The 57671-nt window shown below is 59.7% G+C and carries 48 protein-coding genes and 9 pseudogenes (2 of these 57 cut by a window edge); 40 read left to right on the top strand and 17 right to left on the bottom strand.

Going from position 1 to position 57671, the window contains the following annotated elements; translation table 11 throughout:
* Positions 1 to 2128 carry the 3' portion of an SIR2 family NAD-dependent protein deacylase gene (locus JG739_RS30470; protein WP_202364588.1) on the top strand. Its footprint begins 1580 nt before the window's first position, so the window shows 2128 of its 3708 coding nt (coding positions 1581–3708); its start codon lies beyond the left edge, outside the window; its stop codon occupies positions 2126 to 2128.
* Positions 2129 to 2238: 110 nt separating this feature from the next.
* On the opposite strand, the gene JG739_RS30465 is transcribed toward JG739_RS30470, so the two are convergent.
* Both JG739_RS30465 and JG739_RS30460 read right to left on the bottom strand, forming a co-directional pair.
* Positions 2239 to 3459, bottom strand: coding sequence for a nucleotidyl transferase AbiEii/AbiGii toxin family protein (locus JG739_RS30465; RefSeq protein WP_202364587.1), 1221 nt, complete (start codon positions 3457 to 3459; stop codon positions 2239 to 2241).
* A gap of 123 nt (positions 3460 to 3582) precedes the next feature.
* A complete protein-coding gene (locus JG739_RS30460; protein ID WP_244749641.1) occupies positions 3583 to 4500 on the bottom strand; it encodes a group II intron maturase-specific domain-containing protein in 918 nt (305 codons plus the stop codon).
* Between the two features lie 360 nt (positions 4501 to 4860).
* Here JG739_RS30460 and JG739_RS30455 point away from each other — a divergent pair, with 360 nt between their 5' ends.
* Together JG739_RS30455 and JG739_RS30450 are read left to right on the top strand one after the other, a co-directional pair.
* On the top strand, positions 4861 to 5019 hold the full coding sequence (locus JG739_RS30455; RefSeq protein WP_202364472.1) for a hypothetical protein: 159 nt from the start codon (positions 4861 to 4863) through the stop codon (positions 5017 to 5019).
* The gene (locus JG739_RS30450) at positions 5012 to 7237 is read left to right on the top strand and encodes a recombinase family protein (protein ID WP_202364473.1); all 2226 of its coding nucleotides are present in this window, start codon (positions 5012 to 5014) and stop codon (positions 7235 to 7237) included. Before JG739_RS30455 ends, JG739_RS30450 begins: the two co-directional genes overlap by 8 nt.
* Before the next feature lie 11 nt (positions 7238 to 7248).
* On the opposite strand, the gene JG739_RS30445 is transcribed toward JG739_RS30450, so the two are convergent.
* The 3 genes and pseudogenes from JG739_RS30445 to JG739_RS30435 form a co-directional block, all read right to left on the bottom strand.
* Positions 7249 to 7830 (bottom strand): reverse transcriptase domain-containing protein, encoded by a 582-nt coding sequence (locus JG739_RS30445; RefSeq protein WP_244749999.1) that lies wholly within the window; start codon positions 7828 to 7830, stop codon positions 7249 to 7251.
* A 623-nt stretch (positions 7831 to 8453) separates the two neighbouring features.
* Positions 8454 to 8662: pseudogene (locus JG739_RS30440) on the bottom strand (nucleotidyl transferase AbiEii/AbiGii toxin family protein); the annotation flags it as partial.
* The gene (locus tag JG739_RS30435) at positions 8655 to 9248 is read right to left on the bottom strand and encodes a DUF6088 family protein (protein WP_202330544.1); all 594 of its coding nucleotides are present in this window, start codon (positions 9246 to 9248) and stop codon (positions 8655 to 8657) included. The gene JG739_RS30435 and the pseudogene JG739_RS30440, both read right to left, overlap by 8 nt.
* Before the next feature lie 507 nt (positions 9249 to 9755).
* On the opposite strand from JG739_RS30435, the gene JG739_RS30430 reads away from it, so the two are divergent.
* From JG739_RS30430 to JG739_RS30350, 17 genes and pseudogenes are all read left to right on the top strand, one after another.
* Entirely contained in the window at positions 9756 to 10055 is a 300-nt protein-coding gene (locus tag JG739_RS30430; protein WP_202308777.1) for a hypothetical protein, read from the top strand.
* A pseudogene (locus JG739_RS30425) lies at positions 10052 to 10481 on the top strand (PIN domain-containing protein). Before JG739_RS30430 ends, JG739_RS30425 begins: the two are co-directional and overlap by 4 nt.
* 36 nt (positions 10482 to 10517) lie before the next feature.
* Positions 10518 to 11306: a DUF5131 family protein gene (locus JG739_RS30420; RefSeq protein ID WP_202330543.1), complete on the top strand. Its 789-nt coding sequence runs from the start codon at positions 10518 to 10520 to the stop codon at positions 11304 to 11306.
* A gap of 25 nt (positions 11307 to 11331) precedes the next feature.
* On the top strand, positions 11332 to 12597 hold the full coding sequence (locus JG739_RS30415; protein WP_202308775.1) for a three-Cys-motif partner protein TcmP: 1266 nt from the start codon (positions 11332 to 11334) through the stop codon (positions 12595 to 12597).
* On the top strand, positions 12594 to 13550 hold the full coding sequence (locus JG739_RS30410; protein WP_202308774.1) for a restriction endonuclease: 957 nt from the start codon (positions 12594 to 12596) through the stop codon (positions 13548 to 13550). Before JG739_RS30415 ends, JG739_RS30410 begins: the two co-directional genes overlap by 4 nt.
* A gap of 128 nt (positions 13551 to 13678) precedes the next feature.
* The gene (locus tag JG739_RS30405; protein ID WP_202308773.1) at positions 13679 to 14620 is read left to right on the top strand and encodes a restriction endonuclease; all 942 of its coding nucleotides are present in this window, start codon (positions 13679 to 13681) and stop codon (positions 14618 to 14620) included.
* Between the two features lie 9 nt (positions 14621 to 14629).
* The gene (locus tag JG739_RS30400; protein WP_202364586.1) at positions 14630 to 15526 is read left to right on the top strand and encodes a bacteriophage abortive infection AbiH family protein; all 897 of its coding nucleotides are present in this window, start codon (positions 14630 to 14632) and stop codon (positions 15524 to 15526) included.
* A gap of 474 nt (positions 15527 to 16000) precedes the next feature.
* Positions 16001 to 16894 (top strand): nitrogenase iron protein, encoded by an 894-nt coding sequence (gene nifH, locus JG739_RS30395; protein WP_006331760.1) that lies wholly within the window; start codon positions 16001 to 16003, stop codon positions 16892 to 16894.
* A 104-nt stretch (positions 16895 to 16998) separates the two neighbouring features.
* Entirely contained in the window at positions 16999 to 18504 is a 1506-nt protein-coding gene (gene nifD / locus JG739_RS30390; RefSeq protein ID WP_202351624.1) for a nitrogenase molybdenum-iron protein alpha chain, read from the top strand.
* Between the two features lie 131 nt (positions 18505 to 18635).
* Complete coding sequence (gene nifK, locus JG739_RS30385; protein ID WP_202364585.1) at positions 18636 to 20177, top strand: nitrogenase molybdenum-iron protein subunit beta; 1542 nt, start codon at positions 18636 to 18638, stop codon at positions 20175 to 20177.
* A gap of 59 nt (positions 20178 to 20236) precedes the next feature.
* Positions 20237 to 21727, top strand: a complete 1491-nt coding sequence (gene nifE / locus JG739_RS30380; protein WP_202364584.1) for a nitrogenase iron-molybdenum cofactor biosynthesis protein NifE — start codon at positions 20237 to 20239, stop codon at positions 21725 to 21727.
* A gap of 9 nt (positions 21728 to 21736) precedes the next feature.
* Positions 21737 to 23119, top strand: coding sequence for a nitrogenase iron-molybdenum cofactor biosynthesis protein NifN (gene nifN, locus JG739_RS30375; protein ID WP_202364583.1), 1383 nt, complete (start codon positions 21737 to 21739; stop codon positions 23117 to 23119).
* Positions 23085 to 23582: a nitrogen fixation protein NifX gene (gene nifX / locus JG739_RS30370; RefSeq protein ID WP_202364582.1), complete on the top strand. Its 498-nt coding sequence runs from the start codon at positions 23085 to 23087 to the stop codon at positions 23580 to 23582. The genes nifN and nifX overlap by 35 nt, the downstream gene beginning before the upstream one ends.
* A 16-nt stretch (positions 23583 to 23598) precedes the next feature.
* Positions 23599 to 24078, top strand: coding sequence for a NifX-associated nitrogen fixation protein (locus JG739_RS30365; RefSeq protein ID WP_010913614.1), 480 nt, complete (start codon positions 23599 to 23601; stop codon positions 24076 to 24078).
* 24 nt (positions 24079 to 24102) lie between these two features.
* Positions 24103 to 24888 (top strand): response regulator transcription factor, encoded by a 786-nt coding sequence (locus JG739_RS30360; RefSeq protein WP_202364581.1) that lies wholly within the window; start codon positions 24103 to 24105, stop codon positions 24886 to 24888.
* Positions 24889 to 25057: 169 nt separating this feature from the next.
* A complete protein-coding gene (locus JG739_RS30355) occupies positions 25058 to 25873 on the top strand; it encodes a universal stress protein (protein WP_244749640.1) in 816 nt (271 codons plus the stop codon).
* Between the two features lie 172 nt (positions 25874 to 26045).
* A pseudogene (locus tag JG739_RS30350) lies at positions 26046 to 26669 on the top strand (NAD(P)/FAD-dependent oxidoreductase); the annotation flags it as partial.
* Positions 26670 to 27704: 1035 nt separating this feature from the next.
* Here JG739_RS30350 and pyrE read toward each other — a convergent pair.
* On the bottom strand, positions 27705 to 28301 hold the full coding sequence (gene pyrE, locus JG739_RS30345; RefSeq protein WP_096453656.1) for an orotate phosphoribosyltransferase: 597 nt from the start codon (positions 28299 to 28301) through the stop codon (positions 27705 to 27707).
* A gap of 713 nt (positions 28302 to 29014) precedes the next feature.
* Here pyrE and JG739_RS30340 point away from each other — a divergent pair.
* The gene (locus JG739_RS30340) at positions 29015 to 29338 is read left to right on the top strand and encodes a hypothetical protein (RefSeq protein ID WP_202364580.1); all 324 of its coding nucleotides are present in this window, start codon (positions 29015 to 29017) and stop codon (positions 29336 to 29338) included.
* Between the two features lie 33 nt (positions 29339 to 29371).
* Here the strand turns inward: JG739_RS30340 and JG739_RS30335 are convergent, their stop codons facing one another.
* Positions 29372 to 30115: an acetoacetate decarboxylase gene (locus JG739_RS30335; protein ID WP_202364579.1), complete on the bottom strand. Its 744-nt coding sequence runs from the start codon at positions 30113 to 30115 to the stop codon at positions 29372 to 29374.
* Between the two features lie 1223 nt (positions 30116 to 31338).
* Here JG739_RS30335 and JG739_RS30330 point away from each other — a divergent pair.
* Positions 31339 to 32184: a radical SAM/SPASM domain-containing protein gene (locus tag JG739_RS30330; RefSeq protein ID WP_244749638.1), complete on the top strand. Its 846-nt coding sequence runs from the start codon at positions 31339 to 31341 to the stop codon at positions 32182 to 32184.
* An 85-nt stretch (positions 32185 to 32269) separates the two neighbouring features.
* Here the strand turns inward: JG739_RS30330 and JG739_RS30325 are convergent.
* Positions 32270 to 33043, bottom strand: a pseudogene (locus JG739_RS30325) (GDP-mannose 4,6-dehydratase); the annotation flags it as partial.
* A 343-nt stretch (positions 33044 to 33386) separates the two neighbouring features.
* On the opposite strand from JG739_RS30325, the gene JG739_RS36145 reads away from it, so the two are divergent.
* The 8 genes from JG739_RS36145 to JG739_RS30290 all read left to right on the top strand — a co-directional run bounded on the left by JG739_RS36145 (position 33387) and on the right by JG739_RS30290 (position 43747).
* Positions 33387 to 34298, top strand: a complete 912-nt coding sequence (locus JG739_RS36145; RefSeq protein WP_274609414.1) for a SidA/IucD/PvdA family monooxygenase — start codon at positions 33387 to 33389, stop codon at positions 34296 to 34298.
* Positions 34196 to 34879, top strand: a complete 684-nt coding sequence (locus tag JG739_RS36140) for a SidA/IucD/PvdA family monooxygenase (RefSeq protein ID WP_274609474.1) — start codon at positions 34196 to 34198, stop codon at positions 34877 to 34879. Before JG739_RS36145 ends, JG739_RS36140 begins: the two co-directional genes overlap by 103 nt.
* Before the next feature lie 765 nt (positions 34880 to 35644).
* Positions 35645 to 36424 (top strand): phytanoyl-CoA dioxygenase family protein, encoded by a 780-nt coding sequence (locus JG739_RS30315; protein WP_202364577.1) that lies wholly within the window; start codon positions 35645 to 35647, stop codon positions 36422 to 36424.
* Between the two features lie 319 nt (positions 36425 to 36743).
* The gene (locus tag JG739_RS30310; protein ID WP_202364576.1) at positions 36744 to 38744 is read left to right on the top strand and encodes a class I tRNA ligase family protein; all 2001 of its coding nucleotides are present in this window, start codon (positions 36744 to 36746) and stop codon (positions 38742 to 38744) included.
* A 1866-nt stretch (positions 38745 to 40610) separates the two neighbouring features.
* A complete protein-coding gene (locus tag JG739_RS30305; protein ID WP_027033222.1) occupies positions 40611 to 40814 on the top strand; it encodes a CCE_0567 family metalloprotein in 204 nt (67 codons plus the stop codon).
* Complete coding sequence (gene fdxB, locus JG739_RS30300; protein ID WP_202364575.1) at positions 40811 to 41128, top strand: ferredoxin III, nif-specific; 318 nt, start codon at positions 40811 to 40813, stop codon at positions 41126 to 41128. The genes JG739_RS30305 and fdxB overlap by 4 nt, the downstream gene beginning before the upstream one ends.
* Positions 41129 to 41175: 47 nt before the next feature.
* Positions 41176 to 41499, top strand: coding sequence for an exopolysaccharide production repressor protein (locus JG739_RS30295; protein WP_244749998.1), 324 nt, complete (start codon positions 41176 to 41178; stop codon positions 41497 to 41499).
* 1234 nt (positions 41500 to 42733) lie between these two features.
* Positions 42734 to 43747, top strand: a complete 1014-nt coding sequence (locus tag JG739_RS30290; protein WP_202364574.1) for a 1-aminocyclopropane-1-carboxylate deaminase — start codon at positions 42734 to 42736, stop codon at positions 43745 to 43747.
* Positions 43748 to 44656: 909 nt separating this feature from the next.
* Here JG739_RS30290 and JG739_RS35730 read toward each other — a convergent pair.
* The gene (locus JG739_RS35730; protein WP_244749637.1) at positions 44657 to 45106 is read right to left on the bottom strand and encodes a hypothetical protein; all 450 of its coding nucleotides are present in this window, start codon (positions 45104 to 45106) and stop codon (positions 44657 to 44659) included.
* A 70-nt stretch (positions 45107 to 45176) separates the two neighbouring features.
* Here JG739_RS35730 and JG739_RS35725 point away from each other — a divergent pair, with 70 nt between their 5' ends.
* Positions 45177 to 45533, top strand: coding sequence for a hypothetical protein (locus tag JG739_RS35725; protein ID WP_244750007.1), 357 nt, complete (start codon positions 45177 to 45179; stop codon positions 45531 to 45533).
* 132 nt (positions 45534 to 45665) lie between these two features.
* Here the strand turns inward: JG739_RS35725 and JG739_RS35720 are convergent.
* From JG739_RS35720 to JG739_RS30250, 8 genes and pseudogenes are all read right to left on the bottom strand, one after another.
* Positions 45666 to 45749 (bottom strand): annotated as a pseudogene (locus JG739_RS35720) (LacI family DNA-binding transcriptional regulator); the annotation flags it as partial.
* A 335-nt stretch (positions 45750 to 46084) separates the two neighbouring features.
* On the bottom strand, positions 46085 to 46537 hold the full coding sequence (locus JG739_RS30280) for a hypothetical protein (RefSeq protein WP_202324309.1): 453 nt from the start codon (positions 46535 to 46537) through the stop codon (positions 46085 to 46087).
* 2 nt (positions 46538 to 46539) lie between these two features.
* Positions 46540 to 46767, bottom strand: coding sequence for a hypothetical protein (locus JG739_RS30275; RefSeq protein ID WP_202364573.1), 228 nt, complete (start codon positions 46765 to 46767; stop codon positions 46540 to 46542).
* Positions 46764 to 47501, bottom strand: a complete 738-nt coding sequence (gene queC / locus JG739_RS30270; RefSeq protein ID WP_202364572.1) for a 7-cyano-7-deazaguanine synthase QueC — start codon at positions 47499 to 47501, stop codon at positions 46764 to 46766. The genes JG739_RS30275 and queC overlap by 4 nt, the downstream gene beginning before the upstream one ends.
* 4 nt (positions 47502 to 47505) lie before the next feature.
* Positions 47506 to 47858: pseudogene (gene queD / locus JG739_RS30265) on the bottom strand (6-carboxytetrahydropterin synthase QueD).
* Positions 47855 to 48490 carry a 7-carboxy-7-deazaguanine synthase gene (gene queE, locus JG739_RS30260; protein WP_202364571.1) on the bottom strand — a complete coding sequence of 212 codons (636 nt, stop codon included), beginning with the start codon at positions 48488 to 48490 and terminating at the stop codon, positions 47855 to 47857. Before queE ends, queD begins: the two are co-directional and overlap by 4 nt.
* Positions 48491 to 48723: 233 nt before the next feature.
* Complete coding sequence (locus JG739_RS30255; protein WP_202364570.1) at positions 48724 to 49185, bottom strand: iron-sulfur cluster assembly scaffold protein; 462 nt, start codon at positions 49183 to 49185, stop codon at positions 48724 to 48726.
* A 26-nt stretch (positions 49186 to 49211) separates the two neighbouring features.
* Positions 49212 to 49532, bottom strand: coding sequence for a HesB/IscA family protein (locus JG739_RS30250; protein WP_096453683.1), 321 nt, complete (start codon positions 49530 to 49532; stop codon positions 49212 to 49214).
* A gap of 996 nt (positions 49533 to 50528) precedes the next feature.
* Between JG739_RS30250 and ectB the strand changes: the two genes are divergently transcribed.
* From ectB to tnpC, 9 genes and pseudogenes are all read left to right on the top strand, one after another.
* Entirely contained in the window at positions 50529 to 51788 is a 1260-nt protein-coding gene (gene ectB, locus JG739_RS30245; protein ID WP_202364569.1) for a diaminobutyrate--2-oxoglutarate transaminase, read from the top strand.
* Positions 51778 to 52620 (top strand): 2OG-Fe(II)-dependent halogenase WelO5 family protein, encoded by an 843-nt coding sequence (locus tag JG739_RS30240; protein ID WP_202364568.1) that lies wholly within the window; start codon positions 51778 to 51780, stop codon positions 52618 to 52620. The genes ectB and JG739_RS30240 overlap by 11 nt, the downstream gene beginning before the upstream one ends.
* A gap of 131 nt (positions 52621 to 52751) precedes the next feature.
* A pseudogene (locus tag JG739_RS35715) lies at positions 52752 to 53221 on the top strand (IS3 family transposase); the annotation flags it as partial.
* A gap of 149 nt (positions 53222 to 53370) precedes the next feature.
* A pseudogene (locus tag JG739_RS36550) lies at positions 53371 to 53527 on the top strand (IS110 family transposase); the annotation flags it as partial.
* Between the two features lie 132 nt (positions 53528 to 53659).
* The gene (locus JG739_RS30235; protein WP_202364567.1) at positions 53660 to 55567 is read left to right on the top strand and encodes a DDE-type integrase/transposase/recombinase; all 1908 of its coding nucleotides are present in this window, start codon (positions 53660 to 53662) and stop codon (positions 55565 to 55567) included.
* 82 nt (positions 55568 to 55649) lie between these two features.
* Positions 55650 to 55751 (top strand): annotated as a pseudogene (locus JG739_RS30230) (IS110 family transposase); the annotation flags it as partial.
* 75 nt (positions 55752 to 55826) lie between these two features.
* Positions 55827 to 56213, top strand: a complete 387-nt coding sequence (locus JG739_RS30225) for a transposase (protein ID WP_183445375.1) — start codon at positions 55827 to 55829, stop codon at positions 56211 to 56213.
* The gene (gene tnpB / locus JG739_RS30220) at positions 56210 to 56554 is read left to right on the top strand and encodes an IS66 family insertion sequence element accessory protein TnpB (protein ID WP_183445374.1); all 345 of its coding nucleotides are present in this window, start codon (positions 56210 to 56212) and stop codon (positions 56552 to 56554) included. The genes JG739_RS30225 and tnpB overlap by 4 nt, the downstream gene beginning before the upstream one ends.
* A 76-nt stretch (positions 56555 to 56630) precedes the next feature.
* Positions 56631 to 57671: the 5' portion of an IS66 family transposase gene (gene tnpC, locus JG739_RS30215; protein ID WP_183445373.1), read on the top strand. It continues 600 nt past the right edge of the window; 1041 of the gene's 1641 nt are visible here — the first part of the coding sequence; it begins with the start codon at positions 56631 to 56633; its stop codon lies beyond the right edge, outside the window.

The following is a 57671-nucleotide window of genomic DNA, read 5'->3' as shown; positions in this document are numbered from 1 at the left end:
CTTGCTCGCGGATCTTGGGCGCGACGAGGAAGCATCGCTGTTGTCGGCGCAGGCGCTCAACGCGATCCGCGAGCAAACTCAGCGGGGCGTGACGGACATCGCCTCCTGGTCACGTGAAAGTTTCGCGCTGCTGTTTCGCAGTTCCGTTCTGTTCGGGACGCTTGGGGATTGGCGTGAGAACGGCCCTGTGCGCGACCGATTCGACATGCGCCAGGAGGAACTCCAATCGCGTGGCTGCCCGGGTCACAGCGACTTCTTCAACTTGATGGAGCGGCTCACTCAACCGGCACCGCCGCTCAAGAAGGAACGCGAAAGCACGCGGCGATTTGATCTGGGCTCGATAAATCGAACCTTCAATTTTGGACCACTAGATCCACGCATTGACCGGCTTCTTGCCTATCAGGCTCTCCGTTTTCAAGAAGAGGGGGGCCTACCGCTTCGTATTGGACATGCAGCGGTCGCCAGGCAGGTGGTACTCGAAGCTGCGCGCTGGCTGATGGATGTGGCACCGACAAGGGCGATCGACGCTTTTCTTTGGGCCTCGACGAGCAAGGAGTTCGACACGCTTTTTTCCCGTTCGACGATCGCCAGGATCAGTGCGAGCGAGGCAGACCGTCTGCTCGATCGCGTTCTCCGCCTGATCGATGCGGCGAAGGAGCGTGTCGACGCGGGAAACATGGAGTCGCGCTTTTGGATGGAACGACTCAAGTCCGCGCTCGAAATCGCTTCGCGCGTGGTCCTGCGCACGCCGCATCGCGCTCCAGAGTTGCTGGAGACCGGACTTTCCCTGCATGCTGATCCCCGATTTCCCCGTAGCATCGATGTAGGTGATCAGCTACGCCAGATGGTGAGCCGTTGCTTTGAGGCTGCGGAGATCCCCGCGCACGATGCGATGTTACTCGCAATCTTCGAGCATCCGATCACCAGGAACCCCGGCAATTTCGCCCATGGCGTTCGCGATCCGGAGGAGACTCTCCCAAGCGACGTCAAGATAGGGAAACCAGATCCGAAATGGCGGAAGATCGTCTCAGATACACTCGCGGCGTTGCGTCAGGACGATACACGGCTCGCGGCCTCGTCGCGGATGGCATGGCTGTTCAATGCCAAGTTGCTCAACGGAAAAGACTTACAAGTATTTGGCGAAGCATTGTGGGATCCAGCTTTTGTTGAAGACGGCCTGCCCAGCGGGACTGTCTTCTACCCCAGTGCCTTCCTCTCATTTCCAAAGCCGGCCGGCGCTGATGCGCAAGGAGCCTTGTGTGCCAAGTTTCTTTCCGACGCTCCCCTCACTGATGCAGACCTCAAGAGCGGTGCGTTGGCAAACCTGCTCAGAGAGAAAAAGTTTCTGATCGACGAGGCACAACTCGGTGCGCTGATCGAGCGTCTTCACGTTTATGTTGCAAATCATGCTGCCGTATCGGCAAGGCCAGACCTGTTCAGCGGTAATGATCGCAACTTAGCGCAGGAATGCGGGCGGATCGTAGCGAACCTCGCGATGCGCGCGAGATCAAGCCCCGCTGCATCCGAGAAATTGCGGTCCCTGGCGATACTCGATCGATATCCGCTTCGTCTGGAAGCTGCCTACCCCTGGCTCCTTGATCTGGGCGTTGTGACGGTGGATGAAGCTACGAAGGGGCTGCGAGCGTTGACCGGAAGTGGCGACGAGACCGATGTGCTGGTTCTCTCGGCCCTGCTGGATCAGATTTTCTGGTCGAAAGGCTGCGACGCCGACTTTGAAGCGGCGCTCTGGCCTGAGATCGCGCAGGTGGTAGCGGTGCGAGCGCCTTCGCCATTAATGTCGGCCCTTCGGTTCTTGGCATCCGCAATGCGCAAGGAGCCGGCGCGGGTGCCAGCCAAAATCGATGACGTGTTGAGCATCGGCCTCGCACGGATCCTCGAAGAAACCGAGATGACCGGCCCGGCTGAGCAACTGCGCTACGACCCATTCCTCGCGAGGTATTTTGGCGCCGCTTTGGTCAGCGCGATGGACCGAAACAACCGCGGCGATCCGGCCATGCGCGCCGCCTGGTCCAAGGCGATTGAAAGCGATCCTTTGCCGGATACGCGCCGCGGCCGGGCAAGCTCGTTTCGTGAACATAAGGCTGGAGGCGATGCGAACGAGGATTGATGCGGAGAATGGCACAGCGTTGGCTTCATCAATCAACATCACCGGCCAGCGAGCATTCCCGCCCTTCTTAATCACCTTTCTGAAATAGAACCCGGGGGCGTTTCCGGCAACTAGTATTTCGTTGTTACATACGTACCAAACGTGCCGTAGCATTCGTAACCTGCCCGATTGTTCTTGTGCGTGTTCAAAGTCGCGTCGTAGCTCTTCTTGTTGAAAGTCTTTCCGCAGACGGAGCACCTGAAGACGTAGGTTGGGCCATTTGCCGCCGTGAAACTCGAGCTTCGGGTCGATCTAAGAGTGGGCAAACGCCGAACTACTGGCGCGCGGCGCACCTCGAAAGTTGCTCCTGAACCCGAACTCGCGGTCCGTGGAATGCTTTGAAGGCCAGATGGCGTAAGTTCAATTGGGTAGCGCGGTGCGAAGGGCGTCTGGATGGCTTTGACCCCAAGAATGCTATCGACCAGATAACTGCGCGGCTGCCCGTTGTCTGCGCGCACCGCCATGAGCAGCACGTCGCCTGCCTGCGAGCGGCGGAGGGAGTAGGCTTCGATCGCGCGCGTGGAGCGGTTGCCTTGCTTGTCCCGGTAATCGATTTCCACAAGGAGCCGGTTAGCCGCAGCGAAGCGGATCATCTCAATGTAGGTTTGGCCTCGAACGCCCGCAGGCAAACTGATGATGCGTTCACGGATGAGCGTCTCACCAGTGCCGATAGGCATCGCCGCGAGTGGTTGCGTGACGGCGCCTTCGAGCCAGGCGAAAATTTCTGGGAGCGCCCCCCAGAAGATCGCGACCGGCAGGAGCGCCGGGAGCTGGTGCTGCAGCATGTGAATCCAGCCCGATTCAAGATCCGTGCGGTGCGGCTCGAGGTCAGCTATGCGCGGAATTTCGATGCCCTTGAATTCACATTTGGCGCGCAGGACTTCCATGAAGCGCTGCGGGTCAGGGCGTGCCTCGGCATTTCTGTAGAGGTGCACGACGTCGTAGAGGTCGCGTGGGCGTGTCCGCTCTGCGAGCGCCCGGAATTTTTCGGCGAAGGCCTCGACGTAGTCATAGGCCAAGACCTCAATACCGTCTTCTGGAACGTCGCTGTACGGGTGGAATATCTGCGCGCGGACAGGCGGTAGAACGACACGTTCGTCAGCAGTCAGGTCGAGTTTGATGCGCGGAAGCGCGTGGGTTGATGAAACCGGCCCCTTATAGCTGATCTTACCCTGACACGAGATTTGTCCACGGGGATTCTGATAAATCTCGAACTCTTGCTTGTCGGCTGGAATCTCGATGCCGGTTTGTTCGTAGATCCATTCACCGATTTCTGAAAACGTGCTCTTCAAAAAGTCGGCGTCGAGTTGGTCGGGCTTGATAAGCGTAAAATGTAGAGTAGGTGGCGAGCGCGGTGCCGCCTTGCAGCGGTCCGTTTCTCACCACCCCTCGCAGAACCGGACGTGCACCTTTCGTTATGCATCCGGCTCGCCAGAAGACGTGGCGAAGTTTGGCGTTCCCATCCACGCCAGACGAAACCGGCAGACGAGAGTCCATGCGAGCATATATTGCTCGACGGACCCATCGCGCCACAGTCTCACCGTCGGACGGCGACTGCTACGCTGTCGGCCTTTTGCGATTTCGCTCGCGTTGGCGTTTGGGCGAACTTTCCGTTGCCAGCGCCAGAGCCGATCCCCGGTGTACCAGTCGAGGCTGGTAAACACGTTGCTGGCTCCGTAGCAAAAGCGGAAGTAATTCGCCCATCCGCGCAGGATGGGATTAAGCTCCTGAAGCTTTGCACCAAGGGTGCCTCTCGCGCTGTCACGCCCAGTGCACTCCTTGACTTTGTGACGGAGATCGAGGGACTTGGCCTTGGGGATTTGTACGCGTGCACAATATCCGTAGCGCCCGTCCCATTCCATGACGAAGCGGAATCCGAGGAACTCGAACCCGTCCGTCATTGCGGTGATCTTCGTCTTTTCCGGTGACAACTCAAGGCCCGTTGTTTCCCGCAGGTATTTTGCCAGCGCGGATTTCTCCTCGATGGCCTGTTCCTGCGTGCCGGAAACCAGCACCACGAAGTCGTCTGCATAGCGCACAGGGAAGCACACGCAGTGCCCTGCTTTGCGATCCCACATACGTCTACCCGATGCCGCCGAGAGTATCGATTGTCGTGAAGACCTCCCCGTCAGATCAGGATGCACCCACCGTTTATATCTCTCCTCAATCGCGCTGAGCGCAATGTTGGCGAGCAGCGGTGATATGATCCCACCTTGCGGGGTTCCGGCTTCCGTGCGGAAGAACTGCTCCTCCGCCAGCACGCCGGCTTTCAGGAACTGCCCGACCAACCGTACCACCCGCTGGTCGGCGACGCGTTTGCGTAGCCGTTCCATCAGATAGTGATGGTTGATGTTGTCAAAGGAAACATCTCCAGACTGCCCATCACCAGGACCTTCCCGCCTCGGCAACGATCATGCGGGAGGGCCACGCCTTTGAAGGGCGGCCTCTGGCCGTAATCAGCCGACTCAAACGCCGCGGCGAGCCAACGCTGCTTGTAGAATTGCCGGACGGCAGCCGGACCTACATTCCCGTGGCGTGGACGGATCTCGGGGGCATGGATGGTGGTTCCACAGCCTCGCCAGCAAATCACTCCAGCATTGGGCGGATTTCAGACCTTCTGCATCTGCGCCTTCTGACCGACGCTCTTCTTGAGCGGCGCGGCGAGTCGCCGCCCGATGACAAGGAGGAGCGACATGCAACTGAAGCTGAGATTCGCCGAGGAAGACCGCAAGCGGCCTCCCGACCCACCCGCCTGGGAGACGCTGGACGCCGAGGCGCGGGCGGAGGCGTTGCGCCGGCTCGCCCTCGTGATCGCGCGCATGCTGACAGTGAGGGAGGCCGGTCATGACTGAACACAGCAAAATCGCCGCCGGTCACCAGGCCCGGTTGGCTGTCGTCTACCTGCGCCAGTCGAGCGCCTCGCAGGTGGAGAACAACCGTGAATCGACCGAGCGACAATACGGGCTGGCCGAGCGGGCGCGCGAGCTGGGTTGGCCGGACGAGCGTGTCCTGGTCATCGACGAGGACCTCGGCCTGTCCGGCGCAGGCAGCGTCATGCGCGCCGGCTTTGCCCGGCTGACCAGCGAGGTGGCGCTGGCCCGGGTCGGCATCGTGCTTGGCCTGGAGGTTTCGCGACTGGCGCGCAACAATGCCGACTGGCACCGGCTGATCGAGTTGGCGGGGCTGACCGATACGCTGATTGGCGATGCCGACGGAATCTACCACCCGGCCCTGTTCAACGATAGACTTTTGCTCGGTTTGAAAGGCGCCATGAGCGAGGCCGAATTGCACGTCCTGCGCGCCCGCCTCGATGGCGGCATCCGCAACAAGGCAGCGCGCGGCGAATTGCGCCGCGGCCTACCGATCGGCTTCATCTGGGGGGACGAAGACGGCGAGATCCTGATCCATCCCGACGAGGCCGTCGCCCATGCCATCCGCACCGTCTTTGCCCGCTTTGCCGAGCTCGGCTCGGCGCGCCGCGTGTGGCTGTGGTTCCGCGAGCAAGGAATGAAGTTCCCGCTGTGGCTTAATGCACGCACAGAGCTGCGCTGGGGCGAGGCCAGCTACCACGCCATTCACAGCGTGCTTGCCAATCCGGTCTATGCGGGCGCCTATGTCTATGGCAAGAATCGCCGAGAGACGGTGCTCGACGAAACCGGCGCGCGGCGCAAGCGGATGCGCAAGCTGCCGATGGAAGACTGGCAAGTGCTGATCAAGGACCACCACCAGGGCTATCTCGACTGGCCGACCTTCGAGGCCAATCGAGAGCGCATGGCGGCCAACACCCAGCCCCGGACGCACGCCAAGGCGCAGGAACAGGCCGGTGGCGCCGCCAGAGAGGGCGGCGCCCTGCTGCAGGGCATTGCCCGTTGCGGCCATTGCGGGCGACGGCTGCACACCCATTATCGCGGCCGCACCGTGACGCCGGGCTACCATTGTCCCGGCAAGGTGGTCGTCGAGGGCAGAGGCGTCCATTGCCTCAATGTTGGCGGCGGGCAGATCGATGAAGCCGTGGTGGCGGCCTTCCTGGAAGCGCTGGAGCCGGTGTGCCTGACCGCCACGCTCGAAGCGGCCGAGCGGCTGGAGAACGATCGCGAGGCGGCCCTCAAGCAATGGCGGCTCGACGTGGAGCGCGCCGTCTTCGTCGTCAACCGCGCCGAGCGCCGCTATTGCGCCGTCGATCCCGACAATCGCCTGGTCGCCCGCAGGCTCGAGCAGGAGTGGGAGGAGGCGCTGCGCGCACTGGAGGCGGCAAAGGCGGAACTGGCGCGGCGCGAGGAGCAGCGTCCGCGCGTCCTGTCGGCCACGGAGCGGGAAAAGCTGCTTGCCCTCGGGGCCGATCTGGCGAGCGTTTGGCACGCGCCCACCACCACGCCGCGTGACCGCAAGGAATTGCTGCGCACTCTCCTCGAGGAGGTCACCCTCCATATTGATCGCGGCGAGGCAGCGGCGCGTCTGGTGCTGCGCTGGAAGGGCGATGCTACGAGCCGCCTCACCGTCGCCTTACCGCGCTCGCGACCGGCGACGGTTCGTACCGACGAAGATACGCTGGCGCTGCTGCGGCGGCTGGCACCGCATTACCCCGACGCCGTCATCGCCGGCGTCCTCAACCGCCAGGGTCGCCGAACGGCGTACGGCCACCGCTTCGATGCCAATCGCGTCGGCTATCTGCGCAACCACTGGAAGATTCCTGTCTGCAAGGCCAAGCCGCCGGCCGCCAACGGCGACATCGTCACCGTCCGTCAGGCCGCCGCCAGCCTCGGCGTGGCGCCGTCGACGCTCCACCGCCACATCAACGACGGCCTGATCCAGGGCGAACAAATCACGCCCGGCGCGCCCTGGCGCATTCGCCTAACCCCGGAGCTCAAGGCCCGCTTCCTCACCACACCCGGCCACGGCTTTGAACCGATCCGCGATGCCATGGACACCCTCGGGCTTTCCCGCCAAAGTTTGTTGCAGCGAATAAAACGCGGCGAACTGGACGCCGTCCATATCGTCCGCGGACAGAGAAAAGGTTTATGGATCAAGACCATAGATCACGATCCCACCCTCTTCGAACACACTTCATGAACCAGGGGGCATTATGACAATGGATCCAAGCAGCCCTTGATGTCTCCCTCGATGACCCACGGATATGGCATCCCGTGCCTCCGGGTATCCCCGCCGCGTTTATGCGACTGAGCAGCCCGTCGGATATGCTCCAAGGCGCCGTGCGTGCTCCGTCCGGGCCTGAACCCATAGGAAACATGCCAGAACTGCGCCTCGAAGATTGGCTCCAGAAGTGTTTTGACCGCGCTTTGTACGACGCGGTCCTTGACCGTGGGAATGCCCAGGGGCCGGAACTGCCCCGGTTTACCGGCTTTGGGGATGAGCTTGCGCCTCGCCGGGCTCGGTCTGTACGCGCAAGAGCGCAGTTCAGCCTGAAGCCTGTCGAGAAAGCGTAGCTCTCCTCTCTTCCGGATGCGTCCTACGGTCATCCCGTCGACCCCGGCCGTGCGCCCGCCCTTATTGGTGGACACGCGACGCCAAGCGTGACGAAGCATGCGCGAGTCTGTCAGCCAGCCCCACATGTCCCGCCACTGTTCGTCGGGATTCGCCTTACTCCACTGATACAGTTTGCGCTGAACGCCGAGTACCCAAGCTTCATCAGCCTGATGATCCATGTCCACAGATCACTCCTCCGTCATGCCAACCGATCGTCTTCCTGCCTCCCTTCGCCATGTGCCCAGCTTTCCTGGACTCGGACTACTACGGAGGCTCCGCCCCTGAACACGCCCGTCTCCGGTCGTCGCGGCTAGCCCGGTTCCTGCCGGGCAGACGGTTCAGGTTCCCGTGTTCCGATTTTCAACCTTCGTGCCTGTAGGTGGTGCGCTATACCCCTGGCGATACGGAGAGTGGGTTGAAGGAACTCGCCCACCCCGAGTGCGTATTTCTCGCACCCCTCAGCAGGGAACATTGAGCCCTGCCATGTCTGATCGCTCTGTTTGTCTCCCCCGCCATCACGGTTGGGAAACTTCTCGGATATTCAGAGGCTTCAGTCACGCACTTCGTTGTCTCACCATGAGCACTGCGGTAGCCCGGCCCGGTAGTGATGGCTTCCGTCCGGTACAGTTCAGACCGATCTGCTTATGGCACCGAACCGGCGACACCCGGTCCAGCTTTTCGGTCCCCTTCCTTTCGTTGTTCCCACGAAAGGGACGGCATTGCAGCCGTCGGTCGAAAATCAGCAAAGCTAGGAGGGGTTCTAACTATGTCATACTACCCTCCCGCGCCGTCACGGCGCACCGACGTCCTCGGAAAACCGCTGGATAACCTGATAGGCTTTGGACAGCGACGTGCCGCCCTTGCCGAGCGCCGAGCCATAAAGGTGGCGAGCGCCCAGACCACCCACACGTCCTTCTCGAGGAGATGCGCCGGCCTGCCGGACCGATCGGCCGCGACGCCGAGCGCCTCCCGCCGATCCTCGATCGGGAGGTGGAGAAAGGGATCAGCCATGTGCGGCCTTGCCCACGCTGCGCGCCATCCAGGTCGGAAGCTGCGGCGCTACCGCGACCAACTCGCTGAAGGCGCCCGGCGGGAGTTTCCGCTTCAGTGTCTGGAGGGCGGCCTCAGCCTTTCCCGGCCCAAGCCAAGCCAACGCTCGCACCGCCTCGCCAGCGGGCCGATGCGCCATGGCGAGCTGCCAACGAGGCGCGTGGCGAAGCTCGACGACCTGCTTGCCGAGGCTCATCTTCCGGGTGCGGCCGGAAGTCAGATAGACCGACCGGACCGGCACCTGTCTCGTGAGACCGAGGGTGTTGGCGGCAACGGCCCCACTGGTGACGATGATCTCCCCGCGCTGGCTGGCAAGCGCCTCGACCGCTTGCTCCACGGAGGGAGCCCGGGTGCCGAACCTGCTCGTGACCGGAAGGAGATAGACGCCGCGACCCGCCCGGATCAACTGCGTCCGCTCGGCTAGACACGACAATGCCTGATCCACCGCGGCGCGATTCCCCAGGTGAAGCAAGCTCTTAGCTGCGACCGGCGTGCCCTCTGGCAGCCCTTTCGCGTGCGCAAGAATCTGTTCGGTCAACCGTTGCATGGCCATGCTCCTGTCAGAAATGTATGCGATTTTCTGACAGTTTTTCAAGGCGGGCAGCGACGGGCACCTGCACGCGGAACCCGTCCAGCAGGCCTTGTGGTCAATCATCGCCGCGCGAATCGACCAATCCCTGTTTCGCGCCGTTCTCCGAACGAGCCTCGCCCGTCCTGGGGCCGAGGCCCTCTGGTCGGCGCCGAGATATTTCTCTTGTCAGCGCAAAAAATCCGACGCTGAGGTCGTAAAAAAGTTACGCTTTTGATTTCAAAGGGAAAATTGCCAGAAAGATTTTTTTGAGGTTTCGCCAACCATCGGCACCACATCGGACGATCTTTACACCTCGCGTCGGCCGGCGGCCTGCTCGACGCTGGTCAAAAAGTACCGTCGCGTAAACATATATCACGCGTCCACCGATCCCATTCAACCGAAAGAGCGCACTGCCCGGACTGCCTGCACCTTGATCAAACCCAGCATTCTGGTTATATTACTGGAAATAAGTCGGAGGTAACTATGGGCAGCTCGCAAAAACGCGCCATTCAAAACTATCGATCTCGCCTCAGCGAGCGCGGCTTGGCGCGCTTCGAGGTGCTTGGCCGCGATGTCGATCGCGACCTCATTCGATCTTTGGCTCGCCGCCTGGCCGAAGATGGACCGGATGCCTCTAGCCTGCGCGCTGCTGTCAGCCAGACCATCGCCGGCGAGCCACCCAAGCTTGGCGGGATTCTCGCCGCATTGCGTCGTTCGCCGCTGGTGGGAGCTGACCTCGATCTTTCCCGCCCCCATGAAGAGGGACGGAAGATCGACCTGTGACACGCTACCTCCTCGATACCAACATCATCAGCAATGTCGTGAAATCGCAGCCGTCGGAATCGCTCCTGGCATGGATGTCGAGACAGCGAGACGAGGATTGTTCATCGCTTCGCTGACCGTTGCGGAAATTCTTCGCGGGTTCTGGAGAAGCCGCGCGGGAAAAAACGCGACGCACTCGACAAGTGGTTCTCTGGGCCTGAGGGGCCGCAGGCGCTGTTTGCGGGCCGCATCCTCTCGTTCGACGACAAGGCAGGGCTGATCTGGGCGCGGCTGATGGCAGGAGGAAAAGCGGCCGGCAAGCCGCGCAGCGGGCTCGACATGATCATCGCCGCTGTCGCCGGAGCGAACGAGTGCGTGCTGGTAACAGATAACGAAAAAGACTTTGCCGGGCTCAAGGTCGTCAATCCGATACGCGGAGCGGTCTGATGCGGCGTGGGGTCAAGGAATGCTCGGGAGGGCAAGATGGCTGAAACTCAGATAGAGTGGACAGACTCCACTTGGAACCCCGTCGCAGGATGCTCCATCGTCACCGCAGGCTGCACCCATTGTTATGCTATGGAAATGGCCAAACGCCTTGAGGCCATGGGCATCGCAAAATATGCGGGACTTACCCGTAAGACGGGAAAGCGCACGGTGTGGAATGGCGTCGTGCGGGAAGATCGCAAGGCGCTGGCCATGCCCTACGGATGGAAGAAACCGCGGAAAATCTTCGTAAACTCTATGAGCGACCTCTTCCACGAGGGTGTCAGCGACGAATTCATCCTTGAGGTCTGGAAGGTCATGCGCGAGACCCCGCGCCACAACTATCAAATCCTTACTAAACGTCCCGGGCGAATGGCAGCTCTCGTCGCCTCGCGGTTGGGCGACATCCTGCCCAATGTCTGGCTGGGCACTAGCATTGAAGACTCGAACGTCGTGAGTCGAGTCGACTATCTCCGCCAGGCGCCCGCAGCCATTCGCTTCATCTCTTTTGAGCCTCTCATTGGATCGGTTGGCGCCGTCGACCTCCGCGACATCCATTGGGCCATCGTGGGCGGTGAAAGCGGCAAATCCGCTCGACCGATCAGGGAAGAATGGATCGACGAAATTTACGGCCAATGCCTGGCGGCCGGTACCGCCTTCTTCTTCAAGCAGTGGGGAACCTGGGGCAAGGATAACAAAAAGCGTTCCAAGAAGGCCAACGGGCGCGAGTATCGGGGCCGGACCTGGGACGAGATGCCGACCACCCAGCAAGGCACGGTTACAATGTAGAACAACATCCGTCGGGGGGAGCAAAGTGGTCGAAAAACGATATGAATGGGCCGACGGAGCAAAGCTGGAGGAACACTCTCGCCGCAAACATAAAATTTTGCGAGAATATGTATTCGACTACCTGACGGTCCGCTGTAGGCTGCCTCAGCAGGAGCGATTTCGCCTCGCGATCGTCGACGGTTTCGCTGGCGGCGGGCGCTACCAGTGCGGCTCACCTGGATCGCCGTTGATTTTCATCGAGGAATTAAAACGAGCAGTCGAGGCTGTGAACACGCAGCGCGCCGTCCAAGGGCTTGGCGCTGTCGAAGTCGAATGCCTCCTCGTATTCAACGACGCCAACCGCGATGCGATCGAACTTCTGAAGACGCATGTCGCACCGATGCAAGCAGAGGCTAGCCAGAGCTGCCCCAAGCTGCATCTGCGGGTCGAATATCTGAACGAGTTCTTCGAAGCCGCTTATCCCGATATCAAGAGCCTGTTGGGGCAAGGCCGCTATCGGAGCGTCATCTTCAACCTCGATCAATGCGGTCACAGCCATGTCGAGCGGAACACCATCCTCGACATTATGCACTCTTATCCCGCGGCTGAGATTTTCTACACCTTCGTCATCAGTTCGCTGCTCGCATTCCTTCAAAAGGACCAGCCGGAGCGGCTTCGCGCCCAGCTCGATCATCTCGGGCTGACGAGCAACGATATCCAGGCGCTCGATGCGTTAATGAGCCAAAAGGACTGGCTCGGCACAGCCGAGAAAATCGTCTTTGACGCTTTCCGATTGTGCGCCCCCTATGTCAGCCCGTTCTCGATCAATAATCCCGGCGGGTGGCGGTACTGGCTGATCCACTTTGCGAATGCCTATCGGGCAAGGCAGGTCTACAACAACATTCTTCACGACAACGCCAGCTTACAGGCACACTTCGGTCGATCCGGCCTCAACATGCTCTCCTACGATCCAAAGCATGATGAAGGCATGCTCTACCTCTTCGACATCAGCGGTCGCGTATCGGCAAAGAACCAGCTTCTCGGAGACATTCCGCGCCTGATCATGGAATGCGGAGACGCCATGCCTGTCATGGACTTCTACGAAAGCATATACAACATTACCCCGGCGCACGCCGACGATGTCCATGCAGCGATCATCGAAAACCCAGACCTTGAGGTGATAACACCCGCCGGCGGGGAGCGACGGAAGGCCAATACGATTGGCGTTGATGACGTCATCAAAATGAAGAAGCAGATCAGCTTCTTCCCAATGTTCCTGAATGCCGGAACAAGAGGCGGTCCAAAAGAATGACCGCGAACCGACATCGGGATCCCGAATGGCGCGAATTCGAACGCCTGATCGCGCGGATCGAGGCCGACGCAGGCCCCCGGGGGCTGATCGTCAAGTCACCGGATCGTCTGCGTTGCAAGCTCACAGGTCGGCTGAGGGAAGTGGATGCCAGCATTCGTGCCAAAGTCGGCACGACCGAAATGCTTGTCACAATCGAATGTCGACGCAGATCAAGGCTGCAGGATGTCACCTGGATCGAGCAGCTAGCCACAAAGAAGTCTTCGATTGGCGCGGATCGAACCATTGCCGTCACCGCATCTGGCTTTTCCCCGGAGGCTCAGATTGCCGCGTCTCATGCGGGCATTTCCCTGCGGAAAATTTCGGAAATTACGGTTGCGGAAATCAACTCGATCTTGTTGCGACTGGACTTTGTGCTCTTTTGGCATAGGGCCTGCGGCATTGCACGGATCGGCATCCGGAGATTCCGTTCGCTCGATTGGAAAGTTCCCAGTCCGCAGGACGTGGATTTTACTTTACCGGAGGATACTGACCCGCTCGCGCCGATCTTTCGCAACACCGAGTCCGACACAACTTGGTCTCTAACTGATCTGTGGCACCAAATCCAAGGGGCTGCAGATCCGTTTGACGGCATTCAAAAGGCGCAACCGCCTGCGTTCCGCACCGCATGCTTTCCTTATCCCGGCTCAGTCACCCTCACCACCGCCGACGGCCCCTGCGTGCTCGGTGACGTCCTACTGACGGTCGCGCTTTGGATAGAGGCCGAGCAGATCACTCTCGATGCGGCGCACAAGGTCGAGTACGCATCCGACGAGATGGCCGCGATCCAGCGCGTCGAATTCGCCTCGCGCCGGCGAAAAACGAACGATTGGCGCATCTCCCTCCAGATCCCAAAAGACTCCGAGGATCCCGCCGATCTGCGAACAGGAAGCAATTGGCTTGATGCCGAGAAATAGCAACACACATTGCCTTTTGAAAAACATCGACCAGTTTGTGCCCCCGCCCGACCCTGCAAATGCGCAGCAATCGGACAATCTGCTGTGAGGGTCCTGGCTAGGGGCGTGCGTCCCAGGAAGGGATCTCTATGAGTATCGCCCAGACAGTTCGACCGATTCATTTCGAGGATTTCAGTGGGTCCGAGTTCGAACGACTTGTCTTTGCCTATCACCTCTGTGAGGGATGGACCGACCTCGCCTGGTACGGCCAGACCGGCAGCGATCAAGGGCGAGACATCGTCGGCACTCGGCCATTCGACGACCGGCCGGACGAACGGACTGTCATTCAATGCGTAAACCGCGCAAGTCTTACTCAGACAAAGGCCGAGAAGGATATGTCAGCGGCAATCGGTGCTGCGTTCGGGCGCCCGGCGACCTTTAAGTTTGTTTGTCGATGCAGCGTCTCCGCTCAGCGGCGGGACGAAGTGAAAGCTGCGGCCAACAAGCTGGGAGTGGCTCGCGTCACGATTTGGTCGGGCTCAGAGTTTGAAGAACATCTGAGGCTCCGCGCCGAGTTCCTCCTTCGACGTTTGGTCGAAGGGGTCCCCTTTCCCGACACCGCGGCTGAACTGCGCGATTTCGTTGACCGGTTCTCGGCTATTACCGATGACCAGACACTGGCGATGCTTGCGCGGGCCTTCGATAGACCGGCCTTTCGAACACCCTTTCAGCAGGAGAGTAACCTTCCAGCCTTCCTACAGGCCGTCGAAGACACCATTCGCGTGCTTAGCACCGGCATCTGGCAAACCCGTGAAGGCGTAGAAATCCATCGCCTTCCCTCGTTGCATCACATCCGTGATCCAAGCGTCCGATCGGCCCTCGAAGCGACGGTGCGTGAACTAGATCACCTTCGTCGCCGCTATAAAACCTTGCTTTCAATCGGTGCGATCAGGCCGTGCGGCTGTGGCGATCCGTCCTGTCCGACCTTCATGTTGACCGATGCCGCTGCCCGGGAAATGGACCACGCCCGCGATCGCGTCCTTACTGCATTTCGAAAGCCATATCCGAGCTTCAGCGTAACTCTGGAATAAAGCAGGCTGATGAGCGACACGTTATACATCATCGGCAATGGCTTTGACCGCTATCACGATATTCCATCGGATTACCTGGACTTCGGCCGATATCTCAAGGAAGTCGATCTGGCCACCTATCGCGAAGTCGAGACATATTTTGCAGTCGACGACGCGTTCTGGTGGGAATTCGAGGCGAGGCTGGCCGACTTCGATGTCGACACGGTTATTGACTATGCCTCTCAATTTCTCATGTCCTATGGAGTGGAGGACTGGAGTGATTCAGGCCATCACGACTATCAGTGTGAACTGAACCGCGTCGTCGAGGCTATTTCTTCTACAATGCGTGGACGGTTCGCCGATTGGATTCGACAGCTTCGCATCCCCGCAGCCAATTCATTCACCGGCAAACCTTTACCACTCGACCCGACCGCGCGTTATCTCAACTTCAATTATACGCCGACACTTCAGAAGGCTTATGGAATTGCCGATAGCCAGGTTCTGCACATTCACGGGCAAGCCAGTAGCTCTACTGACCAACTCGTGCTCGGCCATGCATGGCAGCGCACTTTGGCGGACTCCCTCAATCACGGCGTCGATGTCGAGGCTGCGGACACACGCGTCCTTGAGGGCAACAGGATCGTCGACGACTATTTTTCGGCGACGTTCAAGCCGACCGACAAAATCATCCTGCAGCAGCAGCCGTTCTTCCATAGCCTGAGATCAGTGCGTCGAATCCTCGTCATGGGACACTCCCTTTCGGAGGTGGACGCGCCATATCTCGAGGAAATAACCAAGCACATCGATGCAACAACGGTGACGTGGAAGGTTAGTTATCACAGTAATCCAGCGGCGGCGCAGGCTCCAATGTCGGAGCTGGGAATTGATCCTGGTCTTATAAGCCTCGCACGTTTGATCGATTTCTGAACAATTCTGATCCTTTCCAAGAATGTCCCCTTTTCAGCGACCAGACCGCTGTGGCTGCCATACGACCCTTGCTTTAGTCCAGGCCTGACCCGCGAAATTATCCGACGTGGCGCCCGATGGCCGAGCTACAATCCCGACGGGCAAACCGACCAAATCGGGGTGAAGACGCGAGGGGGCATCTACTCCATCAGATTTTGACAACTAGCTTCTTTCCGGGCTCCGCGGCCGACGTCTCACTCAACGCCGTCCGACATCTCCTGTCGCCTTTGTCGGGCCCGCGACACAAGTTTATTTAGCCAATTTAATATTTTTGCCAAATGTTAAACAGCTGAAAAGCAATCATAAAATTTCTTCTTCGATCCAACCGGCCGAATTGGCACGAGTTTTGAAACGATCGGTGCGAGGCGGCGGGATCTGCCGACCGGCATTGAAGTCGCGGTAACCGCTATGGATGGAAAGAAGGAAGGAAGCAACATGTCAGGTCTGCGTCAGATCGCATTCTACGGAAAGGGGGGCATCGGCAAGTCCACCACCTCTCAAAATACGCTAGCCGCCCTGGTCGACCTCGGACAGAAAATCCTGATCGTCGGCTGCGACCCCAAAGCCGACTCCACCCGGCTGATCCTGAACGCAAAGGCGCAGGATACCGTTCTGCATCTCGCCGCCCAAGAAGGTTCTGTGGAAGACCTTGAACTCCAGGACGTGCTCAAGATCGGCTACAAAGACATCAAGTGCGTGGAGTCCGGCGGCCCCGAGCCGGGTGTCGGCTGCGCCGGCCGTGGCGTCATCACCTCGATCAACTTCCTCGAGGAAAACGGCGCCTATGACAATGTCGACTATGTCTCCTACGACGTGCTGGGCGACGTGGTGTGCGGCGGCTTTGCGATGCCGATCCGCGAAAACAAGGCCCAGGAAATCTACATCGTCATGTCCGGCGAGATGATGGCGCTCTATGCCGCCAACAACATCGCCAAGGGTATCCTGAAATACGCCCATTCGGGCGGCGTGCGGCTCGGCGGGCTGATCTGCAACGAGCGCCAGACCGACCGCGAGCTCGACCTCTCCGAGGCGCTGGCCGCCAGGCTCAATTCCAAGCTCATCCACTTCGTGCCGCGCGACAACATCGTCCAGCACGCCGAACTGAGGAAGATGACGGTAATCCAATATGCGCCGGACTCCAAACAGGCAGGGGAGTACCGCGCGTTGGCCGAGAAGATCCATGTCAATTCGGGCCAGGGCACCATCCCGACCCCAATCACCATGGAGGAGCTCGAGGACATGCTGCTCGACTTCGGCATCATGAAGACGGACGAGCAGATGCTTGCCGAGCTTCAGGCCAAGGAAGCGAAATTGGCCGTCGCTCAGTAATCGCCGCTACCGACAGGGGGCGCAGACCGTGACCTGACGCCCCTTTCTACGAAACAAGGCCTCGTTGGCGAGGCGTTACCCGAACCTTGAAAGGGGCAGGTCCCATGGGCCTCGACTATGAGAATGACGGCGCCTTGCATGCGAAGCTTATCGAAGACGTGCTGTCCCAATATCCAGACAAGGCGGCGAAGCGTCGCAAGAAGCACCTCAGTGTCGCAACGAGCAAGGACGAGGCCGGAGGGGAGGACAAGGGCCTTTCCGAATGCGACGTCAAATCGAACATCAAATCCATTCCGGGCGTGATGACAATCCGCGGCTGCGCCTATGCCGGCTCCAAGGGCGTGGTGTGGGGTCCGGTCAAGGATATGGTCCACATCTCGCACGGGCCGGTCGGCTGTGGGCAATATTCCTGGTCGCAACGCCGCAACTATTACGTCGGCACGACGGGCATCGACACATTCGTGACAATGCAGTTCACCTCCGACTTCCAGGAGAAGGACATCGTTTTCGGCGGCGACAAGAAGCTGGAAAAGATCATCGACGAGGTCGAGGACTTGTTTCCGCTCAGTGGGGGCATCTCGGTGCAGTCCGAATGCCCGATCGGCCTGATCGGGGACGATATCGAGGCAGTGTCGCGCAAGAAGGCCAAGGAGCACGAAAAGACGATTGTACCGGTGCGCTGCGAAGGTTTCCGCGGCGTTTCACAATCGCTCGGCCACCACATTGCCAATGATGCGATCCGCGATTGGGTCTTCGACAAGGACGATGTCGCGTTCGAGTCCGGCCCTTACGACGTCAACGTCGTTGGCGACTACAACATTGGCGGCGATGCCTGGGCTTCGCGAATCCTGCTTGAGGAGATTGGACTTCGGGTGGTCGGCAACTGGTCGGGCGACGCCACGCTCGCCGAGATAGAGCGCGCGCCCAAGGCCAAGCTCAATTTGATCCACTGCTACCGGTCGATGAACTACATCTGCCGGCACATGGAGGAAAAGTACGGCATCGCCTGGATGGAATACAATTTCTTCGGCCCCTCCCAGATCGAGGCCTCCTTGCGCAACATCGCCAAACACTTCGGCCCGGAAATCGAGGAGAAGACCGAAAAGGTCATCGCCAAGTACCGGCCCTTGGTCGATGCCGTCATCGCCAAGTACCAACCGCGCCTCGAAGGCAGGACGGTGATGCTCTATGTCGGCGGCCTGCGCCCCCGTCACGTCATCACTGCTTACGAAGACCTCGGTATGGTGATCGTTGGCACCGGCTACGAATTCGCCCACAACGACGACTATCAGCGCACCGGCCATTACGTGAAGAGTGGCACGCTCGTCTATGACGACGTCACCGGTTATGAGCTGGAGAAGTTCATCGAAGGCATCCGCCCGGATCTCGTTGGCTCCGGTATCAAGGAGAAGTACCCGGTACAGAAGATGGGCATCCCGTTCCGCCAGATGCACTCCTGGGACTATTCCGGCCCGTATCACGGCTATGACGGCTTCGCCATTTTCGCCCGCGACATGGATTTGGCCATCAACAACCCGGTCTGGGATCTCTACCGCGCGCCGTGGAAAAAGATGAAGGACGCGCCGCCGACGGCGGTCGCCGCCGAATGAGGACTGGCCTGCCTCCCTGGCAGGGAGGCCGATAAATGCTTGGGGCGCGCTCGATCCACGCGGGATGCCCTTTAACGCTTTGATGTCTCTGTGCTGCCGCTTGCCGCAGCCAGATGGAAAAGGTGACCACCATGCCGCAATCGGCCGAAAAAGTTCTCGACCATGCTCCCCTGTTCCGCGAGCCGGAATACAGACAAATGCTTGCCGACAAGAAACTGAATTTCGAATGTCCGCACCCTGATCAGATCGTCACCGATCAAGGCGAATTGACCAAGACTTGGGAATACCGCGAAAAGAACCTCGCTCGCGAGGCGCTTGTCATAAACCCCGCCAAGGCCTGCCAGCCGCTCGGTGCGGTGTTCGCGGCCGCGGGCTTCGAGCGCACCATGTCTTTCGTCCACGGTAGCCAGGGCTGCGTTGCCTACTACCGCTCGCATCTGTCGCGACATTTCAAGGAGCCTTCGTCAGCGGTTTCCTCCTCGATGACCGAGGACGCGGCAGTGTTTGGCGGCCTGAAGAACATGGTCGACGGACTCGCCAATACCTACAAGCTCTACGACCCCAAGATGATCGCCGTCTCGACCACCTGCATGGCTGAAGTCATTGGCGACGACCTGCGGAGCTTCATCGAGAACGCCAAGAACGAAGGCTCGGTCCCGAGCGACTTCGACGTGCCTTTCGCGCATACGCCTGCCTTCGTCGGCAGCCATATCGATGGCTATGACGGCATGGTGAAGGGCGTGCTGGAGCATTTCTGGAAGGGCAGCGAGCGCTCGCAAGCCGCTGGGACCATCAACATCATTCCAGGCTTCGACGGATTCTGCGTCGGAAACAACCGAGAACTCAAGCGCCTCCTCGACCTGATGGGTGTCACTTATACCGTCATTCAAGACGCCTCAGACCAGTTCGACACGCCGTCTGACGGCGAATACCGCATGTATGACGGTGGCACGAAGATCGAAGACTTGAAAGGCGCACTCAACGCGGAGGCGACACTGTCGCTGCAGCATTACAACACCCGCAAGACGCTGGAATATTGCGACGAGGTCGGGCAAGCGACGGCATCCTTCCACTATCCGCTGGGTGTCCAGGCGACCGACGAATTCCTGATGAAGGTCTCGGCGATTTCCGGCCAGGAGATCCCCGAGACAATCCGGATGGAGCGCGGCCGACTGGTTGACGCCGTGGCGGACAGCCAGTCATGGCTGCACGGCAAGAAGTACGCAATCTATGGGGATCCGGACTTCGTCTACGCCACGGCCCGCTTCGTCATGGAGACCGGTGGCGAGCCGACACATTGCCTCGCGACCAACGGGACATCGGCCTGGGAGGCCGAGATGAAGGAATTGCTTGCATCCTCGTCCTTCGGCCAGGATGCCCAGATCTGGGCGGGCAAGGATCTCTGGGCGATGCGTTCGCTGCTGTTTACAGAGCCGGTGGACCTGCTGATCGGCAATTCCTATGGCAAGTATCTGGAGCGCGACACCGGCACGCCGCTGATCCGGCTGATGTTTCCAATCTTCGACCGGCACCATCACCATCGCTTTCCCCTCATGGGCTACCAGGGTGGATTACGCGTGCTGACGACGATCCTCGACAAGATATTCGACAAGCTCGATCGCGAGACGAGCGAAACAGGCGTGACGGACTATTCCTATGACCTCACCCGCTAAGCCCGTGCCGGCCTTTCGCCGAGGCCGCCCATGCCCAATGGACTTCGGAGACTGACGCAATGACCTCGCTCAGTGCCAAGATCCAGGACGTTTTCGACGAGCCCGCCTGCGATACCAACCGCGGCAAGGATGCCAAGGCGCGCAAGGAGGGCTGCTCGAAGCCGCTGACCCCCGGGGCGTCAGCCGGCGGCTGCGCCTTTGACGGCGCCAAGATCGTCCTGCAGCCGATCACCGACGTTGCGCACCTGGTCCATGCGCCGCTCGCCTGCGAGGGCAATTCCTGGGACAACAGAGGCGCAGCTTCGTCCGGGCCAACCCTGTGGCGGACAAGCTTCACAACAGACCTCACCGAACTCGACATCGTGATGGGGCAGGGCGAGCGGAAGCTATTCAAGGCGATCCGCGAGATCAAGGAAACATATGCGCCGCCGGCAGTCTTCGTCTATTCGACCTGCGTGACGGCGCTGATCGGCGACGACATCGAGGCCGTGTGCAAACGCGCGGCCGAAAAATTCGGACTGGCCGTGGTGCCGATCAATGCGCCGGGCCTGGCCGGCTCCAAGAACCTCGGCAACAAACTCGCCGCCGAAGCGTTGCTCGATCATGTCATCGGCACGGTGGAACCCGACGACGCCGGGCCCTACGACATCAACATCCTTGGCGAATTCAACCTCTCCGGCGAATTCTGGCTGGTCAAGCCGCTGCTTGATCGGCTTGGCATCCGGGTGCGCGCTTGCATACCGGGCGATGCGCGTTACATCGACGTTGCATCCGCGCACCGCGCCCGGGCGGCTATGATGGTGTGCTCGAGCGCACTGATCAATCTGGCCCGCAAGATGGAGGAGCGCTGGGACATCCCGTACTTCGAGGGCTCTTTCTACGGCATAACCGATACCTCGGAAGCACTTCGCAATATTGCTGAGCTGCTGGTGAGGAAGGGCGCCGATGCGGAGATCCTCGATCGCACGGAGACGCTGATTGCTGAGCAGGAGGCGATTGCGTGGAAGAACCTCGAGGCCTACCGCCGGCGGCTTCAAGGCAAGCGCGTGCTGCTCAACACGGGCGGTGTGAAGTCCTGGTCGGTCGTCCACGCGCTGATGGAGATCGGCATGGAGATCGTCGGCACCTCGGTCAAGAAATCCACAGTCGAAGACAAGGAGCGGATCAAACGGATCCTCAAGGACGAAAACCACATGTTCGAGCAGATGGCAGCGCGCGATCTTTACGCCATGCTCTCAAAACAGAAGGCCGACATCATGCTGTCGGGCGGGCGCACGCAATTCGTCGCCCTGAAGGCCAAGACACCCTGGCTCGATATCAACCAGGAGCGCCAACATCCTTATGCCGGCTATGATGGCATGGTGGAACTTGTCCGGCAGATCGACCTCGCCATTCATAACCCGATCTGGGGCCAGGTGCGGGAGTCGGCGCCGTGGGATTGCCAGCCTGACTTGGAGGACGATCTGGCGAGCACGAAGAACGGGACCGCGACTGTGAACGCCTTCAATGAATTCGCCGGCGCGACGGCTCACCGCTTCGGCGACCGTTGAGGAAATCCGATGGTCCGCATCCTTCGCAATACCAAATCAGCGGCGGTCAATCCGCTGAAGTCGTCGCAGCCACTGGGTGCCGCCTTTGCTTTTCTTGGAGTCGACGGTGCGATGCCCCTGTTCCACGGCAGCCAGGGCTGCACCAGCTTCGCGCTCGTGCTCTTCGTGCGGCATTTCAAGGAAGCGATCCCCTTGCAGACAACGGCGTTGGACGAGGTGGCAACCATACTCGGCGGAGCGGACCATCTGGAAGAGGCGATCCTCAACCTCAAAACCCGCACAAAGCCAAAGCTGATAGGGGTGTGCACGACCGCGCTGGTGGAGACCCGTGGCGAAGATTGCGCGAGTGATATCGCCAACGTCAAGCTGAAGCACGTGGAAGAGCTCGCGGGTACGGAGGTCGTGCTCGCCAACACGCCCGATTTTGACGGCGCGATCGAAGAGGGCTGGGCCAAGGCTGTCGCGGCGATGATCGAAGGGATTACACGGTCGGGCGAACGGACGCGGCAGCCGAAGAAGATCGCGATCCTGCCCGGATGCAACCTCACTGTCGCTGACGTCGAGCATTTGCGTGACATGGTTGAAAGTTTTGGTCTCAGGCCGGTTATTCTTCCGGACGTCTCCGGCTCACTCGACGGCACGGTTCCTGACCGCTGGGTAACCACTACCTATGGCGGCACCAGCGTCGAGGAAATCCGCGAGCTTGGCACGGCCGCGCAATGCATCGTCATCGGCGAGCACATGCGCCACCCGGCGAAAACGCTGCACGGGTTGACCGGCGTGCCTTACGCGGTGTTCCAGTCGCTGACCGGATTGAAGGCCGTCGACCGGTTCGTCTCGCTGCTATCGGCGGTTTCGGGCGCGGCGGTGCCGGCCCGGGTTCGCCGTCACCGGGCGCAATTGGAGGATGCATTGCTCGACGGACATTTCCATTTCGGAGGCAAGAAAATTGCGATCGCTGCTGACCCAGACCAACTCTATCAACTCGCAACCTTCTTCACCGGCATGGGCTGTGACATCGCGGCGGCGGTCACGACGACCGATCTGTCGAAGATTCTGCAGAAAGTACCGGCGGAGTGGGTTCAGATCGGCGATCTCGGCGATTTGGAAGCTCTTGCAGCGGGCGCGGATCTTCTCGTAACACATTCCCACGGTCGCCACGCGTCGCGACGCCTTGGCATTCCGCTCATGCGCGTCGGCTTCCCGATCTTCGACCGGCTTGGCAGCCAGCACAAGCTCACAATCCTCTATCGGGGGACCCGCGACCTGATCTTCGATGTTGCCAATATCTTTCAGGCCAACCAGCACGCGCCGACGCCTGAGGCGCTTGATCCATTCCGGAAACGAGAAATGCCAGATGAGCTCCGTTCGTCGCCTCTCACTCGTCACTGACGAGGTTCACGCACCAATGCCGGAACGACGAGTAGGCGCATTGCGCGTAGCCATCGCCACGCAAGACATGACGAATCTCAATGCTCATTTCGGGTCGGCCAAGCGCTTTGCTGTCTACGACGTGACGCGCGAGGAGTGGCATCTCGTGGAAGCCGTGGCCTTCGATGACGTTTCCGATGAGAGCGGGAAGCGTCGGACCGAGGGCGATGACCGCGTCACGCCGAAGGTGGAGGCGCTGAAGGGCTGCCATCTGCTGTTTTGTCTGGCCATCGGCGGGCCTTCGGCAGCCAAGGTTATTTCGGCAAAAATCCATCCAATCAAGGTGCCGCAGCCACAAACCATCCAAGAGGTGCTGTTGCGCACGCAGATGATGCTGAGAACGTGTCCTCCGCCCTGGCTGCGCAAGGTGCTGGCCGAAGCTGGTGTCGCCGAAAAGAAACCCTCCTTCGAGGACGAGGACTAAAACGAGGAAGTGCAAAATGTTTGAAGTCGCGATCAGCCCTGCTGTCAACGATGACGAGGCCGCCCTTGCCAGCCCATTCGTCAAATGCCTCGTGCGGCTGATCCGTGCTCAGGATACCCACGGGTCATGGGACGGCACAGCGGATGCCGAGTTGCTGGCCGACTTCATCGTCAGCAAGGAACGGCGTCGTACGATCCCAATCATCGGCGATCCCGATCCGGACGTGCTGTGGAGGCTCGACAAGTTTTACACTGCCGTCGCCCTTGCGATCGAGGAGCGCTCCGGCCTGATGGCATCGCCGATGATCGAAATGAGCCATGAGGGGTTCGGGCGCGTGCTTTTCACCGCCGGGCGGCTGGTCGTTTTGTCCAAGACCGTGCGCGACGTCCATCGGTTCGGCTTCGAGACGTTCTGCAAACTCGCCGCCGCCGGTACGAAACTGGTCGACGATGCCATCGCAGCTATCGACGCCTATCCCGAGGTGGCACGGGCATGAAACCAATTTTCGAGCAAGAGGATCATGTCAGGCCTTGAGGAGCCGCGATGGCCAGCCCACGCGGCCGACGCGGTCGAGGCCAATGTGGTTCTCGGGGTAGCGCTGATGAAGCCACTCGTCCTGATCTGTTCGCAAGATGCGGAGTTCTATCTGTTCCTCAGCCACATACTGGAGGTGGACGGCTTCGTCAGTGAGCCGGCAGGCGGCGCCAAGGAAGCACTTGCAAAGGCCGACGAACGGGAATTCCAGGCCGTGGTGCTGGACTGCGGTCCAACGAGCCTTACCGGGTCCGCAATCTGCGCCCGGCTCAAGCGGGAACCCCGGACCGGCGGCCTGCCCATCATTGCCCTGATCGCGCCCGGCGCCGAGAACCAGCACCTCGATCTGTTGAAGGCCGGCATCGACGAGAGCTTTGTGCGGCCTGTGGCGCCGGCCAAGCTGCTCGATTGTCTGCGGACGAGGCTGGCGCTGCCGAAGCCGGGTTCAAACGCGATTGAAAACAACAGCTGGCTTTCCTATGGCAGCCTTGAGATGAAGCTCGATGCCCACCGGGTTTGCGGCAATGGCCATGACATCCATCTCGGACCGATCGAGTTCAACGTGCTGCGGCATTTGCTCGAGGCGCCCGGCAAGGTCTTCAGTAGGGACGAGCTGATCGGCGGGGCCTGGCCGGCCAATATCCATGTCGGTGTACGCACAGTCGACGTCCACATCAGTCGGCTCAGAAGGGCTCTGGAGGCGGCCTCGACGGGTATCGTCATCCGTACCGTCAGGTCGGCCGGCTACTCGCTCGAGAAGCTGGACGGCTGAATTGAGTGCCGAGTGTGGTTCCACTCCCTTTCCTCGCGCTGTGAGCCGGTCTTGCGGCCTGAAACGCCCTCATCGAACACTCAGGAAGAAGCAGGAAAATGGGCTTTAAAACGGTACTCTGTCGACCGGCGCTGACCATTCCGATCGGGACGTCAGAACTGCTGCCGGCTTGTGTGCGGAGATCGGCGCGCACCTTTCCGTACTGATTATACCCGCTCCGATGCTCCTTATGTCGCATCGGCGGATCGGAGATGGTGTCCCAGAGTGGCCGGTAGCACGTGGACAGGCAATTGCCAGATTGAACGATCGGTTTCGGCAAATCGATCGATTTACACAGAACGCGGTCAGACTGGAAAAACGCTCCAGAGATATTCAGAAACTGCTGGAATCTATGTCGCTCGCCTATGACGTTGACACCGACTATTACGATCCGGCCAGCCTCGGTGAAGTGGCACGACAGCGGGCGCTCTGCGCCGACCTCACGATCATCGGACCGGGGCTCCTCAACGACGAGAATCTCGGACCTCCTGTGGTCAACGGCTGCTTGTTCGATACGGGAAAGCCGGTGCTCGTTGTGCCGAAGGGGGCTGAGGCGACGCTGTGGCCACGGCGCGTCCTGGTCGGTTGGGATTCGCGAGTCGAGGCGTCCCGTGCGGTTCGAGAAGCGCTGGGCCTCCTATGCGTTGCTGAGGAAGTTCGTGTCGCCCTGGTCGATCCGAAGGCCAACTACAACGGGAACGGCGCGGAGCCTGGAACCGACATCGCTGCCTATCTCACTCGGCACGGTGCTCGGGTGTCGGTTGACCTCCTGCCAAGTGCCGGCAAATCGGCGGCCACGGTGCTTGCGCAGCACGCAATCGACATTTCTGCCGACATGATCGTCATGGGCGCCTATGGCAGCCGCCGGCTGCGTGAGCGGCTCTTTGGCGGTGTGACCAGATGGATCTTTGAAAAGCCGACATTGCCGCTGTTTTTGGCTCGATGACGGTTCCGGACCCGCACCGATGCTGTTCAAAGCTCTACTGTGACGCCTGCATTCATACGTAGATGGGCTCCATCGAAATAATCGATCTTACGAAGAGTAACGAACATGAAAAGCATTGCTCGGGAGGCGACGCCCGCCGGAAATCTCTCCAGTCATGCGCAAGGCGTGGAACGGCCAGAGCGTGACCAGTGTCAGCCTCGACAATGGCGACAGGCTGGAAGTCGGCATCGTCGTCAACTCAGCCGGGCCGAATGCCGGCACGGTGGCTGCCATGGCGGGGCTGGTGTTGCCGGTCGAGCCGCGCAAGCGCAACGTCTTCGTCTTCGAGGCGCGCGACAAATATTCTGATATGCCGCTGCTGGTCGATCCCTCCGGCATCTATGTCCGGCCGGAAGGCTCGGTCTATCTCACTGGCGGCGCCGAACCGGAAGAAGGCGACGGCCCGGCCGACCCCACCGATTTCGAGGTCGACTGGCCGCTGTTCGAAGAGGTGATCTGGCCGGTGCTGGCGACCCGCATTCCCGCCTTCGAGGCGATCAAGCCGACACGCGCCTGGGCCGGCCATTACGACTACAACACGCTCGACCAGAACGCGGTGATCGGCCCGCATCCGCAGGTTAAGAGTTTCCTCTTCGCCAATGGTTTTTCCGGCCACGGCCTGCAGCAGGCGCCGGCGGTCGGCAAGGCGCTGGCCGAGCTGATCGTGCACGGCGGCTACCGCACGGTGGACTGCTCGGCGTTTGGGTACAGCCGTGTCGCTGAAGGGCGGGCGTTCAGGGAATTGAATGTGATCTAACGCTGGCGGGACAGCCCCCTCTCTGGCCTGCCGGCCATCTCCCCCGCAAGGGGGGAGACCGGCAGCTTCCCTGGCGGCTCCAAACTTCTAGCCTTGGAGATTGGCGAAGGCAGCGATGACGGCCAATCTCCCCCCTTGCGGGCGCGGTCAGCGGGGTCCTTGCCTTTGGCGATGCATGTCGTGGCTGGACCGGGTGAGGTGAGTCCGGCCCGTCTACCCAGCCTCTGCGCCCGCCCCGAAGCCGCTCGCCCGCTCGGCGCTATGAGGGCGCGCTCGCGAGCGGCTTCGCTAAAGCTACGTTACAGCACGTGCAGGGACGCGACCCCAGTGAAGGCATACTCCAGCGTGGCTTCGCCAATTCCGTTCGTTGGCCCGCCTCAAGCCGGTCTTCCAACCGAAGGCCGAACGCGCCAATTCGCCAGCCAACTCCACCAACGATTGTCGAAATCCGCAACCCGGGGCGGTTCGCTCGAGCTCGCTTGCTTGAGAACGGCACAGACGGGATCGCGAGCATGATGCCGCGGAATGGGAACGCACCCATACTTGGGTACGAGGGCCCCGAGCCAACGCGCATCGCGCCAATCGGCGTCGTCACGTTCGAGATTCATCACCGGCAGCTCGGCGCTTTTCGCTCGCATATGCGCCGGCACGCCGCTGGCGATCGATGACGCATTTGCCGACGAGGCTGCTCGTTCCACGAAAAAGCAATAAGCGCGAGATCAATGGGCAACCTCGTCGGGACCGAAAAGAGCGCTAAACCGGGTTGCTAGATCAATCCAGGGTACCGCGTCGCCGCTCTCTGAAGCTATTCGAACGACCGCCGCCAGATAATCGGTAAAAGCCTTCAGTCTTATGGCGCCTTGCTCTGAGAGGTAGTCAATGGCGTCAAGCCGCTGGTGAACGGCAGCGAGCATATGTTGCACCAAAAGCAGGGAGGATGGGCAGGGGCAATCGCTCTTACTCGCGAGGCGCCTGCACTCGCTGCAAAGCGGCGGAATGTCCTCTAGGTCGCCGGAAAGACGTTGTATGAGATTGTCAGTGGCGTTCCACAAATTCGCTCGCATGCAGTACGGAGTGCAGCGTGACGCCATGTTGGGCTAGCAGCGCCGTAGCTCCCTCGTCACGGTCCACGAGGCAAGCAGCGTCACCCACAATGCCGCCGACGCGGCGAACCTCTTCAATCGCCTTCAATATCGACTTGCCGCTTGTGGCAACGTCGTCAACGATCAGGACCACTTTTCCCTCGAGATCTTCTTTAGGCCCAAGTCCTTCAATCACGTCCCTTGTGCCATGGGCCTTTGGAACTTTGCGAACGAAGATCGTGTTTATGGGTTTGTTCATCATCGAGCTGACAGCCGCCATCGATCCGATTACGGGGACCGCTCCCATTTCAAGACCGCCGACGTACTCTGCTTTCACTTGCTCAGCTATTTTTAGGAATTCAAGAGCGGCAAGTTGCGCGCCTCGCGCCACCATCATGGTAGGCTTCATATTGAAATAGATGTCGCTCTCTATGCCCGACGAGAGCGTGTAGCGTCCGAATCGAAAAGAGCGCTCACGGACAATCTCGCGGAGTTCGTCCTTGTCGTGTTGGCCGGAATCAACTGGTCTGAATTTCGCCAGTGCCGCCATAGATCAGACCTCGCCCGTAGGGAAAAAATTGGCTGCGGCATGCACCTAGTCACTACCGCTATGTGGCTTATGCAAGTGTTCGCGGGGTGTGTCAATTAATGTCAATACCGGTGCGACCGTTTCGCGCAGATTTTTCCATTATCGTTGTTGGGTGCCTAAAGCGTGATCACGGGCTTCGCTACGGCTGGGTAGCCTTGGCTCCCGGCCCTTGCCCAATCTCGGCTAGGCACGGGTTTTTTCGACGCGGGCCGTCTCTTTGAGGATTTGGGCGTTTCATCCTCGTCCCCTCGAGTTCCGCCACGCTCGGCCCCGTTTGCGCCAGCTTCTTAACCAGGTTGCGCATGAGGTGAGCGTTTCGGCCGCCATGTCGGCCCCGTGTCACTCTTGTGGTACGAGTGGGCAAGGCCGCGCTTTTCGTGCAAACTCCTCGTAAAGGCGAGGTAAAGGTCGAGTCGCCGAGAATTTCGTTCATCAGCACCGCGGCGCAACATTCGGCTCGCTTCGTCTGACGACGGTAAAAGCCAGCAGCAAAGTCCAAGGTAGGCCGTAGTCCACCTCCCCTGCAGGCCGAGTCTCGACGCGATATCGGCGACAGGGCGAGCGTCTGCCTCTGAGGCAGACGCCGAACAGCAGACCGAGCCTTACACTGATTTTGGTGGCATTGAGTTCGCCGACACCGTGACATGGAGCCTATAACGGGCGGGAAGTGCCTGGTGGCAGAACTCGACAAGCGGCGCTACGTTCTGGACGCCGGCGTTGCTGACCAGGACATCGAGGCGCCCGAAGGTTTCGATCGCCTGCATCAGCTGCTTTCCACCTGCCCCTCTCGCTGGCAACCATTTTCTGTCAACCGATCGATCCCGGACGCCGTTGTTGGACTTCGCTGTGATCAAGATCCGCGGACCACTCTTGCTCCCTCGCGGGCGAACCGCGCTATCCTTGCCGACCCCGCTCGCGGCTTCGGTGATCAGCGCCACCTTGTCGAGAAGCCGGCCACCGGCTCCCCATGGCGTTGGTTCAATGAGATATCACTGTAAAAGTTCATGGTTTCTTCCTTTCCGATGGCGAGGCTAGGCTTTCGCGAGATAGTCGTGGACGACCTTCCCGAGCGCGAGCGTGAGATCTGCGACGAAGTGGACGGCCGAGACTACTTCCAGCACCGGCAGTTCGGCGACGGGGGCAAGCGCATGCGACCAGAGGTTCAGGGCTGCCGGCCCGGTCCAGGCGCCCCTCAGATGGACGTCCTCTAGATGATATTCCACGAGCTCACAGATGCGCGGCGTACCGTCGACATGCGGGATGATTTTGAGGAGGAAGTTCGGTTCAGCGAGCGAGGCCCTGACGCTCGCGAGGTCGGCGGCTCGGTGCTTGTAGCCCATGGTACCCGTCGCGACGCGGACCGGCCCGTAGTCCAGCGTGCCAGCAAGGGTATCCGTCTCGGTTCGGAGCGTTGGGCTAGCGAGCTTCTTGGGAAAGCCCCACAACTCGCGTCCGCCCGCTATCGGCGGATGGTCGTCGAGAAACATGCAGTGGGTGTAGCTGCCCTTGCGGCCTCGGAAGGAGACCGGGATGACCTGCCCGCTTTCAGTGTAGTCGCCAAAGCCGGTCGAGTCCGGCATGCGAATGAACTCGAATTTGACCAGAGGCTCGCACACCTGAAGCGGCTCCGGCACAAGGTCGCGCAGTTTCTGCGGATCGGTGCGATATGTGATGATCAGATACTCCCGGTTGCCGAAGCGATATGGGCCGGCCGGGAAGGCCGGGCTGGTCAGGGGCATGGCGAATGCGGTCGCCCGGACGGTATCTTGGTGCATGTTTGAAATTCCTTTGTGCTGGATCAAGTGGGCTTAGCTCGGTCTGCATGATGGCGGCGAGGCTCTCCGAGGTGCTGTCGCAGCCTCGTAAGGGATGCATGGCGTAATCGCGCGTAGCCATTTTGCGCTGGGCAATTGCCTTGGGGCGCGATCATTGGCGATGGTCGCGCACGCGGTTCCATGGCTCCGGTTGTGATCGAGGGAGGCAAGATTCGAGGTAAGGTGATTTTGTTCCTCATTTGAAGGCGCTGCTTCCCGTCTGCCCTCGTGGTAGGAGGAGGTGGAGTGGCGGCCAGGTCCGATTTCTCCTCGACGGGGTTTGCGGATCGACGCGCATGCGCCATGCCAAATGAGAAATCGTTCGAGGCTAGCAGGACAGACGGCCTCGGCGAGCCAGTCGAGAGAGAAGGTCTTCGCCTCACGCGGATCAGATACGAATTCCCGAGCACTGCGGTGATGTAGCAGCAAGGCCCGCGACGCCACCAAACCTCTGTCGCGAAAATATGGAGGTGACGCGGTATCCGCCGTCTAGCGAAACAGCATACGCAGCATCCGGCAACACGCACTCGACAGCCTGGCCCATCGCCGGCTTCAGGAGAAAAGATCAGCTATGAGCCGGCAGGCAGTCGCTGCACGCGGCGGTCAGGTCGTGTAGATCTTCCGCGCACACAGCCGGCGCCGAAATGATGCTAGTCTAGATGATGAGCCGACGCCAACATTACCGCAGGGGAGACAGCCAAGTCTGTCCTCAAGCGTCTGAAATGCATGTCCAAAAGCTGACAGCGACAAAAAACATGTCTGGTCCAAAACAACCGGCCGCCTTGGGCGTGAGGTTTCTCGAAGCCTACTCGTGCAGTTGCTGCGGCTAAGCGCGCTGGCACGGCCTTTGCTGGAGATGCGGCAATGTTGAGTGGGGGCTGACCGCATAAGAACGCGAGACGATTGATGGTCTGCTGCGCCATCTCGGCGGCGCGCCCGCTCAACGGTCACGGCTACACCTTGGCAATGGCTGACGCGCGACTTTGCGGTTGCGCCGCCCTGCCGCGCCGATGCGCCCAAAGTTCGTTGATAGTCCGCTCGGCCGATTGAGGAAACCGGCTGTTGACTGCTGCCAAGGCGGAGATGGCTGGGCTCATTCGGACTGTCTTGACCGTCGGTGTCATGAAGCCAAAGACACCATACTGGACGTTATGCATGACCAAGACGAGTGGGAGTCACAACGAATGATTTTACCGGAACTGCGCTCTGCTATCCCAGCCGGCAGAGTTTTGGAGATAACGACGACCACAGGGTGCATCGTGGGATGTTCATATTGTCCGCAGGACAAGTTCGCTGACCGGCAAACAAAGGTATCTGATACGAAGCATCTTAGTCTTGGAGATTTCAAGCGCTGTCTGGCGCGCGTACCAGCCTCCGTCGACATTAGTTTTGCCGGGTATTCTGAGCCATGGCTCAATCCGGATTGCACCGAAATGGTCGAGCACGCTTCCGCCAAAGGCCACGGCATCAGGATTTTCACGACGCTTGTGGGAATGAAGGGGCAGGATCTACAACGCTTGCAGGCGCTGCGGTTGGGGGTATTCGTGGTTCATGTTTTTGATGATGGCGCCCACATGAATAGCCGCCTTGTCGGAGCCAAGTATCGCGATTTGGTTGGTCAACTCGTCGACGCCGACATCCCTTCGATCCGATTCGTGGTTTTGGGTGAGCCCCATCCCGATATCGCCGACATTATCCCTGCCCAAGCCCTAGTTCGCGCGCGACCGGTGAGCAGCAGGGGTGGAAGCGTAGACCCTAAGATTGTAGAACCACGGCAGCCAGTCGTCGGAGCGCTGATATGCGTGGACGAACGGCAGTATCGGAATGTACTCCTTCCAAACGGCGAGGTCACTCTCTGCTCCATGGATTTTGAGCGGCGTCACGTATTGGGCAACCTTCTATGCGACGAATATGGCGATCTCTTTAAAAGCCCAGTTTTTTGCGAAATCGTCGATCGCATGAATGGAGCGGCTGGTTTTCTGCTTTGCAGGATGTGTGAGTTTGCCGATCCAAACGATAGAACTGACTGACGCCGGCTGACCGCGGCGGGCCTGAAATGCCGACGTCCCTGAAACGGCAAGATGCACATGCCCGCGAAGTCATCGTGTTTTCACGTCACGCTAACACGATCCCGTAGGCGCGGCAGTCAGCCTCGACCATTTCCGAGACGAACTCATCGAAAGTGGTCTTCGGCTTCCAATCGAGTTTTGTCGGCTGCCTTGGAGGCATCGCCGATCAGCAGGTCAACCTCGATTGGCCCGAAACAGCGTTTGTCGATCCGGATCAGCGCTTGATTACTCATGCGTTCACGGCCCACCTCGTCAACGCCTTCGCCCTCCCAGGCGATCTCCTTTTCGACTCGCCTGAAGGCAAGCCCCGACAAAGGTGCGGACCGTGTGTGTCTCGCCGGTTGCCAGCACGAAATCGTCCGGCTGATGCTGCAAGATGCGCCACATGCCCTCGACATAGGCGCGCGCCGAGCCCCAGTCGCGCTTTGCTTCCAGGTTTCCGAGATAGAGACAGTCCCGTTTGCCGGCCATGATCGAGCCACCGCACGCGTCACCTTGCGCGTGATGAAAGTTTCGCCGCGCGTCGGCCCTTCGTGATTGAACAGGATGCCATAGAGCCCGTATACCTCGCGGTAGTTCATGGTGATCCAGTAGGCGTAGACCTTCGCCACCGCACAGATCGAGCGTGGATAAAACGGAGTGCTCTCCTGCTGCGGGATGCCCTGGACCGAACCAAAGAGTTCGGAAGTTGACGCCTGGTAGAACCGCGTTTCTTTCTCGAGACGAAGAATGCGGATCGCTCGGCAGCAGCAGCGTGCCGAGCGTATCGGCATTGGCGCTGTATTCCCGGTCCCGAGGGAGACTGCACGTGGCTTTGCGCAGCCGGTGCAAGGTTTCGGCCTCAATGTCGGATACTCGACAGGATCGCAAACCTGCTTCCGTTGCTTTTCTCATGTTTTGCTCTGGCACGTTCGATGCATGGGACCCTCCCGAACGCAGCAGCGGATGTCTTCTATGATCAAACCCACGGGAAAATGCTGTCGCCGCACTCATGACCGCGCCCTCGCTGGTCGCCAAGCAGGCCGAAGGTCGGCTCATCACGGTCGAGGCGGGCAACTGAGCCCAATTGCAATGAGGGATAGGCTGCGAAAGCATGTCACTGACCACGCGGGGGTCATCGAGGCGGGGTTCTCGATGCCAGCCACGCGCAACATATCGCCGGCATGAGTGCCGATCTCATCACGGAGCCGGCATCCGCGGGCGTCACACCCGATACTACGAACGCGCGGACAAACTGTTGCAAGTCCTGCGGTGTCGACGATGCGTGCGGGAAGGGCAAGCCCAGCGGCCATGGCCGACATTCGCCGCATATAGCGCCTGATTGGGAGGCGTCAGCAGGAGCAGGACAACTGGATCTCTCTTGCATTGGGATCGGTGCTGGCCCGTCCAATTTGAGCCTTGCGTGTCAGATACACGAGCAAATCGGGCACGGGGCATTGTTCTTGGATCGGCAAGTTGACTTCCGCTGGCATCCAGGCAGCGCATTCGACTCTTCAGAACTCCAGGTCAGCCACGTCAAGGATCTGGTAACGCTGGTGAATCCGCGATCCGCCTACACTTTCATAAACTACCTGCACGAGAACGGGCGTCTGTACCACTTCCTGAATGCACAGTTCGATGCTGTGCTCAGGGCTGAGTTCGAGCAATACCTGAACTGGGCGTTCCGCAGGAACCCACTTGTGCGCGGCGGCGAGACCGTCCGCGAAATACGCTATGATGGCGAGTTTCGGGTGCGGACGGACGACGCGGTGCTTAGTGCCAGAGACCTGGTGGTCGGCATCGGCAAGCAAGCGTGGATTCCACCTCAATTTCAGGGCTGGATCGGACGCAACCTGTTCCATTCATCCGATTTGCTGCACATCCATCCTGAGGTGCGGCAAAAACATGTTTGCGTCGTTGGTGGAGGCCAGTCGGGAGAGCCGAGGTACTGTTGCATTTGGTCGGTGGGCCAAGAGAACGGCGGCCTGCCTCGATCACCTGGGTCTCGCAGCGCGAAAACTACCTGCCCCTCGACAACAGCCCGTTCACAAACGAGTTGTTCATGCCCTGTTTTTCGGATCGTTTCGCGGCAATGAGCGAGCCGCAGCGCAAGCTGTTCCTGCGGCGTTTCGTGCTCGCCTCGGATGGTATTTCGGATCGCACTTTGCGCGCCGTCTACCAGGCGCTGTATCGCCACGAATTTCTTGAGCCAGACCTATGTGACATCGCACTGCGGCCGGGTTGCAACGTTTCGCGCTGCATCAACGCCGGCGCGGGTCACAACTTGACGCTGCAGCGCGGCTTGGGCGACGTCGAAGAAGTCACGGCCGACATCGTCATCCTGGCCACCGGTTACGAGAACGCCGTGCCAAGCTTTTTGGAACCGATGGCGGATCGGCTGCAACAGACCGACAATGAGTTGGTCATCAACGCGGATTTTTCGGTGTGCTGGGACGGACCGCGTGACAGACGCATCTTCGTACAGAACGCCAATCCCGGGCAGCGCGGGCTGGCCGATCCGAACCTAAGCCTGCTGGCTTGGCGAGCTCGCCGCATTCTTGACAGCCTTCTACAGCGCGCGCCGTGCGCGAACCCTGAGCATCCTGGCTTTATCAGCCGTACCACCGTCGAGAGCTGGCCCGACCCGGTAGCCGAAGAAATGGGCAGCGGGATATGACTCAGCGACTACTGATCATCGGCGGTGGCATCCAAGGAATTTTATCCGCCTCCGCTGCGGCGACGGCCGGAGTCCGCTCCGAACTCATCGTGACTGAACATGCCCTTGGACCTATGGGCGCATCGCTTTATTCTGCGGGCGAGGATTTGCCCCACGGTCGTCGAAACCGTACCAGGTCGCTCACTCGAAAGTGTGCAATGGCCCTGACGGCCATGGCTGCGTCGGCCGTCAGCGGAGGCTTCCGGCCCGTAGCGATGCGTGTGGTGGCTGGGCCGGGTGAGGTAAATGATCGGGACGAGCTTAGGGAAGCCCTGGGCCCGGCTTGGCCTCGGATGGGTCAGTCTAGCGCCGAACTTGTGCGGACAATACTCGTTTTTGGAGCATCGATGGACCCGATGCCAGCGACGTGCCTCCCTGATCGCCCGACCGGAACGGGAACTTGTCGCAAAAATTTTCGCGGCGCACGACTTGCGTTGCGTCAGGCTGCACGAAAGGTCGTCTTATCGGGCAGTCGTACCATCAACAGCATGCTCGGCCGTGACTACCATGCAGACGTACCGGATCGATAGATCTTTACGGGCCTGGGCGATCTCTCCATTGAGGAGGGACAACAAAGCCTTGCAATCCACCCGGAGCGGAACGCACTTTGCGTCGCCGTCTGCATGCCGTGGAGTATCGTCTCCGTGGGCCCACACCCTGACGGCGCCCGACTGCCTCTAACCGGAATGTTTGACCAACCACTCTTTCCAACAGGAGGCTTTTCGCATGTTGACCGATGCACAAAGAGAAAAGTGGAAGAAAGACGGATACGTCAGGCTCGAGAGGTTCTTCGATCCCGCGACTCTGGAAGGTATTTCCAGATCTGTTGAAGACATATCACGCTGGGATGTTAGCGATGATAAATGGCTCATGTGGTTCGAGAAGACGACTGATGATCGAAAGATCACCTCTAAGGCCGAGAATTTTCTGGACTTCCATGACCCATTGCGTCTTCTCCTCCTAGAAGATCAGCGCATAAACTCTGCGGTCGAGGATTTGCTTGGCGAAGATTCGCGCAGACTCAAGGAGTTGCTGATCTTCCACTATCCCGATAGCGGCGGTTATCGCCCGCATCAGGACATTTATCACATTCCACACAGGCTGCCCGACCGGATGGTCCATGCGATCGTTGCCATAGGCATTGACGATTCCGACCCGGACAATGGTGGCCTTTTCTTCAGCCCCGGCAACCACAAGAAGGGGGTATTTCCCATGGATGCCGGCGGGGTGATTGATCCTGAGGTCGCCGAAACATTCTCCTGGGAACCCGTAGTATGGAAGGCTGGCGACATCTTCATCTTCGACGATTATGCACCGCATTACTCGAAGCCGAATAAAAGCAATCGTTCGCGGCGGACGCTCTACTTGGTGTTCCAGCGTGCTTCAACCGGTGGACCGACCCGCGCTGAATATAACGTGCTTAAGCGCGCCCTTAATCCGCCAGAGGGCAAAGTGGCTGATCTCGACAACCTCAAGCTCCCAAACGGCATTTTCTATCGCGATTGAGCTCACGGAACCAGGCGGGAATGCAAACGAAACTGATCGGCCGCCAAAAAAATGCGCGGAGAGCATGGTTTTGATTGCCGGCTACTGGAGCATCGCCTGCAGTCCGTCACGACGCTTCGGTATGTCGATGTGAAGGTGTCGCCGGGCGCTCTTCTCTGACGCCTAAAGCCCTCCTGGCGCCCGTAGTTTCGCCCGCCTGGGGCCCAGAGCCGGACTATTCTGACGGGGGGCCAACGTGTCGGGCTGCCTTCGCAACTTGCAGCAGATGCTGTTGCGTCGGCAGCCGAAGAGACCACTGTTTCGACAGCTGAGGTTCGTCATGCGGAAATCCACGTTTTCTCGAACGCAGCTGTCGCGGGTGTTCGGTATCGACATGGCTGCGCTTGGGACGGGAAGCGCGGGCACCGGGTTTTCATTTGGCAAGGTGGCACCAGGCGTCACATCCGAGCCCCATCGGCACGACGAAATCGAGGCCTTCGTGGTCCTGTCTGGAGCGGGCAAGGTCAGGACCGACCTTGGGGAAATCTCGGTCGCAGCCGGCGATGTCGTTCTGTTCCATCCTTTTGAAGCGCATGTGCTGCACAACGATGGGCTCGAAAACCTAAACTTCGTCGATGTCTACTGGCGCGACGGCAAGGCCGCCCTCGAAGCTGCTGCCCTGGTCGCGATTCCCCGCGGGCCGATCTTCGTCTTCTCCACGCCGCCGACGCCGAATGGCGATCTGCATCTGGGGCATCTTTCTGGCCCTTATCTTGGCGCCGATGTCTACACGCGTTTCCTGCGCATGAAAGGGGTCGAAGCCTATCACCTGACTGGAAGCGACGATTACCAGAGCTACGTGGCCACGCGTGCCGATGCCGAGCAATCGACGCCCGCAAAGGTGGCGCGCCACTACGCCCATGAGATTCGAGCCACGCTTGCGCTTCTCGACTGTGAGGTCCACAGCTTCCTCCCGACTTTGGGCGATAGCGCTTATGCAGAGTTTCAAGCCGCGTGTTTCCGTAGTCTTCTGAGCAGCACGGCGGTAGATCTGCGCCAGAGCCCTGCGCTCTTCGATGCTGTGACAGGCGACTACCTTTACGAGCCGGATGTAAGCGGCCTCTGCCCCGATTGCGGCAGCTCCGCTGGTGGCAACATCTGCGAGGAATGCGGCGCACCGAACCTATGCCACGACCTAGATGCAGTCCGGTCGCGGCACTCGGCCGAGGCGCCGGTGGTCGGATCCGTGCGCCGTCCCGAACTTGCGCTGGAACGGTGCTACGACAATATCGACCGGCATTTAAGGGCGTCGGGCGCCCCAGTTCGGATCATGGACCTCTTCGCGCGTCTACGCCAACGTGGCGACTTTTCCGTGCCCATCACCCACCCCTCGGACTGGGGCCTGCCAGCCGAGGGGCTCCCGGGGCAGGTGATCTGGGTCTGGCCAGAGATGGCGTTTGGTTTTCTTTACAACATCCAGGCGCTAGCTACATCGCTCGGTCGAGACTGGGACGCGACCCTGCCCAGCAATGACTGGCAGATTGTCCATTTCTTCGGCTTCGATAATTCCTTCTATCACGCCCTGCTTTATCCGGCGCTTTATGCTGAGGTCTTCTCCCACTGGACCCCGCGCATGCGGTATTATGTGAACGAGTTCTACCTACTCGACGGCCAGAAGTTCTCGACCAGCCGCGGCCATGCGGTCTGGGGCAAAGAAGTTCTGGGACCAAAGAGAGTCGATGTCGTCCGTCTAAATTTGGGCCTGACGCGCCCGGAAGGTGAGCGAACGAACTTCACGCTGGACGCGCTACGCCGCACCGAGAACGAGGTGTTCCAAGGGATCTGGCTGAATTGGCTTGGTGCGCTGCATCGGGAAATCAAGCGGGACTTTGGCGGCTGTGTGCCCGACGCAGGCGACTGGGCCCCCGCCGATCGCGCTTTCTTTGCTCGGATAGAGATCCATCGCGCGGCGATGGAACGCGTCTATTCGGACGATGGCTTCTCGGTCCGGCAAGCGGCCGCGCAGGCCTGCGATTTCGTCAGCGATTGCGTAGTCTACCGACGGGCGCAAGACTATGAGGCGGCGCGACGTCTCTATTCCGCCCGCACCCGCACGTCGCTCGCCCTTCAGACGACGGCCGCTGCGATCCTGGCACAGACGCTCGCACCGCTGATGCCCCGATTCGCCAGCACGCTGGCGCGAGGTATCGATGGCGTCTCGACCGAGACATGGCCGCGGTCGGTCCAGAGGCTTGCGCCCGCAACGACCTTTGATCTCGGACCCATGTTGCCGTTCTATGCCAGAGCAGACATTCCTGTTCTCAATCAGGGGGAGGCATAATAGCCTATCGTAATTTCGACCAGATTTGGCCGGCAATCAAAGCCGATGATGCCGAAGCTTTACTCGCTACCACTGGTGCCGAAGGCCACTCGCAGACCATAGACACAAACACTGGCCGGCCTTAACCAACATATCGTCGAGGAGCTGGCCCGCGCCTTGGAGGATCGCTCGATTGACAGCTTTCCAGCGCTTGCCATTCGTGCCGCAAAATGCCGAGTGGGCTCCACTGCCCTGACCAACTTTTTCGGAATCGCGGAATTCCGACCAATTGCCAACTGGTCAATAAAGGTGATGCGGTCGGGGCGCTGGGTCAGCATAGCGCGCCCTGAATAATGCCTGGCGGGATCACGCCTCTCGTCTAGAGGAATGACCGGCCGCTATTTGCTGGCCGAATGCCTATTCGACCCAATTGAGCTTCCAGGGACGACGGGCCATCTATGGCGCAGATTTAGTATGGCCGCGCTCGAACGTGGGCCGATGGTGTCGCTCGATTCCTGACTGGAGAAGGGGAGCCAGCGCAGAAGAACCGTACCGTGGTGTAGCACTGCATTTTGTCAGCGCTCAACGCCGATCGCCCGCGCATCGCCGGCTCCGAATGATACTAGATGAGCCGACGCCAACTTTACCGCAAGGGCGCAGGCAAGCGGCTCTCGCCTTCAAGCGTCTGACGCAAGATGCTTGTCCAAAAGCTGACAGCGACAGAAAACTGTCGGGTTCAAAACAACCGGCCGTCTTGGGCTTGCGAGGTTTTCGAGGCCATTCACCCATTTACTGCGGGCAAAGCGCTGGCATGACGTTTGCTGGTTGAGATCGGCAATACTGAGTGAAGGCTGAGCGCATGGGAACACGCAAGACATTGATCCTAACCGGTGTGTTCCGTTTCTGAGAGACGAGCCAACTCGCGCATAAACGTCAGGAAAGGTGTGGGAATGGAGAGCAACATACTGCCTAGCGAGTCCCCGGCTCCTCCGATCAAAGTGGACGAGTGGCTACGTGGCGAACCCCTTACGAACTTTCAGCCGGGCAACGTGTAGGGATGACCAAGTGGAATCGAACCCCAGTAAATACGCCCCCTTTCTGCGGCGCGCCCGCAGTAACTGTATCCATGGAGCACAGGGTCGATCGTTTGCTGCAAGTCAAGGCTCGGACCTTAGGGACCTCCAACCGAGTCGCCGCGGCCGCGATATTCGATGCGAATTTGGCCCGTCGTTGAAGACGTCACAGTCCAGGACGTGTTCAAGATCGGCCACAGGGGCAGCACTTAGGTGGAATGGGCCTGGCAAGGCCGGACGTCTGCTGCGTAAGCGGGCCCGAAGTCGGCGTAACCGAAAGAGAAATCCTCCGTCGAGGACGAGACCTGAAATTGAGGAAACGAAATGTCGCACGCAGCGCTTGGCCCTGCCGTCAACAAGGACGGAGAGGCCCTTGCCCGCCGCTTCGTCGAATGCCTCCTTCGGCTGGTCCGTGCTCAGGACTTCCATCGCCCATGCCAGGGAAATCGGATACCGGACTGGTGGCCGATTTCCTCATCACTAAGGAACTGCGCCGGAATATCCAATCAGTGGCAATCCCAATCCGGACGCGCTGTGGAGGCTCGACATGTTTTAGACCGTAGTGGAGCGTGCAATCGAGGAGCGCTCAGGCGAGATGACATAGGCAACAACAGAAACGAAACCGACCGGTGCTCCGGGGGCGGGCTTTCACTGTCGGGCAGTTCGCCGCTCTGTCGAGGCGACTACCGGTTCGGCCTCGAGACTCTCCGGAAACTCGCGGATACCGGCGCGAAACTGGTCGGCGATGCGACTGCAGCTATTGCCTATCCCGTCGTGGCGCGGGCGTGAAGAAACCGATTTTCGAGGAAGGATCATGTCAAACCTGGATGAGATGGCGAAGAAAGTCCGAAAGCTTCAACTGCGCGCGGCAATTGCCAAGACGAACTTGCGCGACCTTGCCGAGGGTCTTCCAGTCAAATGGATTGAGATAGAGGAAGTCGCCGAGAAAACGCATGCCGTTTATGCCGAGTTGGATGGTGCCAGGAGAGAGCTCGCCAAAATGAAGACTTTGCGATGAGGAGCACATTCATCAGCCGCGACGGCTCCATATGGGTGCCGGAATATCTGGTCGCTATAGATGGCAAGATCTGTATCGGCTGCGGCCGCTGTTTCAAAGTCTGCTCGCGCGAGGTCATGCATCTTTACGGCGTCGACGACGCGGGCGAAATCCTCGGCGCCTGCGATGGCGGTGACGACGACTTCGATGGTGAGCTCAATCGCATGATCATGGTCGTTGACCATGCGGGCCGCTGCATTGGCTGCGGAGCCTGCGGCCGCGTCTGCCCAAAGAACTGCCAGACCCATGTCGCGGCCGACCAGATCGCAGCATGAGCTACATGATTTGACGAGACAAAATCAGGAGAACGGCGTTGAACTTCATGATCTTTTGTCGGCTCCTAGGGCTGCTCTTGTGCGGCACCGCTGCTACCGTTTACTTCGCTTCGCAGTCGATCCGTCTAACCGTCGTCGCCACGCTGGCCTGCTCGCTGCTGCTCCAGATGGTTTATTTCGCAAGTGTGCTCTTTCTGATTTGGCGATCCAGCTGCGCTGGCAAAGCCGGGCAAGGGCTGAGCTTTTCGATAGGTCCCAGGAAGTTCGGTACCAGTCGCCTGACGATGATGAGGGTAGGAATGAAACTCAAGATGGGGCCCAGCGCAGTCAAACGCTCGGCATATCGCTGCTACTCCCGTGAGGCGCCGTAACAAGATCTGAGCTCAGATTCATCGCTTTGTTCAAGTTTGATTATTGAGGTCATTGTCCCCTGGTATGATCGAAGGCGACGGCATTCTCATCGTTCTAACGCCAGGGGAATGCAGTTTCGGTTCTCCGGGCGGATTCGCCGATGACGGTCCTGTGTTTCGGCGTGCGATTTTGACACCTGATGGAGTGCGCCCCTGAGGGTGGACAGATATCAGGCTGCTGATTTGCCAGTCTGCCGGATGTGTTGATCCTCGCGATCATCTGCGCGACCGCATTCGCCGCGCCGTCTCTCGTGGCCGCGCCCTCTTGAATTGAAGGTACAGACAGTTCCTCTTTTAAAAGCGACATCCGCCCTGTCCGTCAGCCGGATAACAGCCAGGTCGAAATGGCAGCGAACGACCTTGCGGGGGCGCTCGGGTTCAGGCGTAGGTCGATGCCGAGAGGCACGTTCGGCATTGTCCGATAACCGACAATGTCATGCAACGCAGAGGAAGCTGACTCTTGGGTGTTAAATGCTTTTTGGCATGGCACGGTACATGCTCGTTATTGCGCAAAACGCACGGATTGAGTGGTCCCACCGCCACGAAAGTCGCTAGCTTACGCCACCTCCCAAGGCGAACCCGGCCCGGCAGGGAGCTCCGTCTCTGCCGGGCATGCCTTTCAGACGACTCGCGTTCAGAACAGCAGCGAGTTCACGTCAGCAACACCGACACAGATTACTAATCAGTTGCTGGATACCGCTAGGACCGACACGCTCGTCAACCACAATCCGACGACTTACGGCCGCGGCGAGGCCAGCCTTTCGAGGGCATTGGCACCCGTTTCGATCAGGTAGACGAGCACTTCGATCGAGCATCTGAAACCTATGTGAGGCGTTGAGCGCCACAAAAATCGCCTCGCGGAATTCGGCTCGGCAACCGTACAGTTCCTGCCGGTCCAATCGCAAACAAGAGCCACTGCGTTTTTATCGAAGTCTGTTGGTTTGGCGGTCTGGCTGCACTTGCAAAGCTGGCAAAAACGCAGATGCCGACCGCGTGTCGTCGTAGGTTTCCTAGGCGATGGTCGCCTCATCGCAGCATGGCGACGTGTGGATCGCTTCGTCACAATCGCAAGGAGAGCGCTGGAAATCCCCAAAGCTCTGATGGGTTCGGATAGCGCGGCCGACCAATCCAAGCAGCGCTTATGGAACGAGTTTTGCGTGGCTATTTCAGCTGAATGATCATCGCCGGAGAGAATATGCTAAAAAAATTCGAGCGTTACCCGCTCACCTTTGGACCCACACCCATCGAGAAGCTCGACCGGCTCGGCAAGCATCTGGGTGGCAAGGTCGAAATCTACGCCAAACGCGAGGACTGCAACTCCGGTCTGGCGTTCGGCGGCAACAAGCTGCGCAAGCTCGAATACATCATCCCCGACGCGATCGCGTCAGATGCCGATACCCTTGTCACCGTGGGCGGCGTGCAGTCCAACCATACGCGGATGGTCGCCGCCGTTGCCGCCAAGATCGGCATGAAATGTCTCCTGGTCCAGGAGAGCTGGGTTCCACATGAGGATGTCGTCTACGACCGGGTCGGCAACATTCTCTTGAGCCGCATCTTGGGCGCAGAGGTGCGTCTGGTCGACGATGGCTTTGACATCGGTATCCGCCGCAGCTGGGAAAAAGCGCTCTATGAGGTCAAGGCAAGGGGCGGCAGGCCCTATGCGATACCGGCCGGGGCATCTGTTCACCCGAATGGGGGCCTCGGCTATGTGGGGTTCGCGGAGGAAGTGCGCGCCCAGGAGGAACAGCTTGGGTTTGCCTTCGACTACATGGTCGTTTGCACGGTCACCGGTTCAACGCATGCCGGCATGCTCGTCGGATTCGCCAAGGACGGTCGGCAGCGCAACGTGATCGGTATCGATGCCTCTGCCACGCCTGCAAAAACCAAGCCGCAGGTGCTTGGGATTGCCCGACATACAGCGACCCTCGTCGAGCTCGGCACGGAACCTGTCGAGGATGACGTGGTGCTGCTCGAAGACTACGCGTACCCGCGGTACGGCATTCCATCCGAGGAAACTAAGGAGGCGATCCGTCTGTGTGCGCGGCTCGAGGGTATGATTACCGATCCCGTCTATGAGGGCAAATCGATGCAAGGGATGATCGACCTCGTTCAAAAAGGCTTTTTTCCAGCGGGCTCGAGGATCCTTTACGCGCATCTCGGCGGCGCGCCGGCCATCAACGGTTATGGCTACACCTTTCGCAATGGCTGATGCTCGACAGATCTCCACGTGCTGTGCCTGCCGTAACAGCGCTGCGCCAAGTTTGACCGAGGGCACGTTGGCAAACTTCAGCGGGCAGTTGTTAACTGCCGCCACGACGTGGGGTCGTGGTGCTGGCATGCTTGGCAGCATTTGCCTGTGCTCAATGTGTCCTGAAGCCGCATAAGAAGGGAGAAGACATGGCCGTTTGACTTTTTTGTCATTTTGCGGTGCGGCGATAATCGCCCTAAATTTGATAAATTGTAAGCCACCGAAGATATCCGCAGGCGCGTGGTACTTGAGCAGGTATGGAAGCTGTGACCAAGCGTGCTCGAGCGGGTCGTCGTCGGCGAGCACATCGCCGGACACCCTCAGCGCGGCAGTGAACTGGGCCAGCATGGGGGAGGGAAGAGCCGTCCTCCGCGAGCGTGACAGCGGGCAGTCGGTATCCGGCTTAACGAGGGCTTGCTCATACCTATTGCGAGCGTCGACGAGACTGTCGTCCCTTCGGCAATTTTGACCGAAACGGCGCGTTCAGCCGGCGCGTTGCCTTCGGGCGGGTTCCTCCACCTGGCGCTCTTTTAGCACTACGTGCGGAGGAGTTGGGGGCTACGACGTAGCTGAGCCGCTCTATACGGAGGGGCGCGCGAGGCGAGGCGACGATGAGGTCGAGTTGTCCCCCGATCGCCTCTACGCAGCTCTAAGTGTCGACAGATACATATCGGCCTGTTGCTCGATCTTCGAGACAAAGGGCTGCTTGATCTTGAGGGTCGTGGCAATCTCTGCCTGGCCTTGCCAGCCGCATGGCGCAGCTCGCCGAGGCTCTCGACCTCTGTCCTTTTAACTCTTCGAAACGTGCGTCGACACGCTCCCGACGCTCCTCAGGGAGGGCTGCGATCACGCCATCAAGCCTGCGTTCCATCACTTCCTCTCCTTCTTGTTCGCCGCCGCCCGGCGGTGAGATGCCCTTAATGGCATTTGTCCAATGGCGTGTTGATTGGTGGCCCGCAACGGGAAGTCGCATCTGGCCATTGCCATCGCCCGGGCGCTCATGCGCAGCATCACATTGATGAGTTCTTCAGGCATCCTGTCGACCGGATGGCACAAGGAAGCAGTAATCAAGCCTTCGCTCAATCCCTTGCGTGCCTCGGGCCCGATGTCGCGGCAGACGAGCCGGATTTTGCACTGCTGCTCCACAGCGAGTTCGCGCATAGCACGCAGGACGCCGGAAATGCCGCCGCCATTGACGGAGATGCCCCTGAGCTCGGGCTCCTCCGCTATCAGCCTACGAACGATTGCATAGGCGTTCTCCGGCGCCTCATGGGTCAGGAGGGTTTCGCTGACGTGGAACTCGGGCGCGTGCTCGCGCATGTAGGAGCGAAAGCTCGCATCCGAGATGTCTTGGAACTGATAACGGTTGCTGCCGATGAGAGGAAAGACCTTGCCGGGCCGACCGGACGTCTGGCTGATAAACCATGCGGCGGTGCGTGCGGCCGGCCTTCCAGTTGTCGGTTCCCACAAAGCCGGCCCGGCTGGCGGCGGACAGGTCGGTGACGTAGGCGATCACCGGAACGCCCTTGACGCGCAACTCGTCAATCGTCTGGCCGACGAGCGGGTGATCGGCCGAGATCACCGCGATTGCATTGGCGCTTCCGCCTATCTTGAGCAGATTGGCAGCAACCGCTTCGGGGGAAGGGTCGTCCTCGAACAGAACGTCTGGCTCAATAACCGCATCTGTGCGTCGCGCGCAGGCACTGAGAAGCGCCTCGGCCCAGATCTGACAGAGCGGCCGGTTTGATTGCTGCATGAGAAAGCTCAAGCGCCGATGCGGGAGATTGTCCCGCCTGCGTTCGTGCAGCGGCCCCGAACTGCGGAAGCCGATCTGCTGCGCTGCGCTCAAGATGAGGTCGGCCGTCTGCGGTCGCAGTGTGCCAGTACCGTGCAAGAGCCTATTGACCGTGGAAACACTTACGCCCGCGGCTTTCGCCAGATCGGCGATCGTTGGCCTGTTCATCAGCCGCCTCCATATGTGATTCGTGAATGACGCCTTCGAAGTGCAAATGCCATGTCACCGGCGAAAGAGGCGTAGGTCTCCGGATTCTTCGAGGGAGGCCTGACATATTGCACGAATCTCCGCGCAGCCTGACGCCCAATCGGAGCCCGGTTTTTTCCGATGGCGCCACCCGCGCCGCGGCTGTGCGATCCGAAGCCGCGTCGCGCGCTGCAACGCGAAGGCGCCAATCTGTGTGACATCAATGGGCGCTGCTTTCTGGACCTCAATCAATACTTTCGCCATTCTGATTCATTGGGGGGCTTTGCCCCGGCGCTTGATGCGGTCGCGCGTATCCTTCATGACGGCAGCCGCCTTTCAATTCGACGGCACATGAGTCGACCTTGCTGGGCTACCTGCTCGATTGTCTTCCGGCGGTCGAGCAGATCCATTTCGTCAATCGACACTGAGGCTGTGATGATCGCCATCAAGGCGGCGCGCGCATTCACTGAACGCACGAGCATTGCCAGATCGAAGGCGCTATCAGGAATCCTTTGATTGGCCCGAGGCGGGGCCAGGGGAGGGATATCCGCAACATCGCGTCGCCGCAGGCGTCTGCGCCCGTGCCAGCTCACGCAGGCGCTGGCATCGATTGCCGATGAGGTCGTCATTCTTCGTTCAATGATGCCAGTGGTGCGGCCATGCTGGTGATGGACTGCATGGACGATCCTCCACATAAGGGCAGGCTCGGGCATCAACTGCCTCTCGTCGAAACCACAACCTCCCCCTTTTTTCTTGGCAGTACGCTCCACGATCAAATCCGACCGGGATCCAGGATAACAACCGCAGCCTGCTCGCCGTGGTGCTGAACTCCCCCACGAAACAGCACCATGCGAACGGCGAAGATCATCAAAGTCGATGGTATGGAACAGCCCTTCGAAACGGCATCGAAGGCGCGTACCTGGTCGTGCTGAACATCACAAAGAGAAGGAAACGATCTATGGAACAGATTGCCACCGTCAGCCTGGATCATGGCGCTCACGTCATTTCATGGGCGGTCACGGGTGCCTCTTTGCAGGATCGGAATTGCTCCCATCCTGCTGCGCGAAGATTACACTCGACGCAAGTACCGCAACCGAAACCCCAGCTATGTCTATGCTCGCGGTCTCCGCTATAGCAGGTGTGACTTCCTTCGCAGATGAGCTTCACCAGCGCCTCGCCGCCCAGCCAATCCGCCAGCGCCCAGGTCTGCGCCTTGTCACACTGCGTGAGGGGTGTGTGAATGACGAAACGCGTTTCCATTCCAAGGTTCAGGGCAAGTTGCATCGCCTTAACTGCGTCATCTCGACAATCCGGGTAGCTGAAACGATCCCTCTCGGACACGCCGATTACGAGGTGATTCGCGCCCATCCGGTAAGCTATCGCGGCCGCAAAGCCGAGGAACAGAAGGTTGCGGCCAGGCACGAAGGTATTTGTTATGCCGTTCGCGTTCAGTGCGATCTCGACGTCGCGCGTGAGCGCGGTATCACTGATTTGACCGAGCACGGCCATGTCAATCATGTGGTCCTCGCCCAGTCGACCACGCCAGGCCGGAAAGTCTGTTCGAATGCGCTCGATCAGGTAAGGCCGCACATCGAGCTCGATCCGATGCCGCTGCCCATAGTCGAAGCCGATTGTCTCGACGCGCTCGAAGTTCTCCAGCGCCCAAGCCAGGCAGGTTGTCGAATCCTGGCCGCCGGAGAAAAGGACGAGTGCGGTTCCCGGATCTCGTTGCATCGGGTCAACCCTCGTATTCAGCCCAGCACAGCGGTGTCTCATAGACTGTTACCGAGCACATTTGGCCAAGAAGCGGCTTGGTTTGGTTCCAAATCCAGACCGCAATTTTTTCCGCGGTCGGATTGTCGAGACCCTCAATCTCATTCAGATACTGATGGTCGAGACGTTGTAGAAGCGGTCCGAACACAGCCTTGACATCGAAGAAATCGATGACAAAGCCCGTATCTGGATCGACGGGCCTTCCAGACACAGTTCCACACGGTATGAGTGGCCATGCATGCGGTGACAGCGATGGGTCTTTGGCACGCGCGGAAGACAGTGCGCTGCCTCGAAGGTGAAAGCTTGCGTAATTTTCATGGGATCCCGAGAAGTTTGTGGGTTTGCAGGCTCAGGCGCCAACGTGGGTTGGCAAGACAATAGGCCATTGCGGCGGCCGTATTCGCCTCGCGCTCGGGCCCATCCATCGGCTGAAGCAAAAGGTGCTCAAACGCGAGAACTTCGAAATGTTCAGGCTCCGCGCCAATCTGAGGATATACAAGCTTTAGCTCGTCCCCTGCCATCACCACGAGGCGTGCATTGCATTTCGGACTGACGCACAGCCAGTCGATGCCGGCGAGTGTGGGAATGGTACCGTTGGTCTCCACGGCAATTTCAAACGCCAGGAAATGCAGCGCTTCCAGGAGTTCTTCATCGATCTGGAGGAGGGGTTCCCCTCCGGTGAGCACGACAAGACGCTGCCCAGTTCCCGACCCGCGCCAGGCCTGTTCGACCGCCAACGCAAGCTCCCGTGCGGTGGCAAAATGTCCGCCACCGGGGCCATCTACCCCAACGAAATCGGTGTCGCAGAATCCGCAGAATGCTCTTGCCCGGTCGCCTTCACGTCCCGACCAAAGGTTACAGCCGGCGAAACGACAAAATACGGCAGCCCGCCCGGCATTTCGTCCTTCGCCTTGAAGGGTGTAGAAAATTTCCTTGACCGCATATGACATTGCTTACGCGGCCTTCGACTGAGCAAGGGAGCGCCTCTGCTGGCTTACGAGACGCGGCAAAAGGTGGGAAATGTGCCACTGCACGTTTTGCAGCGCGTTCGACCGTCGAGGCTCGTTACCGCAAACCCACTCGCTCGAACTCCACGCAGAATTAGGTTTCAGCGGGTGGAGATTGCGGGGGGCCTTTCGCTCCTCGAAGCCTATCACCAAGAGAAACGCCTCGATCTCGCCGCTCATCGCGAGGATGCCTTGACGAGCACGAGGCGTGAGAATCCTGGTGTCTCCTCGAAAGCCTTCCTAACCGCACGGAAAAACTCGCTCATCAGCCGCAAGCCGCGCTCCAGGATGAGGCGGTCGAGCGATGAGTAGATCGTGTGCGGCGGCAGGGCGCCGAGAAAATCCGCTATGTCCCGATCGGTGATCTGAAGGGCTTCATCGATGGTCTTGCCGACGATGAATTCGGTAAATGTCGAGGAAGCGGTTATGGCCGAGCCGCGGCCGAAGGTCTGGAACGTTGCGGCAGTAATCGTCTCGGTCCTGGGGTCGAAACCCATTATTAATTTAAGCCCGTCGCCGCAGGCGACGGCGCCGACCTCGCCGGCCGCATTGGGGGTGTCCAAAGCGCCGACATTGTGCGGGTTGATGAAATAGAGCTTGTCGCTGAAGAGGTAGACGTTTTCGGTATTATCCCGCACGGCGCCTATCCTTGTCGTGATGGCGGCTAGCCGAAGGACTTGCCGCAGGCGCATTTGTCCCGCGCATTGGGATTGTCGAAGACAAAGCCCGAGGACTCCAGGCCCGTGACGAAGTCAACGGTCGTGCCGGCGAGATGGGGCTGGGAGCTTGCGTCGACGAACACCTTGACCCCGTCCGTCTCCATGATGGCATCCCCCTCGCGCGAGACGCTTTCCAGACCCATCAGGTATTTGAGGCCGGCGCAGCCGCCCGCCTCGACCATGATGCGAAAGCCTTCCGCCGGTTCGTCGGCGCGGGCAAGCGCGGTCTTGACGGCAGCGACGGCGTTTTCAGTGAGTGTGATCATGGGACTATTTTCTTGCTGATGCGTTCGCAAGTCGCGCAGCACAGAACGTGCCAGAGAGGAAGATTGGATTAAAACACCGGGTTAGCGGATTTGACGCCCTGTCTCACATCCAACAATTGTCGGATGTCGGACAGAGTGAAACCTTGCGTAGAAAAAGCGGCATCGGACACATCGCCAGCGGCGTCGCCAGAGCCAGCGTTTTCGATCGTATGAATGTTGACCAGTGTAAGGGTGGGAACTCTTAGTCGTGGTGCGCTCCAAAAGCCGCGCCATCGTCACTACCAGTGCGGAGGCGAACACCGGGGTTGTCGATACCGCTACGATGGCGCCTTCTCGAAGCAGCGCCGTCTGCGTCAGCTCGTGGGTGGCGAACACCACTCGCGTGGTCGGCCCGTGGCCTGCAGTGCGGCCGTCACCTCGCGAGGGCCGACTGAGGCATTGTAGACGCCGCGAAGCCAGGGGTTGGCCAACGCGCCGCCCAGCGAACGGCCCCATCACCGCCGGCGGCCACGGCCGCGATTAGAGGCCGCGGTCAGTTCCAGTTTTGTCGCCAGTTCGCGGTCTGGCTCGTCCGCGTTCCAAAACGAAACTCGAGCGAGCATCGGTCTCGCCGTCACATCGAAGCAGAGAAATCGCTATCTGTCACAGCTACTCGTCGGCAAGGATCCCGTCACGGCCGACATAGAGAAATACCCAAGCATCGTGATTGCAGTCATGCTTGGAAAAACCGGTGCGGCTATGTCAGTTGCCCCCGCCAACAACGCCGCCGATAGCGTTGCCGCAAGGCGGGTACTGACTGTCACGCTATCGCTATCCCAAGCGTTGCAACAGATTCGTCAAACAAGTTTACAGACTCTTTGCGAATGCAAGTCGCTGACCATGATAGGTTCGCTTTAAGTCAGAGATTGGCCGCAGCTAATCGTAGAAATCAATGGTTTGGAATGCGTCCGACAAGAACCTGCAACGTGGATCGCAAGACTCATGAGAGGCCCTTTAATGGATATCGACATTTTCGACGCTTACGAGTCTAACGTTCGTCGCTATGGACGATCATTTCCAACAGTCTTCAAAAAGTCACTTGGGGCGACAATCTGGGACGAGTCCGGAAAGCCATATATTGATTTCCTTGTAGGGTCCGGCGCGCTCAATTACGGTCATAACAACCCGGATATCATTGCGCCGGCAATTCAATATCTCGCCGATCAAAATATTGTCTTGTCGCTTGATATGTATACAGCTGCAAAGCGTGATTTCATCGAAGTGTTCGTCAATTCGATCCTGAAGCCCCGGGGCCTTTCTTACAAGATACAGTTTCCTGGGCCAACCGGGACAAACGCTAACGAAGCGGCGTTGGCGCTGGCGCGAAAATATACCGGCCGCTCGAGTGTCATGGCCTTCACAAATTCGTACCATGGCATGTCGCTCGGCTCCTTGGCGGTGTCGGGTTCAGCGTCAACCAGACAGCTTGGCGGCGTTGCTCGCCACGATGTGATCCGTGTCCCTTACGAGAACTACCCGAACCAAACTTTCGATTCCGCGAGTTACATTGATCACGTGTTGGGCGACCCAGGCAGCGGGATAGAAAAGCCGGCCGCAATCATCCTGGAGCCCATCCAGGCAGAAGGCGGCATGAACACTGCATCCGCACCTTGGCTTGCAGAAATTCAGCGCATTTGCCGTAAGCACGACGTTGTTTTCATCGTCGATGACATTCAGGCAGGTTCGGGACGAACGGGCGATTTCTTCTCGTTCGAGTTCGCGAAAATCGAGCCCGACATCGTGTGTCTTTCGAAATCGCTAAGCGGTTCAGGTAATCCGTTGTCCATAGTTCTGATTCGCCCCGACATGGATATATGGAAACCGGGAGAACACAGCGGGACCTTTAGAGGCAATAATCTCGCCTTTGTGACTTCCGCGGCCATGTGCAAAATGTGGTCCGATAGGCGGTTTACTAAAGCCGTCGAGGGGACGGCCGTCAAACTGCAAGAGCACCTTGATCGCCTCGTTGCGAAATTTCCCAAGTGCATCGAACAAAAGCGCGGCCGTGGTCTGATGGCCGGCCTTAAGTGCCGGTCACAGGCCGTTGTTGGCCGTGTGCACGATGTCGCGTTCGAAAAGGGCCTGCTGATCGAATCCTCCGGGCCAAATCGCGACGTCATCAAAGTCCTTCCGCCGATAACAATCTCAGATGACGAACTTGATCACGGCATTGCCATCCTCGATCAGGCACTACAGGAGAAAACCAATGGCGACTAACCAAGTAGCTCAAACGCCGGCCATCTCGCCTCTTACGATCAAAGAACGAACCGGCTCGATCAGCACTGCGGAGATCATCTCAGTCCTAAAAGGTGAGATCACGGCTCTGCACATCAGCCAAGCTTTCAGCACCGAAATAGCCGAGGAGATCACCGCGAAGTTTTTTGGCAGTCCCGGTCTCAACGAGCGCAAAGATGGCGTGCCGGGGCAATATGTCGGTGCATCCCACTACAGGAAGGATGCAGCCACCTATTTCAAGGAGGCGGAAAATGCGCGGCCGCACGTTGACGCCCTTTTTGGCAATTTAGTTGACCCGGTCCGAGCCGTATTCGACGCATTGAAGCGCGAGCTTCACAAACAAGGCATTGAATTGCGGTTGGCGCGTTCAGAACACGGTCAGGCTAACGTTTGTCGGGCTCTCAGTTGGACCGGCAGCGGCACATTTTCCTTGGACCCCCACGACGATGTCGCTCAAGTGCTACGTGCTGGGAACGACTACGAGCTCTCTGCGGTGGCGCACAATACCGTCGCCGCGCTCAACTTCTACCCTAGTATGTCCGAGGAAGGCGGCAATCTGCGGCTCTGGAGCCACAAGCCGACAGTTGACGACCGAAAGTCGCAGGGTGTGGAGACCACGGGATATCCCTATTCGGCAGCTTATCTCGAGGCCGTGCCTAGTCGCGAAATCCAGCTCAAGGCCGGGGATATCGCGCTACTTGACGGCGGTTTCGTTCATGGGGTTACCGGTCAAGCAGGCAACGGAAAGCGTCGCGTGCTGCTGAATTGCTTTTTCGGATTTGCGCGGCCAGATCTTGTTCTCTGGTGGACTTGAAGTTGGATGTCGCAGCGACTGACCGGATTCCGCCGAAGGTCAAGGCTTCAACATCCTTGCTAACGGGTGACCTGCCGCGGGTAATTTCCTTCGGAATAGCAGGTCATCGCGGTTTTGCGCGAGCGCGCGCCAAGCGCGAAGGGGTGGCGAAGCTGCGGCTCGCCGTGGGTTGGAATGGCGGGCCTGTTCGATTATCACCGCTGACGGCAAGATGCTCCGCTTCCGGGTCCCGTCGGCCTCCGGAGACGGATCTGCGTGCCCGGCTGCTCGACCTGCCCAGCGAGCGCCGGCGCTTCAGCTGTCTTCGGCTGTTCATCCTGCTCATCCGCGAGGGCGAACGGTCGGGATCAAGCTGGCGGCGCGCAAGCGATCACAGCGACGGGCAGTCGGCACACGGGCACCGATCCTGGTCAAGACGCGGCCGAACGCACGTTGTTCGCTGGATCTCGTGCACGACCAGGTCGCCTGCGTCCGGCGGTGCCGCGTGCTCAACATCGTCAACGATGTGACACTTGAGTGCCTGGCCGCGATACCCCTTGTACTGCACGGAAGGTTTTTTGTGCGATGTAAGCGACTGAGCCTCGAACCAGATGGCCATCCGGTTCGAGGCTTGGCGAAGTCGCCCGTTACCCCTCCGGTTACAACCGTGGATGAGCTTGGGATCTTCGCCTTCGTCACGTACGACCGAATAGTCGCTTGGCTCCAATCGCACGCACAAGGCAGGTTACCGTGAACAAGACTATCTGTGGAGTGGATATTTCGAAGGACTGGCCTCGATACCCATGTCGTGCCGGGCGGAGCGGCGGGCCGCTTCCGCAATGATGCGGCAGGCATAGCCGAGCTCGCCGCCTGGTGTCAGGCCAATGGCGTCGAGCTCGTCGTTATGGAGGCCAGTGGCGGCTATGAGCGCTTGCCCTTCCTGTTGCTGTGTGTCGCATTGCCTCAAGGAAAATGTTACCGCGCGGGTTCGTTGCCTCACCTAAAATGTTACCCGTGAAGGCGCATGTCGCCATGGTGCCTTCACCACCAGGGAGGCAACATGAAGACGAAGATGACACATGCCATGCGTATGGAACTGGCCAATGCAGTCAGGGATCGCTATGCGGCCGCGACGACCAAGGACAAGCGCCGGATCTTGGAGGAGTTCATTGCGGCGACGGGGTATCACGAAAAGTCCGCAATCCGTGTCCTGAACAGCCACCCGGAGCCGAAGCACCGTCAGACCCGCCAACGCCTGTCGCTCTATGATGAGGCCGCTCGGGCCGCCTTGATTGTGCTGTGGGAAGCTTCAGATCGAGTCTGCGGCAAGCGCCTCAAGGCACTGCTGCCCATTCTGTTGCCGGCGCTGGAACGCAATCGACATTTGAAGCTCGAGGAGGAGATACGCCACAAGATCCTGTCGATGAGCGCCGCCACGATCGACCGCTTGCTCCAGATGCCAAGGCGCACCATGCGTACGAAAAAGCCGCCAAGGGTTGTGCCAGAGCCCCGGCGGCGCATCAAAATGCGCACCTTTGCCGACTGGAACGAGCCGCTGCCCGGCAGCATGGAGATGGACCTGGTCGCTCATTGCGGGGGAGTCAACCGCGGTAGCTACGTTCACAGCCTGGTTCTGACCGACATCGCGAGCGGATGGACGGAGGCCGCGCCCATCGTGGTCCGAGAAGGTACCCTCGTGGTCGAGACACTCGACCGGATCCGCACGGGCTTGCCCTTTGCCCTGAGAGCGCTGGATGTGGATAATGGCAGCGAGTTCGTCAACAACAGGCTGATCGAATATTGCCTTGGTCACGGCATCGAACTCACTCGCTCGCGGCCTTACCGTAAGAACGACCAAGCGTGGATAGAGCAGAAAAATGGCGCCGTTGTACGGAAGCTCCTGGGGTATCGGCGCTTCGAGGGCTTGGCGGCGGCCAGAGCGATCACGCGCCTCTACGCGGCATCCCGGCTGTTCGTGAACTTCTTCCAGCCCTCGTTCAAGCTGGCTGCCAAACAGCGTGACGGTGCGAAGGTGGCCAAGCGCTATCATCCGCCGCAGACGCCCTGCGAGCGTCTCCTGCAGGCGGAGGCTATCCCGATGACCGCCAAGAACAAGCTGCGCGAGATCGCCGGCGACCTCGATCCGCTGAAGCTGCTGGAGGAGATGCGAGCTGTCCAGGCTTATCTGGCGGCGCTGGCTGACGGCGAAACACCGCCACCGGCGACATCGGAACCGCCCAACCTGGCCGCGTTCGTAGCCAGCCTATCGAGCGCCTGGCATGCGGGCGAGATACGTCCGACCTTCTCCATTGAGGCCAAACCGCGTTACCTGCGAAGTCTACAAAAGGTCTCGACACAAACCCTTATTGCGAGTCCCACCGCCACGCTCAAACCGGTGATCCCACCCACTCCTCCCGTGACAGCCGCGAAGATGCAGGAGAAGCCGAAGCCGGTCTACGCCGAGCCTGGCCAAGCCCGCGTCCAGGCGCTCCGCATGGTGTGGCCGATCGTTTGTCGCCGATTGGAGGAATTCCCCAACATCAACGCCACGCAGCTCTTCGAGGAGCTGTGTGTCCAGTTTCCAGGTCGATTTACCCGCAAGCAGTACAAAACACTCGTTCGACGGGTCAATCTCTGGCGCCAAGCGGCTCGCGCCCGCGGTGTTGTCGTTGGGCCAAAGACTTATCGTCGGCTCAACGACAAACCGCGCGGCCGACGTCCCGACATCTTCAAGGACCATTGGGAAGAGATGGCACGATGCCTTGAAGAGCGTCCGGATCAGACCGCACTTGAACTTCTCGTCGAGTTCCAGGTCCGTTATCCTGGACGATACAGCTTGCACCAGCTTCACACGTTGCAGAAGCGAGTAAGGGCGTGGCGACAACAAGCCGTGCAGCGGCTCATCGGCGAGGTCAGCCGCCTAGCGCCGTATGTCGCTTCAGATTCCGCACGTCTGGCGAGCGGGTAACATCCTTGGTGAGGCAGCCGGTAACAAAATTACGTGAGGCAACACGACAGCTGTGGGAGTGGGTGTGGCTTGCGGCATGGTCAATGCCAGGAGCGTCCGCCGCTTCGCCGATTCGATGGGCTTCCTGGAGAAGACCGACAGGATCGACGCCGCGGTCATCGCTCGCTATGGCGAGGTCAAGCGTAAGCGCGTAGGCGTCCCCACGTAGCGTGCAGGCGGTTGATCGCTCATTTTCAGCATGAATCATGCGGAGAATCCTATGAGCGACAGTATGAGCCATCATCGAACATTCGAGATTTTGACGGCGGAGCCTGTGCCGTCCCGACGCAAGCCGCGCCATCGGTCGGACGAAGAGAAGGCACGGCTTGTCGCCGAAGCGTTCTCGCCAGGGGGCAATGTCTCGGCGGTTGCGCGTTCCGAGGGGCTGGACCCCTCGCAGCTCTATGCGTGGCGCCGCAAGGCGCTTTCGTCGGGCATGGTTGCGCCACTGACGGAGGGAGCGAGCAAGCCGGCGAAGTTCACGCGCTTTGAAGCGGTGGGCAGCGACACGGTGGAAATCGTCATTGGCGACGCAGTGGTGCGCGCCGGCGGCGATGTCGATCCCGATCGCCTGGCGAGGATCATCCGCGCGGTTCGTAAGGCATGATCGCTTCCGGTGTGGTGGTTTACGTGTCGTGCCAGCCGGTCGACTTCCGCAAGGGCGCGGCATCTTTGATGGCGCTGGTCAGGGATGGCGGCCTGGACCCATTCTCGGGGGCACTTCACGTATTCCGTTCGAAGCGTGCGGACCGGGTTCGCATCGTGTGGTGGGACGGCAGCGGGGTTTGTCTTTATTCGAAGACTCTGGAAGATCACAGCTTCTGCTGGCCGGGGATATCGGCCGCGCGCATGCGTCTCGACCACGCCCAGTTGATGGCGCTTCTGGCCGGACTGGACTGGAAAAAGATTCGTCCGGCCAGGGTCAGGCGGCCGTTATCGACGGGCTGAAACCGGCCTGCGGCAAGATGAATCATGCGGCTGGAACGGTTGGGAAAGCGGCTGTTTTTGTGCTCTGTTGCTTGCCATGGTTCTACCGGGTCTTGCCCTTCCCGACGACGTTGATGCGCTGAAGGCGATGATCCTTTCCATGGCTCGCGAGCAGGCTGCAAGCGAGGCCCGGATCGCAGTCGCCGACGCTCGGATCGCAGCATCTGAGGCGGAGGTCGCCCGGCTGAAAGCTGTCGAGAAAAGCGCCAGCGAGCGGATCGCCAATCTCACGTCAATCCTGAAAGTTTTACAGCGCACGCAACATGGCACGCGTTCCGAGCGGCTACGCCTGGCCATCGACGACGAGCAGGCCTCCTTTGCCTTCGAAGAGGTCGAGACCGGCCTTTCGGAAATCCGGAGCGAACTCGACCGCGCGGTCGGGAACAAGCCGAAGCGCGCCCCGCGTCCGCGCAAGGGCTTTGCTGCCCACCTCGAACGCATCGAGGAGGTCGTCGAGCCGGAAATCCCGGCCGACTGCGAGGGGCTTGAAAAGGTTCTGATCGGCGAGGATCGATCCGAGCGGCTGGACGTCGTGCCGCCGAAGTTCCAGGTCATCGTCACGCGCCGTCCCAAATACGCCTTCCGGGGCCGTGACGGCGTGGTCCAGGCTCTGGCGCCGGCGCACATCATCGAAAGCGGGCTGCCGACGGAGCGGCTGCTCGCCTATATCGCCGTCTCCAAATACGCCGACGGCCTCCCGCTTTATCGGCAGGAGGCGATCTATCTGCGCGACGGCGTCGAGATCAGCCGGTCGTTGATGGCGCAGTGGATGGGGCATCTGGGCTTCGAGCTGCAGATGCTTGCTGATTACATACTGGAGCGCATCAAGGAGGGCGAAAGGGTCTTCGCCGACGAGACGACCTTGCCCACCCTTGCCCCTGGTTCCGGGAAAACCACGAAAGCCTGGTTGTGGGCCTACGCACGGGATGACCGACCCTATGGCGGAACCAGTCCGCCAATGGTTGCCTATCGTTTTGAAGACAGCAGAGGTGCGGATTGCGTGGCGCGCCACCTCGCCGGATTCAGCGGTATCCTGCAAGTGGATGGCTACTCGGCCTATACCAACCTGGTCAAGGCA

The sequence above is a fragment of the Mesorhizobium sp. L-2-11 genome, from assembly GCF_016756595.1.
Lineage (GTDB): Bacteria > Pseudomonadota > Alphaproteobacteria > Rhizobiales > Rhizobiaceae > Mesorhizobium.
The sequence above is the reverse complement of the archived record's forward strand: the minus strand, read 5'-3'. Positions and strand labels throughout refer to the sequence as shown.

Bases quoted from the DNA above. Each gene is read 5' to 3' on its own strand.
- JG739_RS30460 (WP_244749641.1), bottom strand. From the start codon at position 4,500: ATGGAACGGCTACGCAAACGCGTCGCCGACCAGCGGGTGGTACGGTTG.
- JG739_RS30455 (WP_202364472.1), top strand. From the start codon at position 4,861: ATGCAACTGAAGCTGAGATTCGCCGAGGAAGACCGCAAGCGGCCTCCC.
- JG739_RS30450 (WP_202364473.1), top strand. From the start codon at position 5,012: ATGACTGAACACAGCAAAATCGCCGCCGGTCACCAGGCCCGGTTGGCT.
- JG739_RS30445 (WP_244749999.1), bottom strand. From the start codon at position 7,830: ATGGATCATCAGGCTGATGAAGCTTGGGTACTCGGCGTTCAGCGCAAA.
- JG739_RS30435 (WP_202330544.1), bottom strand. From the start codon at position 9,248: ATGCAACGGTTGACCGAACAGATTCTTGCGCACGCGAAAGGGCTGCCA.
- JG739_RS30430 (WP_202308777.1), top strand. From the start codon at position 9,756: ATGGGCAGCTCGCAAAAACGCGCCATTCAAAACTATCGATCTCGCCTC.
- JG739_RS30420 (WP_202330543.1), top strand. From the start codon at position 10,518: ATGGCTGAAACTCAGATAGAGTGGACAGACTCCACTTGGAACCCCGTC.
- JG739_RS30410 (WP_202308774.1), top strand. From the start codon at position 12,594: ATGACCGCGAACCGACATCGGGATCCCGAATGGCGCGAATTCGAACGC.
- JG739_RS30405 (WP_202308773.1), top strand. From the start codon at position 13,679: ATGAGTATCGCCCAGACAGTTCGACCGATTCATTTCGAGGATTTCAGT.
- JG739_RS30400 (WP_202364586.1), top strand. From the start codon at position 14,630: ATGAGCGACACGTTATACATCATCGGCAATGGCTTTGACCGCTATCAC.
- nifH (WP_006331760.1), top strand. From the start codon at position 16,001: ATGTCAGGTCTGCGTCAGATCGCATTCTACGGAAAGGGGGGCATCGGC.
- nifD (WP_202351624.1), top strand. From the start codon at position 16,999: ATGGGCCTCGACTATGAGAATGACGGCGCCTTGCATGCGAAGCTTATC.
- nifK (WP_202364585.1), top strand. From the start codon at position 18,636: ATGCCGCAATCGGCCGAAAAAGTTCTCGACCATGCTCCCCTGTTCCGC.
- nifE (WP_202364584.1), top strand. From the start codon at position 20,237: ATGACCTCGCTCAGTGCCAAGATCCAGGACGTTTTCGACGAGCCCGCC.
- nifN (WP_202364583.1), top strand. From the start codon at position 21,737: ATGGTCCGCATCCTTCGCAATACCAAATCAGCGGCGGTCAATCCGCTG.
- nifX (WP_202364582.1), top strand. From the start codon at position 23,085: ATGAGCTCCGTTCGTCGCCTCTCACTCGTCACTGACGAGGTTCACGCA.
- JG739_RS30365 (WP_010913614.1), top strand. From the start codon at position 23,599: ATGTTTGAAGTCGCGATCAGCCCTGCTGTCAACGATGACGAGGCCGCC.
- JG739_RS30360 (WP_202364581.1), top strand. From the start codon at position 24,103: ATGTCAGGCCTTGAGGAGCCGCGATGGCCAGCCCACGCGGCCGACGCG.
- pyrE (WP_096453656.1), bottom strand. From the start codon at position 28,301: ATGGCGGCACTGGCGAAATTCAGACCAGTTGATTCCGGCCAACACGAC.
- JG739_RS30335 (WP_202364579.1), bottom strand. From the start codon at position 30,115: ATGCACCAAGATACCGTCCGGGCGACCGCATTCGCCATGCCCCTGACC.
- JG739_RS30330 (WP_244749638.1), top strand. From the start codon at position 31,339: ATGATTTTACCGGAACTGCGCTCTGCTATCCCAGCCGGCAGAGTTTTG.
- JG739_RS36145 (WP_274609414.1), top strand. From the start codon at position 33,387: ATGAGTGCCGATCTCATCACGGAGCCGGCATCCGCGGGCGTCACACCC.
- JG739_RS30315 (WP_202364577.1), top strand. From the start codon at position 35,645: ATGTTGACCGATGCACAAAGAGAAAAGTGGAAGAAAGACGGATACGTC.
- JG739_RS30310 (WP_202364576.1), top strand. From the start codon at position 36,744: ATGCGGAAATCCACGTTTTCTCGAACGCAGCTGTCGCGGGTGTTCGGT.
- JG739_RS30305 (WP_027033222.1), top strand. From the start codon at position 40,611: ATGTCAAACCTGGATGAGATGGCGAAGAAAGTCCGAAAGCTTCAACTG.
- fdxB (WP_202364575.1), top strand. From the start codon at position 40,811: ATGAGGAGCACATTCATCAGCCGCGACGGCTCCATATGGGTGCCGGAA.
- JG739_RS30295 (WP_244749998.1), top strand. From the start codon at position 41,176: ATGATCTTTTGTCGGCTCCTAGGGCTGCTCTTGTGCGGCACCGCTGCT.
- JG739_RS30290 (WP_202364574.1), top strand. From the start codon at position 42,734: ATGCTAAAAAAATTCGAGCGTTACCCGCTCACCTTTGGACCCACACCC.
- JG739_RS35730 (WP_244749637.1), bottom strand. From the start codon at position 45,106: ATGCGCGAGCACGCGCCCGAGTTCCACGTCAGCGAAACCCTCCTGACC.
- queC (WP_202364572.1), bottom strand. From the start codon at position 47,501: ATGCAACGAGATCCGGGAACCGCACTCGTCCTTTTCTCCGGCGGCCAG.
- queE (WP_202364571.1), bottom strand. From the start codon at position 48,490: ATGTCATATGCGGTCAAGGAAATTTTCTACACCCTTCAAGGCGAAGGA.
- JG739_RS30250 (WP_096453683.1), bottom strand. From the start codon at position 49,532: ATGATCACACTCACTGAAAACGCCGTCGCTGCCGTCAAGACCGCGCTT.
- ectB (WP_202364569.1), top strand. From the start codon at position 50,529: ATGGATATCGACATTTTCGACGCTTACGAGTCTAACGTTCGTCGCTAT.
- JG739_RS30240 (WP_202364568.1), top strand. From the start codon at position 51,778: ATGGCGACTAACCAAGTAGCTCAAACGCCGGCCATCTCGCCTCTTACG.
- JG739_RS30235 (WP_202364567.1), top strand. From the start codon at position 53,660: ATGAAGACGAAGATGACACATGCCATGCGTATGGAACTGGCCAATGCA.
- JG739_RS30225 (WP_183445375.1), top strand. From the start codon at position 55,827: ATGAGCGACAGTATGAGCCATCATCGAACATTCGAGATTTTGACGGCG.
- tnpB (WP_183445374.1), top strand. From the start codon at position 56,210: ATGATCGCTTCCGGTGTGGTGGTTTACGTGTCGTGCCAGCCGGTCGAC.